Here is a 54,783-nt window from a genome sequence, read left to right on the forward strand (position 1 = left end):
GATGGGCATCGGGCGGGCCGTGGTGGACCGGCTGGCCGACGGCGGGGCTTCCGTGGTGTTCTGCGGGGTGGACAAGGACGCGGCGCTTGATACCGAGAGCGTCACCGGCGTGGTCGCCGACGTGCGCCGGGCCGACGACATGCGCGACCTGGTGGACCTGGCCGTGACCAGGTACGGCGGGCTCGACGTCGTCGTCACCTGCGCGGGCGTGCAGCGCTACGGCACGGTCGAGGACACCCCGGAGGAGGTCTGGGACGAGGTGCTCGACATCAACCTCAAGGGCGTCTACCTCACCTGCAAGGCGGCCGTCCCCAAGCTGAGGGCCCGCGGCGGCGGCTCGATCGTGATCATGTCGTCGGTGCAGGCGTTCTCCTCGCAGGCGCAGGTGGCCGCCTACACCGCGAGCAAGGCCGCGCTCAACGGCCTGACCAGGGCCATGGCGCTCGACCACGCCGCCGACGGCATCCGGGTGAACGTGGTCTGCCCGGGCTCGGTGGACACCCCGATGCTGCGCTGGGCGGCGGACCTGTGGCGGGGCGACCTGTCGCAGGAGGAGCAGGTCGCGCAGTGGGGCCGCTCCCACCCGCTGGGCCGGGTGGGCCGGCCCGAGGAGGTGGCCGAGCTGGTGGCGTTCCTGGCGGGGCCGCGCTCGTCGTTCATCACCGGGGCCGAGCACCGGGTGGACGGCGGCCTGCTCGCGCAGAATCCGGCCGCCCTTCCCGAATAGCCCACAGGTTCCCCTGGGGGCGTACCAAAGCTGGCAAGTGTTGTGTCAACGCGACGAACTTGCAGGTCGTACCACTGATACCAGTGGTCCTCGGCGTGCCGGGCACGCGACCCGATCCGGGCGCGGAGCCTTGATCGTGCGGCGAGTCATAGCGGCTCGTGTTCGATCTTGCACGCTAGGTTACGAGGTCGAAACGACTCACCGAGGAGAGACCTGTGAGGCTATCGAGAAAGGCCGCCGGCATCGTCGCCGCGGCCGCGCTGTTGACCGCGGTCGTGCCGGCCACCGCAGCGGTGGCCAGCCCCCGCTCGACCTGCTACGGCGGTCGAGTCTGCCTGTACGCCAGCTTCGACTACAACCGCGGTCAGGTCGACCACTGGCGTGACTTCATCGAGGATGACTCGGACTTCGCCGACAACAACTGGCTGAACTGGGACTTCAGCAACTCCTGGGAGACCATGGACAACGAGACCAGCTCTGTCAGGAATCGCATCGGCTGCAGCGCCACCCTCTGGCAGCACCCGGGGTACACGGGAGCCCACAGCACGTTCATGCACAACTCGAACGACGGCTTCCTGGCGAACAACGCCATCGGCAACAACCGCGCCAGCGCGCTCGACATCTGGTGCCGCTGAGCAGTAACGGGAGTGCCGGTTTCCGGGCTTGGCCGCCGGAAACCGGCTGTCGCGGACTCCTCGCGGGCGCACTGCTGCTGACCACGGTCACGGCCTGCGCCGCCGACGAGCCCGCGCCGCGAGCGCCGGTGAAAGGCGTCTCCTCGGTGTCGGAGCTGGTGCTGCCGTTCGACGCCTACAAGACCACTCCCGAGCAGCGGGCCGTCCTGGGCAACGCCCACAACCAACTCGTCGTGCAGTGCATGCGCAAGCAGGGCATCACGATCGACCCACCCGCGGAGGACGCCGCCGCCCTCGCCGCGGTGGACCCCGGCAACTCCCGCCGTTACGGCGTGGCCGACATCGAGGCGGCCAAGACCTACGGCTATCACCTCGCCCGGCCGCCCTCGCCCGACACCACGGGCGCCTGGGCCGGCAAGCTCCCCAAACCCGCCCGGCACCGCCTGTACGGCACCGCCGCCGACCGCGGCTGCCTGGACCGGGCCACGCTCACCCTGGACAAGGGCTCGACGAAGGCCGACTGGCCGTGGCTGGCCCTCCAGGACTCGCTCACGCTGGAGCAGGCCGCCAAGGATCCGTCCGTGACGGCGGCCGCCAAGCGCTGGGAGACGTGCATGGGCGAGGCGGGCGAGTCCTACCCGGCTCCCGAGGCCGCCATCGCCGACAGCCGCTGGGACCTGGACAAGCCTGCCGTCAGCGAGGACGAGAAGCAGACCGCGACCGCCGACACGACCTGCAAGTGGTCGTCGGGCCTGGTGGCGGCCTGGTTCACGGCCGACGCGGAGCTCCAGCGGGCGGTCGTCCGGGACAACCCCGACCGCTTCGCCGCGCTCCGCGACAACCTCAAACAGCGCCTGGCCCGGGCCTCAGCCCTGCTGACCGAGCACGAAGGCGGCCAGGTCGGCTGACTGCCGGAGCCTGCTCGGCTCGTGGACGTACATCATGTGGCCGGCCTCGTAGTACCTGAACTCGACGTTGGCGGCCAGCTCCGCGGGCACGGGCAGGTGCGCGAACGCGTGCTCGGCGGCGTAGTACGGCGTCGCGCCGTCGTGGTAGCCGCAGGCCACGTGCACGCGCAGGTGCGGGTTGGCCCGCATCGCGTCGGCCAGCTTGTCGACCACCGCGACGTGGGCGCCCTCGAACTCCTTGAACGACCACGGGTGCACCCGCGACGTGAGCACCTCGTACGGCAGGTCGTTGGCGTAGCCCAGCTCGGCGCGCAGGTAGTGGTTGAGCGCGGCGCTGTAGGGGCCCATGATCGCGTTCATGCTGGGGTCGGCGGAGAAGTGCTCGCGCCCCGAGTCGGGGTCCCAGCCGGTGAACCGGCCGTCGAGGCGGCCGACGACCTGGCGGCGCGAGCGCAGCACCTCGGTGAAGAACCTGATGTGCTCGATCCGCAGGTCCACGCGGTCGACGTAGTCCTCGCTCAGCCCGGTCAGCGCGGCGACCGTGGAGACGGCGGCCGAGCGCTCCTCGCCGGTGAGGCGGTTGCCGCGGGCCAGCGCCCACGGGTAGTCGCGCTCGGCGTACGCCTCGGCCTCGCGCAGCACGTCGGCCAGCGGCCGGTCACCGTGCAGCCCGTGATAGTGCGCAATAGCGGCATAAGTCGGCAAATAGAGGGCGTAGGACAGGTCGTTGCCCTGGTTGAAATCCCCGGTGATGAAGTCGAGCACCGAGGAGATCAGCATCACGCCGTTGAGGTACATGCCGTACCGCGACTGCAGGTGGTCCGCCAGCCCGGCCGCCCTGACCGTCCCGTACGACTCCCCCGCCAGGAACTTCGGCGACATCCACCGCCCGTTCCTGGTGGTCCACAACCGGATGATCTCCCCGACGGACTCGATGTCGCCGGTGAAGCCGTGGTACGGCTCCGGCTTCTCACCCTCGGCCGCCCGCGAGAAGCCCGTCGAGACCGGGTCGATGAAGACCAGGTCGCTCACGCTCAGCAGGCTCTCCTCGTTGTCGGCCAGCCCGTAAGGGGGAGGCAGGAGCGCGCCCGCGTCCCCCATCACGACCCGGCGCGGCCCGAGCACGCCCAGGTGCAGCCACACGCTCGACGATCCCGGGCCGCCGTTGAACGCGAACGTGACCGGCCGGCTCAGCGGCTCGGCCCCGTCGAGCGTGTACGAGGTGACGAACATCTCGGCCTTGGGCCGCAGGCCCCCGAACCTGCCGTCGTCGATCACCTCCTCGCGCAGCACCATGGTGCCGGTGGTGGCGGTGTACGCCTGCCCGGACGGCAGCGTGTGCGAGGTGGTGACGAGATTGTCAGCCGGCGGGGCCGGCTGGGTTTCTTCCGACATATCGCCCAATTATGGAGCTATATCGAGGGACACGGTGGGGTCGGCGAACCGTTCGTTCGGCACAGTGGCGTACCAGCCGGGCCGCCCGGGGTCCCGGTCGTACGGGTAGCCGCCCGTCTCCCGGTAGAACTCGGCGTACTGGGCGACCCGCTCGGGATCCAGGCGCACCCCCAGCCCGGGGCCGGACGGCACCGCGATGGCGCCCTCCGAGTACGCCAGCTTCCCGCCCTCGATCACGTCGTCCCTGAGCTGGTGGTAGTGCGCGTCGGCGGCGTAGGTGAGGTTCGGCAGCACGGCGCCGAGGTGCAGCATGGTCGCCAGCTGGATGCCCAGCTCGCCCGAGGAGTGCACGGCCACCCCGAGCTGGAACGTCTCGCACACCCCCGCCGCCTTCACGCACGGCCTGATGCCGCCCCAGAACGTCGTGTCCAGCAGCACCACGTCGGCGGCCCTGCGCATGACGTTGGCGGCGAGCTGCTCGAAGTTGACGACGACGGTGTTCGTCGCCAGCGGCACCCTGACCTGCTCGCGGATGGCCCTGAGCCCTTCGAGCCCCCAGACCGGGTCCTCCAGGTAGTCGTTGTTCAGCCCTTCGATGGCCCGGCCGAAGCGCAGCCCCTCGGCCACCGACAGCACGGCGTTCGGGTCGTACCTGAGCCGGTCGTCGGGGAACGCCTCGGCCAGCGCCCGGTAGCACTCCAGCTCGTGGTCCGGCGGGAACACGCCGCCCTTGAGCTTGTGCACGGTGAACCCGTGGTCGGCCTTGAGCTGCTTGGTGTGCTCGACGAGCTGGTCGGGCGTGCGGATCTCGCCGTATCCCTTGGCCGCGTACCGGAAGAACAGGTACGAGGCGAACGGCACGGCGTCGCGGATCCGCCCCCCGAGCAGGTCGTACGCGGGAACGCCCAGGTGCTGCCCGATGAGGTCGATGCAGGCGAACTCGATGGCCGCCAGGAGCTGCGTCCTGTTGTTGTAGAGCGAGGCCGTCGGGTTGGCGATCTTGAAGCGCAGCGCCTCCAGCTGGAAGGGATCATGGTCCTTCAGGTACGGCACGAGCGCCCGGAACGCCGCTTCCGCGCTCTCGCCCCCGCCGCCCATCTCGCCCAGCCCGACCAGCCCGTTGTCGGCCTCGACCTCGACGATCGTGCGCACGAACCGGCCCCAGTGGGCGCCGTTGCTGTGCCGCAGCGGCGCCTCCAGCGGGACCGCGACCGTCGTGGCCCTGATGTCAACGATCTTCACGAACACGTCCCCCAAACAACGGCCACCCCGCAGGCGGGCAGCCGTACCTTGACCGTCTCGTCCACGACATCGAGCCCGCGGGCCGAGCGCAGGCCCGGCAGGCCGACCGTCACCTCGACCGGCTCGGCGGCCAGCGACTGCAGCCGCACCACGCGCTCCTCACCTGCCCGGCCGAGGGACGTGACGAGCACGTCGGGGTGGTCGACGGACACGTACGTCTCGGTGGCGTCGGGGCTGTCGGTGACGAGCGCGCCGACGAACGGCTCGGTCAGCCCCGAGGCCGCCGCCGCGCCGAGCCGCCGCCCCTGGGCTCCGGCCTCCGAGGTCACGGCGTAGCGGAACGTGGTCTCGCCCTGCTGCTGGGCCGGGAAGTTGGTGTCCCAGATGTTGTTGAGCGCCCACGAATAGACCGTGCCGTCCTCCTGGTCGAGGGTCGGCGGGAACGGCGCGTACGGCATGTGGATGGTGCCGAGCTGCACCAGCGGCGCTTCCAGCGTGGCCCAGGCGACGGTCAGCTCGGGGTCCTCGAACGCGATCCAGTGCCTGATCGGCAGCATGTACTCGGCCGAGCCCGGCACGCGCGGCACGTCAGGACCGCCGACGCCGCCGGTCAGCTCCCAGGCGGTGGCCGGCCCGGTGGCGAACGGGAAGGCCAGGAAGACGGCCTCCTTGGCGGGGGTGCCCTGCTTGGCGAGCTGGTAGGTCAGGTCGACCCTGGGCACGCCGGCGTGCAGCTCGATCGTCGTGCGGATCCAGTCGACGCCCTTGCCGTGCAGCTCGACGACCAGCTTCTCGCCCACGGCCGTGCGCTGGACCTTGGTGATCGTGGCGCCCTTGCCGATGGCCCGGTCACCGAGGAGCGTGCGGTCGTGCGCTCCGACGTGTCCCGACAAATGGTTGAAATGCGGGGCGGTGGCGTACTGATCGTAGACGTACTGGCCGAAGCCGGCCGCCGCGTCGCCGTTGACCAGCTCGCGGCCGGCCCGCTTGTCGAAGATCGAGCCGACGTAGCCCTCGCGGACGTCGTAGGCCACGCGGTAGAACTCGTTCTCGATCACCCCGCTCGGGTCCAGCTCGACCGGCTCGGGGGCCTGGTTCACGCCGGGCACGACGTCGAGGCGGGCGTAGCTGTAGCCGGGCACGTCGGGGACGACCGCGTGGACGTGCCGCCCGATGGGCCGGGTCGGCCAGTCGTCCGGGTGCACCAGCTCCTCGTGGTGCGGAAGCGTCTCCCCGGTCCGCGAGTCCACCAGCGCGATCGGCACGTCCACGCCCACCACGTCCCTCGGCAGGAACGCGCGGACCACGTCGGTCCGCGTCCAGGTGCCGGGGTTGAAGACGGCGAACGAGGCCAGCGCGCCGCCCTCGGTGCCCGCCTCCGACAGCGCGGCGCCGAACCTGCGGACCGCGGCGTGCAGCAGGTCGGCCGCGTCGTCCTGGGCGTCGTAGGCGCCGGACGACTTGCGCGTCCACTGCAGGCCGCCCGAGTCGCCCGCCTCCTCGGCGTCCTCCCACGGGTTGGCCGCGCCCCAGGTGTGCTCGTTGAACAGGGCGACCTTGTCGTAGGCCGCGTCCACCTGCTCGGTCGCGTCCACCCCGGCCAGCGTGTGCAGCGTCTCGGCGACCCGCAGGGCCGACTGCGCCCGGCGCACGTAGCCGAGCGGGCGCGCGCCCGAGCCGAGCCCGTCGGCCCACCAGTCGGTCCAGTCGCCCTCGTGCACGGACAGCCGGTCGTGGTAGCGCTCCTCGACGTGCTCGAAGAAGTCGCTGTTCACGGCCGAGCGCAGGCGCGGGTAGGCCCACTCCTCGTTCCACCGGCGCGCGATCGACGCGGGCACGATCGACGGGCCCGCGTTGTCGGCGTGCGCTCCCTGCACCCGCAGGTGCAGCACGTCCAGCTCGTACGGCTCCTTCGGCGCGTCCGGCCCCTGCCAGCCGAACGTCCCCGGCCCGTACGGGTAGCCGCGCGTGGCCAGCGCCGACAGGTAACGCGGCAGCAGGTCGTCGGCCAGCTCGTAGGAGTCGGTCAGCCCGACCGTGTTGCCCTCCATGTACGCCATGCCGTGCGGCGTGTCCGTGAACCACACGATGATCTCGTTGCCGCTCGGCGCCCGCCAGCGGAACGGCCTGGTCAGCTTGTCGCCGCCGTGCAGGTAGGGCACGGAGCGACCGGCCCAGTTGTGCGCCGCGGCCAGGTAACGCACGCCGTGCGAGTGCAGCGCGTCCACCAGGCCGACGACCGCGCCCGGCACGTCGGTGTGCATGGCGGACTTGGTGGCGAAGCCGTACTTCTGCTCCAGCTGGGTGGTGAAGCGGAGCTGGCGGTGCAGCTCCTCGGTCGAGCACGCCTCCGTGTGGAGCTGGAACGGCAGCGCGGTCACCTCGATCACGCCCTCGCGGGCCTTCTGCGCGAAGGACTCCACCATCTCGGCCGGCCGCGCGGCCAGCCACTTCAGCGCCGGCATCGACGACTCGACCGACCACCGGAACTTCGCGTCGTCCGGCCAGGACGCGGTCTCCTCGGCCAGCCGCAGCGCCGCGTCCAGGTAGTCGAGGTGGTGGCGGAGCACGGTGCCCTGCGGGTCGGTGTAGCCGATGTCCAGGTGCGAGTGGTGGACGACGAACACGCTCCACTTGCGCTGCGGGGTCACCGTGACCTGCGCGGTGCCGACCACCCCCGCGTCGTCGCGGCACTCCAGCGTGAACGCGCGCGGCGCGTCCACCTCGGGCACCAGCAGCGTCACGTCGCTGCCCGACGCGCTGTCCACGCCCACCAGCACGTGGGTCAGCGGCTCGGTGCTCGACACCCTGACCGCCTGCCGGCCGTCATGGGTGAACAGCGGCAGCACCGCGACCCGAACCTCCAGCCCGCGCACGCTGATCACCGGTGTCGAGGTGTCGTCGCGCAGCGCCTGCCTGATCCCGTCATAGTCGGGACTGCCCAGGCTCCGCTGGAGCAACCGGCTCGTCATCAAACACTCCCTAGAGACAGGCCCCTTGCGAAGAGGCGCTGGGTGGCGAGGAACAGCACGACGGTCGGCAGCGAGACCACGAGGCCCGCGGCCAGGCCGACGGGCACGGGCGTCCCGGCGTACACGTCGGTCATGAGGCCGGCGATGGCGGTCATCACCGGCCGCACGTCCTCGGTCTGGGACAGGGTCAGACCGAAGATGAGGTCGTTCCAGACGAAGGTGAACTCCAGGATGAACACCGCCGTCAGCGCGCTGAGCGAGATCGGCAGGTATATGCCCCAGAAGATGCGCCAGGTGGAGGCGCCGTCCATCCTGGCCGCTTCGAAGATCGAGAACGCTACGCCAGTGTAGAAGTTGCGCAGCACGAAGGCGGCCAGCGGCACGCTGATCGCCGTGTAGATGAGGATCATGCCGAGGCGGCTGTCGTAGAGGCCGGCGTCGCTGTAGCCGACGAACAGCGGCACCAGCAGCATCTGCGACGGGAAGACCGTGCCGCCGAAGATCAGGATGAACCAGAAGAACCCGTGCCGGAGCCGCAGCACCACGATCGTGTAGCCGGCCAGCGCCCCGATGAGCACGCCGAGCAGCGGTGAGACGACGGCGTAGAGCGCGGTGCTGGCCAGGCTCTGCGTCAGGTTGGCGCTGTCGAGCGCCCGCGCGAAGTTCTCGAACAGCGCGAAGTCGGACGAGGGTGCCCACGCCCGGCCCGGATCGTACGAGGCGGCCGGGCGCGCGGCGTTCACGAGCAGCAGGTACGTCGGCCCGAGCCAGACCAGCCCGAGCACGACCAGGACGGCACGCCGGATCACTGGGACACCTGCCGCTTGAGATAGAGGTAGGACGCCAGCCCGGTGACGACGGTCAGCATCACCGCCACGGCCGAGCCGTAGCCGTAGTCGCTGGCCACGAACGTCTCCTTGTACATGGTCACCGCCAGCGTCTCCGAGTTGCGCCCCGGGCCGCCCTGCGTCAGCACCCACACGATGTCGAACGTCTTCAGGCCGGCCACCAGCGCGAGCCCGACCACGACCGCCGTCAGCGGCCTCATGAGCGGCCAGATGACGTACCTGAACAGCCGCCACCCGCCGGCCCCGTCGAGCCGGGCGGCCTCGATCGGCTCCTTCGGGATCGACTGCAGCCCCACCACGAACAGCAGCATGTTGACACCGAGCTGCTGCCACGTCCAGACCAGCAGCATCGCCAGCGTGTTGACCGGCGCGTCCTGCAGGAACGCGGTGTCCACGCCGAGCAGCTTGTTGGCGATGCCGTCGTGCGACAGGATCGGGCTCCACACCATGGCCAGGCCGGCGCCGCTCAGCGCGTACGGCAGCAGGAACGGCACCCGGAACCACACGCCACCCTTGATGTCGTACGACAGCACCGCGACCAGCAGGCCGAGCCCGACGGGCAGCACCATGGTGCCGATGACCCAGAGCAGCGTGTTGCGGATCGAGGTGAGCAGGGCCGGGTCGTCGAGCAGCTTGCCGAAGTTGTGCGCGCCGATCCACTGGGCCGGCTCCAGGCCGTCATAGCGGGTGAAGCTGAGGTAGGCCGTCCACAGGAACGGCGCGTAAAGCAGCCCCGCCACCAGCAGGACCGCGGGCGCCACATAGCCGAACCCGAACCGCCCGAGTATAGGTGCGCGCGTGTTCATGGCCTCCACTCCGCGGAGGCGGGCTCGGTCGCTCCGGAGCCGCCGCCTTCCCTCGTCGCTCTGGTCGCTTCGCTCCCGCCGCTCCTCAGTCCAGGCGGCGGCGCTCCCTCGCTCACTGATGGGTGCTCCAGTACTCATCAGCGGCCTTCTGGATGGTCTCCAGGACCTCCTTGTAGCTGCCGGGCTCCGTCACGAACTTGCCGAACCCGTCCAGCGCGGCCGTCAGGACCGGCGGCGGGGTGGCCTCGAAGTACCGGTTGACCAGGCGGTACTGGCCGCTGCCCGCGTCCTTCGTGACGGTGCCGAGCGCCTTGTCAGAGATGCTCACCTTGGGGTTGGCGCTCACGTCTCCCCTGCTGGACGCCCACTTCTCCTGCGCCTCCGACGTGGTCCACCACTTGAGGTACTTCTGGTTGGCGGCGGGGTCGGCGCCCTTGGTCAGCGAGCAGAGCGGGCCGCTCTCGAAGATCATCGAGGTCTTGGGCAGCGAGGGGTTGACGTTGGGGATGGCGAAGAAGTCGTAGTCCTCGCCGGCCTTCATGTTGCGCTGGGTCATGCTGGTGTTGAACCAGGTGCCGAAGGAGACCATCGCCGCCTTGCCGTTCTTCAGCACGTCACCCGGGTCCGTTTTGTCGCCAGGATTGATGAAATATCCGGCGTCGATGAGGGACTTCCACTTCTCCATCACCTGGACCACGCCCGGGTCGGTGTACTTGGCCTTGCCGGTGGACAGGCGGTCGTACAGGTCGGGGTCGGAGCCGGCCATGAGCTGCTCGAACCAGACGAAGGAGAACAGCACGCTGGTGTGGTAGAAGGCCTTGACGCCGTTCTTCTTCAGCGTGTCGGCCACCTTGACCAGGTCGTCCCACGTCTTCGGCGCGGTGAGCCCGTACTTGTCGAAGATCTTTTTGTTGTAGAACATGCCCCAGTACGCGACGTTCATCGGCACGCAGTACTGCTTGCCGTCGATCGTGTAGTACGGCGCGAGGTCCTTCGACAGGTCGCCGGCCTGGATCGCCTGCTGCCAGATGTCCGTGGTGTCGGCCACCTGCTTCTGCTTGACGATCTCTTCGAGCATCCCCCCGGTCTGCCAGGTGAACAGGTCAGGCTTGACGTTCGTGCGGAACGACGCCTTGATGAACGCCTGGTATTGGGCCGAGTCCGTGTATCCCGTCGGCTTCATGCCCAGGCCGATGCTCTGCTTGGACAGGGCGCCCATCTGGTCGAAGTACTTCGTCCAGGCGCCCTTGTCGTTGTACAGGGTCAGCTCGCTCTTCTTCTGCGTCTCGGCGCCGTTTCCGCCGCAGGCGGTCAGGACGAGCGCCGCCACGCCGAGCGTGACCACACGTGACCGGAACATGGACCGGCCTCCTTGTTTCTTCAGGGGGTCTTACGTCAGGGGTGATTGCAACCTGTGCTCTATAACCGTCTTGACGTCCACCAGGTGGGCCCGCATGCGCTCCTCGGCCTGCGCCGCGTCGCGTGCTTCGATGGCCTCCAGGATCGCCAGGTGCTCGTCGTAGTCGCGGCGCCGGTCGTCGAAGATCTGCAGGATCTCCTGCTGCTCGGGTCCGTGGACGGTGAGCAGCGAGTCGACGACCTCGTGCAGCACGCTGTTGCCGGCCAGCCGGGCCGTCGCCCGGTGGAAGGACATGTTCGCGTCGTGCAGGAGGGCGTCGTGGCCGCGCAGGTGCCTGCCCGCCTCTTCGAGCACCCGCTTGAGCGGGGCCAGCTCCTCGGAGTCCGCGTTGTGCGCAGCCATCGCGGCGAGCGGCGGCTCGATCACGATCCGCGCGCCGAGCAGCTCCAGGAGCTGGGCGGCGTGCATCTCGCGCATGTTGGGGTTGGGCAGGACGACCCGCTCGATGTCGGTTCCGACGTAGATGCCGGAGCCGTGCCGCATCTCGATGGCCCCGGTGGCCTCGAGCCTGCGCAGCGCCTCGCGCAGTGTCGGGGTGGTGACGGCGAAACGCTGGGAGAGCTCCCTGGTCGAGGGCAGCCTGTCGCCCGGCCGGTGCCCTCCCGTACGGATGAGCTCCAGCATGCGCTCGGTCAGAGCGTCGGACAGCGTCGGCCGCGTTACCTCGGACATATCAAGTGATCTAATCACTTATTCGTGTGGGCGTCTATGATTTCGTCATGAGACGTGTGCTGGCGTGGATCGCGGCCGTCTTGGCGGTCCTGGCGCTGGTGGGGCTGGGTGGCGCGGGCTGGTATTACTCCGGGCTGGTGATCGACCCCTCGCACGGGGGATCGTACCCGCTGGAGGTGGTGGCCTTCGAGGACGGCACGTTCCACCTCGGCGCCACCGAGTGGCGCGAGGTCGCCGCGGCCATCTCCTACGCCCGCGGCCAGGGGGCGACCGGGGTGGTGCTGTACGGGTTCTCGATGGGCGGGGCATCGCCCCTATGGCGGCCAGGATGTTACCCGGCGAGCCGATCAAGGGCCTGATCCTGGACAGCCCGGTCATGGACTGGAACGCGCCCATCGACCTGGGGGCGCGGCAGCGGGGGGTGCCGGGCTGGCTGGCCTCGGTGGGCAAGTTCGTGGTGGAGCGGCGTACGGGGATCTCGCTCGACGATCTCGACCACGTGCGGCACGCGAAGGAGTTCAGGCAGCCGATCCTGCTCTTCGTGGACGACGACGACACCAGCGTGCCCGTCGAGCCCTCGCTGCGGTTCGCGGAGCTCAGGCCGGACCTGGTGACGCTCGTACGCACGAAGGGCGGCGGCCACGTGGGCTCCTGGAACGTCGACCAGGCCCGCTACGAGCGGGGCCCTCCGGGGCTTCCTCACCGCTTCAGCAGCTTCATCATGATGTCGATCTGCCCCTTGCGGGAGGTCCGCACCTGCCCGGCCCACTGCTGAACGGCCGGGTTGGCCCCGCCCGCCACCTCGGCGGCGGCCAGTTGCACGGCGTCATCCTGATGCGCGATGAGCAGGTTGAGCAGGTCGTGCTCGAAGCTCTTGGACTTCCGCAGCGCCTGGATCCGCTTGACGTCGGTCTCGGGCATGCCTCCGTGGTGGTCGTGCGCGCCGCTCGGGGGCGAGAGCGGCTGGTCCCAGGAGTGCAGCCAGCGCAGCATCCGCTCGACCTCGCTCTGCTGCGTGCTGGCGATGGCCGCGACCAGCGTCCGGAGCTCCGGCGTGGTGGCGCGCTCCGCCCCCACCTTGGCGATCTCGATGCCCTGCCGGTGGTGCGGCACCATCATCTGCACGAACATCACGTCCTCGGCGTTGACCGGGGCCTCCTGGGTCGGGGCCGGGCCGCAGGCCGTGATCAGCAGCAGGGCCGCTAAGGCGGGCAGCGCGCGCATAATCGATAGGAAACCTTCCTAAGGGTTTCCTGTCAGGCTACGTGACTTCGTAGCGAAGGTAAACGATCCCCGAGGGGAACGCCCGGGTTTCCAGCAGCCGGGTCCTGATGGAGGCGTCGAGCTGGGGGAAGAACGGCTTGCCCGCGCCCAGCACGAGCGGGTGGACGAAGATGCGGAACTCGTCCACCAGCCCGAGCCGCAGCACGCTCCACGCCAGCGTGGCCCCGCCCAGGTCGAGGTCGCCGCTGTCCTGCCGCTTGAGCCTGGTCACCTCCTCCTCGAGGTCGCCGGTGACGAGCGTGCTGTTCCAGCCGACCTGATCGAGGGTCTTGGAGAAGACGTACTTGGGCATGGCCCGCCAGATCCTGGCGAAGTCGACCTCGAGCGCGTGGGCGTCGGGGCTCTGGTCGGCGGTGGGCCAGTAGGCGGACATGTTCTCGTAGAGGCGCCGGCCGTAGAGGGACCCGCCCATTTCGCGGGACATGTCGTTGATGAACGCGTGGACCTCCTCGTCGGGCGCGGACCAGCCGATGTCGCCGTTCGGGGACTCCACGTAGCCGTCGAGGGAGATCAGCATCGAGTAGATGATTTTCCGCATGCTCTTAAGACTGCTCCGGGCCGCGGAACTCATCGCCTTCTCGCGAGGAACTCCAGCGCCTCCCCGCTGTGGAACTTCGAGATCCCCAGCATGAACTCCCGGTCCGGGAAATCGCCGTCGAGCAGCCGGAGCGGCCCGGCGGTGAGCGACAGGTGCTGGGCCAGCTGGTACAGCCTCATCCGGCCCTCGTCCAGCCCGTCGACGCGCAACCGTTCGTAATGCTCGTGGAACCGGATCCGCAGGAAGACGTGCTCCCATTCGACGTCGAAGAACATCGTGCCTTCGATGTCGATCAGCACCGGCGCGTCGTGGTCGTCCACCAGCACGTGATCGGGCCCGAGCTCCCCGTGGATGAGCCCGTGATCCGCCCGCGGCCGCACGCCCGCGGCCATCTCCCGCAGCGCGCTCTCGAAGTCCTCCCGGACCGCGCCGATCCGCCCGACCCGGACGGCCGCCTCGTCCAGGTCCCGCAGCGCGTGCTCCAGCACGACCTCGACCGCGGATCGCCGCCGGATCCCCTCGATCTTCCCCACCCACGGGGCCCGCTCCCGCCCCATGGCCTCAAGGCTCTCGGCCAGCCGATCCATCACCCGGCCCGCCCGCGCCGGGTCGTCGCGCAGCAACGCCTCCAACGTCCCGCCGCGTACATCCTCGACCACCATGACGTCGCCCGGCCGGTCCACCAGGTAGACCTCGGGCACCCGCACCCCGAGGCCGCTCAACCGCCCATGGGCGACCTCGAAGAACCGCAGCCCGGACGCATGGCCGAACGGGGTCTCCGCGTCGGCGTTCGCCGCGGCGGGCCAGAAGTCCTCCTCCTGGGACCAGACGTAGACGATCGCGCCGGGCCCGTCGTCGTCGAACGAGAGCCGGTAAACGCCCTTCTTGCTCCCGCCCCTGAGCCGCTCGACCCCTGCCGGCCGGCGCCCCTTCCCGAAGGCCGCTCGCGCGATCTCGGCGAACCGCTGACCATCCATCACATGCCCTTCATCGCTGTGCCGTGGATCCTCAAGCTCCCAGACTCCACACCCGGATGGTCCTGTCGAGGCCGCTCGAAATGGCGACAGGGGTGCCGTCGCTGCGCTTGCCCACCGCCACCGCCTATTGCGATCGCTCTGGTCAGCACGCTGCGGATTCCTCTCATAGTCCCAAAGCTGATCATCCAGATCGCCGCAACGTCAGCGACTGGAACCGGAGATTGTCAGATCCCACGACGTGGAAATCCACCACCTCGAAAGTCCTGCGTGCGTACTCCTGGAGCTGCTCATCGCTGCGGAAAGAGAAGAACCGAGGAGGATGATGATCATCCTCCTCGAAGGGACCCTCACCCGTCACGCTGCCTCCGCCATAAACGCCGAGAAAGAAGAGGCCGCCGGGCCGCATCAGCGTGTGGATCGCATCCAGTACCGCCGGAAGGTCGCTGTTGGGCACATGCAGCAAGCAGTTCAGCGCGTACACCGCGTCGAACGAACACGGCGCGAAATCGAGGCTCAGAAAGTCCATGACATGGGCTTCGACGCCCTTCTCCCGGCAGAGAGCCACCATGGCAGGAGACAGATCGACGGCCACGACTTCGAGGCCGTTTTCCTGAAAGTACGCGCTGTCCTGGCCCGTTCCGGCCCCGACCTCCAGCAGTCGCCCGCGACGGTCCCCCTGCAGACGGCTCAGGAACGCCTCCCGCTCCGCCAGCTTCCACGGGGCTTTGCCGCTGACCTCACGCCGCTCGGCGCCACCGTCATATGCCGTTCGGAGGGAGCCGATCACGTCGTCGTAGCGCACGCTCATCGCGCCATGATGCCCTACGAAGGATCTTCGGCAACAGGCACCCGTTGACCTCCCGGATCATCCGAGAGTGCCTCTGGCCTGGCGCCGCCTTGGGGACGGCAAGACCTGCGACCGCCAGGGCGGTACGAGGCTGGAGCCGGCTGTCCTACGAGGCGTCGTGGACGACCAGAGCCAGCTGAACCCGGTTGTCCAGGCCCGCCTTGGTGAGGATGCGGGAGATGTAGCCCTTGACCGTGCCCACGCTCATGTGCAGCTCACCGGCGATGACGGCGTTGGTCTTGCCCTGCCCGACCGCGAGCGCCACCTCCCGTTCGCGCTCGCTGAGTGCCGACAGCACCCGCCGGGCGTCGGCCCGCCGCCGGTTGTCCTCCTCGGGCACCAGGTGGGCGATCAACCGCCGGGTGACGCTCGGCGACAGGCTGGGCTCGCCGGCGGCGACGCGCCGGATCGCCTCGACGATCCCCTCGGGCGGCGTGTCCTTCAGCAGGAACCCGCTGGCTCCCGCGCGCAGCGCCCGGAACACGTGCTCGTCGGCGTCGAACGTGGTCAGGATGATGACCTCCGGCGCGTCCTGGCGGGCGCGCAGCCTGCGGGTCGCGTCGATGCCGTCGACGCCGGCCATCCGGATGTCCATCAGCACCACGTCGGGAGAGTACTCGCCGACCGCGGCCTGGACCTGCGCACCGTCCGCCACCGCGCCCACCACCTGGAGGGCGGGCGCTCCCTTGAGCATCAACGTCAGCCCGGTACGGACGAGCGCGTCGTCGTCGACGATGAGCACCCGGATCGCGGCGGACGCACCCCCGCCCCCGCCGAGGGACGCACCCGCGGACCCGCCCCCGGCCGGACCCGCAGACCCACCCACGGGCGGACCCGTGGACCCGCTCACCGGCTCACTCATGGGGCCGCTCACGTGGCCATGGTAGCCGCGCCGCCAGCCGGAACCCGCCGCCTTCGGTACGTCCCCGCTCCAGACGCCCGCCCGCCAGCGATACCCGTTCCTCCAACCCGGCCAACCCAGCTCCGCCCCCGGTCGTGGCCAGCTCCGCCGCCTCCCGCCCGGCGGCCGGCGGGTTGCGCACCTCGACCGTCAGCTCCCCACCGGCCGCGCCGGAGACCACGACGGTGACGGGCCGGCCGGGCGCGTGCTTGCGCGCGTTGGTCAGCCCCTCCTGCACGACGCGGTACGCCGTGCGCCGCGTCGTCTCCGGCAGGTCGGCGAAGCGTACGTCGTTCTCGTACAGCTCGATGCGCATCCCGGCCCGCCGCGACTCCTCCACCAGCGGCGCGAGCCCGGTCAGCGGGAGCTCGGCCGAAGGGCTCTCGCGCAGCACGGAGATGACCGCGCGCAGCTCCTGCAGGGCCTGGTGGGCGCTGGTCCGGATCACCCCGGCCGCCTCGGCGACCTCGTCCGGCCTGGCACCGGCATTGAACTCCAGCGCCCCGGCGTGCACCGCCAGCAGCGACAGCCGGTGGGCGAGCACGTCGTGCATCTCGCGGGCGATGCCGAGGCGTTCGGCACGGCGGGCCTCCTCCGCGCGCAGCCGCTGGTCGGCCTCGGCGCGGCGGGCCCGTTCCGCCAGTGACGCCAGCAGCTCCCGCCGGGTCCTGGCCAGGATGCCCCAGCCCGTGATCGCCCCGCCGAACAGCACGCCGACCAGCGCCCACACCGGATACGGCGCCAGCCCCGGCGGCCGCCAGGCGAACCTGACCAGCGTCGCCGCCACCCACGCCACCCCCACCGCGACGGCCACGGGCGGTCGCCGGTACAGCGCCGCGACGAGCGCGGCGATCCCCGCGGCCACCGACGCGGCCGCGGCCGGGACGGACAGCGCGATGACGACCAGCGAGGCGCCCACCGGCCACCGCCGGCACAGCCACAGTCCCGCGCACGCCAGAGCCCCGCCGGCCACGTCGGCCCACAGGTACCAGCCGGGCGTCCCCGGGACCAGATCCCCCCAGACCACCGCCCCGGCCCCGGCCACGGCGAGCACGATGCCACCGGTCCCGACCGCCCAGTCACGCGGCGACCGCCCCGATCCCGAGCCACTCCCGCCCTGGTGACCGCTCCCGGCTGCGCGGCCCCGTCCCGAGCCGTCATCGTCTGCGGCTTCTCCATGCCTCCAGGGTTCGCCGTCGCGGCGACCCCCGTCCTGGCCCTGTGCTGCGAACACAACCGCAGATCGTATCCGCCGCCCTTACACCTGGTAAGCAACCAAGGTCACCATCGCCGCCCCACCATGGCAACCAAAGTCACCACCCGGAAGCGACCGAAGAGGCCATGGACCGGCCTGGCGACAGCAGCGCCCCGCGCCCGCCGCGGGAGACCGTAGGCGCATGGTCACCTCACGAGCACGCGGCCGGTGGGCCGCGCTCCTGCTGGCCGGGCTCACCCCGGTCGTCGCCGAGCTCACGCTCGGCAATCCGCCCCTCCGCCAGGCGTGGCTGCTGCTGCTGTGGGTGCCGATCTACGGCGCCGGCACCGTACTGATCCGCGAGCTGGTACGCCGTACCGGCCGGGGCTGGCTCGCCATCCTGCTGCTCGGGGCGGCGTACGGGATCGTGGAGGAAGGGCTGGCGCTGCAGGCGCTCACCAGCCCGACCATCTACGGCGTGGCCGACTGGGCGCCCAGGATCCTCGGCCTCAACAGCGCCTACACCGAGCTGAACATCCCCTACCACGCGGTCTTCAGCGTGGCGCTGCCGATCCTGCTGGTGGATCTCATCGTCCCGGATCTTCGCCATCGTCCCTATCTGGGGCGGACCGGGCTGGTCGTGGCGGGGGTGGTGTTCGTGCTGGGCGCCCTGCTGCTGCGGTGGACGACGGCCTTCATCGACCCCGGCTACCAGGCGCCGCCGGCGGTGCTGGCGGCGTTCGTGCTGGCCATCGCGGTGCTCGCGGTGCTCGCGCTGCGGTTCGTCCCCCGCCCGACCGACGTGCCGGCCGCCGCGCCCCGGACGGTTCCCGCGCCGCCGGTCGTCGCGTGCCTGGCCGGGGTGGTGGCGTTCGGATATCTCGCGCTGCTGTTCCCCTTCGGCGGCGCCCAGCACCCGGCCTTCACCCAAGGCGGCTGGGTGGCGGTCCCGATGGTGGCTGCGGCGCTCCTGGCGGTGGTGGCAGCGGTACTGCTGCGCCGATGGACGGCACACGGCGGATGGCACGACCGGCACAGCCTGGCGCTGGCCAGTGGGGCGCTCGTGGCGCACACCGTGTTCGGGGTGATCGCCAACGGCGAGAACACCACCGACCGCCTGTCGCTGGCCGCGCTCGGACTCGTCATGACCGTCCTGCTGGCCCTGCTCGCCCGGCGCACGCGAAGCGCCATTGACTCGTCGGGGCGCGCTTGAGAGCGCAGAAGCCCTCCGCGATCTTGCGGAGGGCTTCTGGCCTGGAGCCGCCTTGGGGATTCGAACCCCGGGCCCCTTCATACAGGGATGGCCCGCAAGCCTGCACGCGCGGGCCCCAGCGAGCGAAGAGAAGCCCGTGGTCAGCAGCAGTCGGCCGAGGCGCTGACCGGCTCGGTGGCCTGCTCGCCGGCCGGGGTGCAACAGGCCGGATCGACTTCCCTGGTCAGGGTGTCGGCGTCGTCCTTGACCACGTACACCTCCCATGGCTCGGCGCCGGGACCGTGTACCCAGACCTTGTCCTGGAGGGCGTAGCAGCAGGAGGTGTCGTTCTCCTCGAAGGTGGCCAGCCCGGCGTCCTTGAGCCGCTGGGTGGCGGCGTTGACCTGGGCGGTGTCCTCGACCTCGACGCCGAGGTGGTCCATGCGGGTCGGCTCGCCCTCCTCTCCCTCGATGAGCACCAGCTTGAGCGGGGGTTCGGCGATGGCGAAGTTGGCGTAGCCGGGGCGGCGCTTGGCCGGTTCGGTGCCGAACAGCTTGGAGTAGAAGGTGATCGAGCCTTCCAAGTCGGCGACGCGGAGGGCGAGCTGGACGCGGGACATGACGATCTCCCATCGTTGTTTCGACGGATGTCTAAGTAGTGCCGAGTTTGCGCCGCTGCTTAGGAATCTGTCAAATTAGAGATATGTCGAAACAGGAGCTGCCGGTGCTCGCCTCCGAGTGCTGCGCACCGCTGATCGCGGAGCCGATCGCTGAAGACGAGGCCGCGGAGATGGCTCGCGTGTTCAAGGCGCTCGGCGACCCGATCCGGTTGCGGCTGCTGTCCCTGATCGGCGCGCAGGAGAGCGGCCGCCAGATCGGTGACGGGGTGTGCGTGTGCGAGTTGACCGGCGCCTTCGCGGTCACCGCGCCGACGATCTCGCATCATCTCAAAGTGCTGCGTGAGGCCGGCCTGATCGACAGTCAGCGGCGCGGCACCTGGGTCTACTACTGGATCATCCCGGCCACGCTGAAGCGCCTGACCGGCGTACTGGCCCTGCCCGAGACGCTTGTCGCGGACGCGCGGTGAACCTGGCACGCCGGGCGCTTGCCGAGTTCGCCGGCACCGCCGCCCTGGTGGCCGTGGTGGTCGGCTCCGGCATCATGGCAACCGATCTTTCGCGTGACGTCGGCGTACAACTGCTGGCCAACAGCCTGGCCACGGCGTCAGGACTGGCGGTGCTCATCTTGATCCTCGGGCCCGTGTCCGGCGCGCACTTCAATCCGGTCGTCTCCGTGGCGGCCTGGGTCCTCACCCGACGCGACGCTGCCCCGGCGATGCGCGGACGGGAAGTGGCGGCCTACCTGCCCGCCCAGGTCGCCGGAGCCGTCGCGGGGGCCGTCCTGGCGAACGCCATGTTCGCGCTCCCGGCCGTTCAGGTCTCGGCTCGTGACCGGTCGGCCCCTCACCTGCTGCTGGGTGAGGTGGTGGCCACCGCGGGGCTCATCGTGGTCGTCTTCGCGTTGGCCCGGCAAGGCCGCGCCGCGCTCGCCCCGGTCGCGGTGGGCGGCTACATCGGCGCCGCCTACTGGTTCACCAGCAGTACGAGCTTCGCCAACCCCGCCGTCACCCTGGGCCGGGCCTTCACCGACACCTTCGCCGGGATCGCCCCTGCTTCGGTGCCCGCTTTCATCGTCGCCCAGCTGGCCGGAGCCGCGCTCGGCGGCCTGCTGCTGGTCGCGCTCTACCCGAACAGCCCGCAGCCCGGTGCGGAGTCCGTCCCCGCCTCTGCCTACCAGCCTCGATAGGAGGAACCCGTGCCGGACCAGATCGACGCGCCGCCGCAGGTGTTGTTCGTGTGCGTGCACAACGCGGGCCGCTCCCAGATGGCCGCCGCCTTCCTGACCCACCTGGCCGGCGATCGGGTACGCGTGCGTTCGGCCGGTTCCGCGCCTGCCGACCAGGTGAACCCGGCCGTGGTGGAGGCGATGGCAGAGCGTGGCATCGACATCTCGGCCGAGATTCCCAAGGTGCTCACCGTCGATGCCGTACAGGCCAGCGACGTCGTGATCACCATGGGTTGCGGCGACGCCTGCCCGATCTTTCCCGGCAAGCGCTACGAGGACTGGGTACTGGACGATCCGGCCGGCCAGGGCGTCGAAGCCGTACGCCCGATCCGGGACGCGATCGAGGCCCGCGTACGTGTGCTGATCTCTGACCTCACCTCCGCTACCGCAGACAGGTGAGCCTGAACGGGATGGCCCATGGGCCGCTCATCGAGTCCATGCGTGCCGCCCATGCCGATCAGGTGCCGGCCGTCTACCAGCTCGGGATCGACGGAGGCCAGGCCACCTTCGAGACCACCGCCCCGACCTGGCCCCAGTTCGACGTGTCCAAGCTGCCCGACCCCCCCACGTCGCCCTCGGCACCCTCGTGGCATGCCTGATCGACTACCCGGCCGTTTCGGCCTGCAGCGCCCACGCCGGGGTGGTCGAGCATTCGATCTGAAGCAAGAGCGTAGACAGTACTCGTCCCTCAGCCCGTGGCGACAACGTGGCTCCCTGGGCTCCCGCGTATCGCCGTGCCCCTCCCGTGGTGAATCCGTAGCAGATCCGTTGCGGCTCCCTCGATCGTGGAGGTCCTGACGAGAGGAGCACTCATGTCCGAGCAGAACCCCGCCCCTGTGACCGTGATCGGTCTGGGCCCGATGGGCCGGGCGCTGGCCACCGCTTTCCTGAACGCCGGCCATCGGACCACGGTATGGAACCGGACGCCGGGTAAGGATGAGGACCTGGTCGAGCGGGGTGCCCTCCGCGCCGAGTCACCCGAAGCTGCGGTCGCCGCGAGCCCTTTGACGGTTGTCTGTGTCGTCAACTACGACGCGGTCGACGCCATCGTCCGGCGCGGCCCGGTCACCGGCGCGCTGAAGGGACGCACGGTGGCCAACCTGACCGCCGACACCCCCGATCGAGCCCGCGCCACCGCGGCCTGGGCGGCCGAGCACGGCATCGACTACCTGGACGGGGCGATCATGACGCCGACCCCGACCATCGGAACACCCGCCTCGGTGCTCCTCCACAGCGGCCCGGAGCGGCTCTACCAGGCGCACAAGCCGACGTTGGATGCCCTGGGCGGCACCCAGACACATCTCGGCGAGGACATCGGCCGGGCCGCTGCGTACGACATCGCTCTGCTCGACATCTTCTGGACCGCCATGACGGGGTACGCACACGCGGTTGCCGTGGCCAGGGCGGAAGGCATTACCGCCCAGGAGCTGGCACCCTTCGCCGGGGGAATCGCGACGATCCTGCCGCCGCTGTTCGAGCAGAGCGCGGCGGACGTGGACAAGGGAAACTACGTCGACGACATCAACCCGATCACCTCGGCGGCGTCGTCGATGACCCACATCGTCCACCTCTCCGAGGCCCACGGCATTGACGCGAGCGTGATGCGCGCCGCCGAAGGCCTCGCGCGCCGCGTCATCGGCCTCGGCCACGGCACCGATGGCCTCTTCCGGATCATCGAGCTCCTCACCCCCCGCTGAGACTCAGCGGAGAGCGTATGCTCGCCGGCGCAGGAAACCGGCAAATGCTGTCAGACGTCACTGACAGAGTGCCGTGGTTGGCTGACGTCCCTGCCTCAGTCTCCGATCTCTGATCACCGCAAGCACAAGGAGATGAGTCAACAGGCCAATGCCCAGGAGCAGTCCAGCGACCTGAAACGCAGGCGTCGTGAGTTCACCGGACAGGGACTTGAAGGTCAAGGCAAACCCCAACCAGAGCTGAGACCCGCCCCCGAGGCGTGCTCGAACCCAGGGAATGCTCCGCAGAACAGCCGTTGCCGAGATGACAAAAGCAAAGATCAGGAAGAACGCGGCAAGATCGTGGGGAGGATTCATCAGCAGTAGCGCCATCCCGCCCACGAGGCCCACCACTGATACTGCGACCACGATCACGCGCTGCGGCACGGTCAGGGCGTCAAACCACGACCGCTTCTGATCAACTGGCTCCACGGGCTCACTGTTCCACAAGTGGCCATAAGCGACCACCCACGTCGCGACACCACCTTGCCAGGGAATCCTTAGACACCCAAAAGCCCGGAGCCGCCTTGGGGATTCGAACCCCAGACCCCTTCATTACGAGCAAATCGAAGACCTGCTCCCAGCAAGGGCGGCGCGGCCCTGACCAGCCCTCAACCATCCCCAGGCGTACGTCAGCGTCCGTGATCGTCTGACGCGACTGTCACCCAGTCCGTCACTCACGGCTGGCGGGTCCGCTCAGGTGAGGAGTTTCGCGAGCTGGGCCATCTCGGTTGGTGGGTCGATCACCGGCTGGATGAGCAGTTCGTCGATGCCGGCCTGTTCCAGGGTGGTGATGCGGGCGCGGAGGTCGTTGCGGGTGCCGACCAAGGCCAGGGTGTTCATCAGTGAGGGCAGGATCAGGTCCCGGTCCTGCGGTGCGATGCGTTCGAGGTAGTTGGGGTAGAGCTTGGTGTGCCGGTCGGGTGCGGTGGCGGTGGTGCCGCGCCGGTCGAGGAGCCGCCGCACCGCCTCGCGTTCCCCGGGGCCGAGTTGGTCGGCGAAAGCGCGTGCGTCGGCGGCGGTGTCGGCGGCGAAGGCCAGCAGCGACAGGACGATGTGGCCGGTTGCGTCCCGGGCCGCGTCGCCGCGGGGGTCCTCGTCCTCGTCGAGTATGTGCAGCGCGGTGACCACGTAGGAGTCCATGCGGGAGTCCATGCGGGAGTCCGTGCGGGAGTCCGTGCGGGAGTCCGTGCGGGAGTCCGTGCGGGGGTCGGGGTCACGTGGCGTGTCGTGAGCGGCGTGGCGGCGGGCGTCATGGAGTGCTTGCCAGGCGGTGGGGTCCAGCAGGCCGAAGGAGATCAGGCCGGTGCCGCGGCGGCCGGCGACGGCGGCGGCCTTCGGTCCTAGCGCGGCCACGACGAACTCGATCGGGTCGGCCGTGTTCGCGTGCGCCCCGGCGTGCAGGAATCGGACGTTACGGACTCGGTCACCTTCGCGGTACTCGATGGTGCGTCCGGCGCACAGGTTCTGCAGCGCGGCGGTGAAGTTCTCCATCGTGGCTGCCGTGGTCGGCCGCATGCCCAAGGTGCGCCGGGCGGTGTTCCCGGTGCCGATCCCGCAGATGATCCGGCCCGGTGCCAGGGCGTTGAGGCTGGCGAACGCGCTCGCGGCGGCCGGGGCCGAGCGCAGCGCCGGTGAGGTCACGCCGATGCCGAGCCTGATGCGGCGGGTGGCCTTCGCACACAGTGCCAGGGCGACGAAGGGGTCGCCGTGGACCATCGGGGTGTCGTTGAGCCAGAAACTGTGCAGGCCCAACTCCTCGGCCTGTCCGGCGAGGTCCTCCACACCGGGGTGTGCGGTGACCACGACGCCTGCACGCATCACAACCTCCAAGGCGCAAGGAATCGAACGTAGTCAGCCTGACACCAGACGGTGGATCGAGCACGTCGAGGTCGATGGGACGGTCGGCACCGAGCGGTTGCGGGTGTCGTTCCGCGACATCGAAGGCGGAATGCGACGACTCAACCTGAACACCGACACGACGCCGGGAGTTTCAGTTCGGGTGGAACCTGTGATGAGAGCGCATCCCACGACATCCGGTCCGCACCGTGATCACGGCTTATCTCCCGAAAGACCTATGCCTCGGGCCATAGGAATGCTGTCCCATGACACGGTACTGGTGCGCGGTACCCCTGTGTCGAGAACGCACGACCCCAGAACAGCACGCAGAAGCCCTCCGCGATCTTGCGGAGGGCTTCTGGCCTGGAGCCGCCTTGGGGATTCGAACCCCAGACCCCTTCATTACGAGCAAAATCAAGGACTTGCTCATCCTCTCCCGCCGAGGAGGTGACCTGCCTTTTGCCGTCCGTCAGAGTCCGTGGACGTCCATGATCGAACGTGCTCGTTGTCACTCACTTCGTCACCCGGTCGGGTCGGCAAGACCTTCGAGCGCCAGGGACAAAGACGCGGCTCAGCGCGGCTTTGCCGACCGGATCGCTCCCAGGCCGCATGCCTGGTGGGCGGCAGGCGCACGGCTGGGTGACGGCGCCCAGCACCGCCGCCCTTGATCCCCATGAGATCCATTCGGCAGGGCACTGGACGCCGTTTGGACTCATTCCTTCAGTTCAGTCTTGGCGGCGAACAGAGTTCCCCGTTCCGTGCCCTGCCCCCGGCGAATGTTCAGCCCCTCCTTGCGGAAGCTGATCCATCCTTCACCGTCAGTCAGTCCCCGCACGACTCTGGTTTTCACGATGTCGTGGGTCGCATAACCGACGTCCAGATGAGTCAGGTGGCTGTTGTCCTTCCGGTGGACTTTGAGCCCCTCCACGGGGAAGGTGATCCATCCGTCGTCGGCGCTTCTCCCCTGCACCCATTCGGTGTTGACGCCGTTGAGGTCGGCCTTGTCGGCGTGCACGGATCCCCATGCTCCGCTTCCCTGGCGGACGTCGAGCCCGTCCTTGGCGAAGGTGATCTTCCCGTCGTCGGCGCTTCTCCCCTGCACCCATTCGGTGTTCACACCGTTGAGGTCGGCCCTGTCGGCGAACACGGATCCCCGGGACTGCCCGGCCCCCTTACGCACGTTCAGCCCATCCTTGGGGAAGCTGATCCATCCGTCGTCGGCGCCTCTTCCCTGCACCCATTCGGTGTTGATGCCGTTGAGGTCAGCCTTGTCGGCGTGCACAGTCCCCCATGCCCCGCTTCCGTTGCGGACGTCGAGCCCGTCCTTGGGGAAGGTGATCTTCCCGTCGTCGGCGCTCCTCCCCTGCACCCAACCGGTGTTCACACCGTTGAGATCGGCCCTGTCGGCAGTCACGGCGCCCCGCCCGCCAGAGTTGTCCGAGATCTCCACCCCTGTACCGGTGAAGGTGACGCGCCCCTTCTTTCCGTCCGCCGCCCCCTGGACCCAGGGCGTGTCAATCCCGATGGTGGCGGTGAGCGTTTCCAGGACGGGGAAGCGCACTTGGACGGTGGTGGTGAGGAAGTGCTGCTTCTGGGTGACGGGGTCGGTGGCGACGAGCGTGTAGGTGGTGGCCCGCTTCGGCGCGTCGGGCGGGGTCCAGGTACGACTGTCCGAGGAAATGTCCTTCTGCCCGCCGGGGAACAGGATCCTGTAGTCGAATTCGGGGGACCCCTCCCAGCTCAGCGTGAGGTTTTCGCCGACGCCCACCATGCCCTTGTCCGGGTGGAAGTCACGCGGCGCCGGAATCTCCTTCGGAGCGGTCTTGACCAGCGCCACCGACGTGTAGCGGGTGTGCTCCCCGTCATCGTCTTCGGTCTTCTCTCTCACCGTCAGCACGGCCGGCCCGGCGGTGGCGGCAATGGTGACGTTCTCCATCGTCAGCACCAGGTAGTCGCCGGGTTTGAAAGAAGCTACGCCCCCGCTCTTGGGGGTGACTTCAAAGATGTTGGTGTCCCGCTGCGGGTCGACCTTCACCTCCTGGGTACTCGCCTGGGTCCCCCACCGGTTGTCGGTGTACTTGCCCTTCATCTCCGGGAGCTTCGGGGTGAGGTCGCCAACGCCGTCGCCGACGGGCACCTTCACCTCGATCCTGGACCAATCCGTCCTCCTTGCGGTGTTGGTGATGACCAGGTACACCGTCCCTGTGGATTTGGACCTCCGTCCGGCCGCTGACGCCTCTACGGACGCCGGGTCGGTGAAGACGGTGTAGGTCAATGCGGTCATGATCACGACTCCTTTTTGGGAGGACGGCACAGGCCGATGAGCCGCCCGCCCCGAGAGCACCGGGGGCAGGACAGGCGGCGACGCTGGGACACATTCGAAACCCCCCGCTTGGAGATACGCCCCAGAAGATCGCCCTTTAGATCCAAACGTGCGCATTGGAGCGCGACAATAGAACGCGAGGCGGCCATAGCAGGGCGATTCAGCAATACCTTCAGCGTCTTGACAAGCATTCGGTCCATGCGCCACTGGCGCGCCGCGAATGCCTGCCAAGCCGTGCGCCTACGCGAGTGTCCCGGGCTGGATGGCGTGAAGCCGGAACCCCGCCTCTCTTACGACGTACGGGCCATCCTCGATGCTCAGGCCATGTGGCAGTGGCTCCCCGAGAAGCCGCTCATGCGCAGGCCTCTGGTCTTTTCCCGAGGACTGGGGCACGCACTTCCCGCCGGCCAGGCCGCCAGCCCGTTCACCGCAGCACTCGCCGAGCTGATCGCCCTCCAGTCAACCAGTTACACATATGATCGACGACCACGAGCGCGCCGCCGGGGAACGCCACCCCCGGCCCCCGAGCGCGGTGAAACAATCTCCGGATGAGCACTCTCGCTGAACGACTCCGCGCCGGAGCAGGCCACTACCCAAGCATGATCGCCGCCGTCGAACTCCTCATCGCCGACACCCAGAGCGCGTGGCTCGACAAAGAAGAATTCACCGACGTCTTCGTGTACGAGCACGAGGACAAAGACAAGGCAGTCATCGACTGGCGCAAGGCCCGCGAGTGGTTCGACAGCGGCTATTTCGGAGACAGTAACGTCAACAACCTGAGCCGCTCCATCCTGGAGTTCGCCATCGCGCTCGGCGAGGAGCGCTACTTCTTCGATGCCATGGACAACCAACGACGCAGCGCACTCGCCGCCGCAACAGCCCGCGTCACCGCGCCGCTAATTGGTCTTTAAGCTCCGGACGACGGCTGAACTTTCGGCCGGCACCCTGATCATCTCCACCTCCGCGGGGACGGGCATGGACGGCTACAGCGGGGACGGCGGCCCGGCCACCAACGCCAAGCTGCACAGCCCTGAGGGCCATTACTACCGGGCCCCATAGAAGCTCACGTAGGCGGGCACCCCGGCGATTGCCGGTCTAGTCGTTGTCCTCGGCGATGAACTCGGCGTAACCGTCCGCATCCCAATTGAAATCGGACTTGGGCTTGTGGTCATGGATCTCCATCTCAAACAGCCAGCCCTCGCCGTAGGGGTCCCTGATGAGTAGCTCCGGAGTGTTGGCGAGCTCGGTGTTGACGGCGACGACTTTCGCCTCGACTGGTGCGCAGAAATCGCTCCAGTGCTCGTCAGGAGCAGCATCCCCGTCCTCCCACTCCTCGTCAGAATCAGCATCCCCCTCCTGAGTCCAACTGACCCGACCGAAGTAGTCACCCAGCTCGACGTAGCTACCTACCTCAGGCAACTGCACCCGCAGCCCTCTGTCGGGGATCTGGCCTATGAAGAAGGCGGTGAAGCCGACCCTCACCCGGTCGCCAGGCGTGTCCAGCTTCCTGTTGCGCTCGAACCACTCCCCGTTGCCCCACATATGCAGCTCACCGGCGTACAGGCGATCCTGGGGGTACTCGCTCACTTCTTCCTCCCGCAGAAAGGCAAACCGAACTCTTCTGATCTTCGCCCGGCGGTGGCCGCGGTGTCGAGGGACGACGTCTCTGGGCGGCGCGGTGCTGGACGACCGCCTTGGCGACCCCGTAGCGGAAGGAAGTGGGTCGCCCACCCGCACAACATCCGGTTCAGACTGAGGATCAACCCCTATCTGCCGCACCTCCGCGCCATCCCCTGCAGGCTCCACTCCCCGTCCTGGCTGCATTGACCACGAGCACCGCGCCCGGCAGTCCCTCGAAGATGTCGCAGACCGGCCCGTCGAAGTCGAGCAGGAGGCAGCGCGCCTCGCCCATGACGGCCCGTACGGCGTCAGGACCCGAGCGCGCCATCACGGAAGCTCCGCGAACTCAGTGCACAGGATGTGGATAAGTGGCTGGCGGACGCGGCGGGCAAGCGGTGGATGGAACCCGGGCTCGTGTTCGCCTCGACCGTGGGCACACCTCTCGACTCCCACAACGTGCGGCGCGCTTTCCGCGCGGTCATCGCCAAGACCGACCTCGACCCCGACAAGTGGACGCCCCGAGAGCTGCGGCACAGCTTCGTGTCCCTGCTCCCAGACCAGGGCATCCCCTTGGAGGAGATCTCCCGGCTGGTCGGCCACAGCAGCACGGCGGTGACCGAGCTGGTCTACAGAAAGCAGATCCGCCCCGCACTCCAGGAGGGCGCGGTGGCCATGGATAGACACTCAGAAGCCCCCCGCGATCACGCGGGGGGCTTCTGATCTGGAGCCGCCTTGGGGATTCGAACCCCAGACCCCTTCATTACGAGTACGGGGCAGACGCCTTGTCGAGCAGCTCCAGCTCCGCCTGAGCTGCATGCTTAGACGGTCCGAGTGCGGTTGGGTGAGTCGCCGTTGCTGTACTGGTTGCTGTACAGCACAGCTCATCCCTCGGTGCTGTCAGCAGGAGGGTTGGGCTGTTGTACGAAGGTGCCCTTGCCATGGACGCTGCGGATCAGGCCGCGCTCACGTAGCTCTTTCAGCGCACGACGAACCGTCATCCTCGCGACGCCGTACAGCTCCGCAAGATCCAGTTCAGCGGGGAGCCGCTGCCCAGGCTTGAGCTCTCCACGCTCGATCCTGGCCGCGATGTGGTTCGCCACGACCATATAGACGAGTTCGGGCCCCTCGCTGTCGATCTCCGGGTAGTCACTCTCCTCGGCCACGCTGCACAACATAGATGCCCTCTGACCTGCAAAAACACCTAGATACGTCTGCAGAGGTATAGAGAGGTCTATAGTCGATACATGAACCCCGAGCCGCTCCCCCTGGCCTGCGACCTCGCCGCTCCGCTCGAATGGGAGTGCCCGGGGCTGTCCCCACATCCGGCTCGCGCTCGCCGCGGCCACAAGGCCCTCACCTGGACCTCGCTCGCTCCCGAGCGATACCGCGTCCATGAGTACACCTGCGCGTGCACGGCGGTGTACTACGAATTGATCGAGGCCGGCGGGCTCTACCTGATCCACAAGGTCGTGCAGCTCGACACGCCAGAGCACACCTTCGCCGGCCCCTGGCGCCGCGCGGAGTCGCGTCGCTGGTGGCAGCGCATACTACTCGGCGCTGTCCGGTGAGGGCTGTCACCGCGGACAGCACCCCAGGAGACCGATGGCAAGGACCGACGGAGTCGGTCCGCGGCAGCCGATCGCCCCAGCCCGAAGCCCGGGAACCGAAGTCGGCGATCGTCACGGTCTCTGCACACTTCGATGCGAACCCCGGTGGGGCGTACCGCTCCTGGTCGCCGGATGCCATCCGGCGCCGTCAAGTGCTTCTGGAATGACGTCCGTTGACCTCGGCCGCGCTCCGGTGCCAGCAGGTCCGCTGACTTTTCGCTGACTCGGCACAGTCGCCTATCGGACCCCATCACGGCGGGAGCAACCGGCTCCTATGCAGTTCCCAGATGGTCGCCGTCACCCGCTGCACCCTGATGACATTTCAAGATCATGGCTGGGAATCTGCGCTCTCCGCGTCAGGCCCTGCCCGTCCAGCGCCAATTCTTCGCGTCCCAGGGCTCCCCGGAGTTGGGTAGACCCCGGCTTCTTCCCGACCCGGCCGAACAGGCTGGGCAGGCGACTTGCTGTGACGAGATCGAGATCATCATCCGTGATGATCGGCGCATGAAACGCATGAGCGTCGCGCTGGTGATGGCCGGCCTGCTGAGCGTCACGATTCCCGGCGGTGCCGTGCACGCGACTCCCGAATCGAAGTCTCTCGACTCCGTCGTCAAAGCGATCAAGAAGCAGTTCGCGAAGAGCGGCAGCGTGCGCTTCTCCGTCAGGCGACACGGCGGCCCCCCGCCCGCCGCCGCGGACATGAAGGCGTCTGGTGCGTACCGCTTCAGGGCTTCAGGCGTGTACGCCGCCGACACCACGGAGATCACCCAGGAGCCAGAAGGAACAGGCCGGTCCCGGGAAATCAGCATCGGCCGGGAGTTCTACTCACAGGCCTACGTGCGGTCCAAGGACGGCAAGTACGTCTGGAAGTCGCCGCGGACAGTGGGGAAATGGAGCAACTGGCAGAACCTGGCCGGGGTCGTCTGGGGAGAGGACCTGATCAACGGGATCAACCCGGGCTTCCTCAAGCTGGGTGCCTCTCACGATGCGACCAGCGCCGACGGCGGAACTTTTGAGGGAGTGAAGACGACCCTCCACAGCGGCACGGTGACGGTTCCCGAGCTGGGCGAGAGGCAGGCTGGGATGACCTTCGGGACCGAGGACGAGGACGGTTCGTGGAGCGGGCCGATCACCTGGAAACTCTGGGTGGGACCGGACAACCTGCCGAGACGTTTCCACGCCATCATGAGGTTCACCCCAAAGCGCGGTAGTGGTAAGGCCGAGACCATGACGATGAACATCATCTATCGAGGATGGGGAGAACCCGTCAAGATCACGGCCCCGCCCAAGCACCTCATCACCGACGAATGGTGATCGACGCCCCCTTGTAAGAGAGCCTCGCCCTTACGTGTCTGCCACGACCGGCACGGTGCGTCAGCCGGCGCGGCGTTGGGCATCGGCGAGGCTCGTCAGGCCGACCGGTTCGAGGTCTAGAGCGAGGTGACAGACGTTCATTCGCTGCCCTGCGGCCAGAGCCGAGCTTGATGCGGAGGAGCCGGTCTGCTGGGCTTGCCTGAGTCGATGGTGTGCGAGGTGATCAGCCCCCAGCCACCCATCTACGTTAAGGGCCGTGTGGCGATCACCGCGGTGCTGGGGTGCTCCCGCCGGAGGCATGTCTTGACCTGATCGGCTCCGTTCGGGAGTTGGCATCCCTCTTGGTGCTAGTGAACGTTCTGTACGCGGTTCGCCTGCGTTCGTTGGCGCGGCGGGGTGGCCGGGCGGGACCGGCCCGGAGAGGCCGCACGCCCGCCCGGACCGCCCGGCCGCCCGCCGCCCAACGGGCGGCGGCTTGAACCCGTATAGAAGGTTGTAACCACTTCCGCTCTTGTGTCTGTCGCCCGACCTCTTGACCTGTGCTAACGCGCACCGAGAGGCACCGTGGTGCGGGTGTTCCAACGGTAGAGCCACTCGGGCTCCAGAACCCGGTTTTGCACGATCAACGCAACCTGATCCACTTTGACATCCACCGGGTCAGCTTCGGTCGTGTCCAGGACGTTGATGTAGGGCTTGGCCGGTCCTGGCGTGTTGAAATACGTCAGGCTCACGTGTGGGCGGAACCCCTTGGCCTGCTCTGCTGCTGTTGGCGCGCCTCCCGTGACTTCAGCTATGCCGTTCCTGATCTCTCTCCAGATCTGGTGCAGTGGTTCTGCTGGCGCTGGAGTCAACACCACGGCCTCGCCGATGACGGTAGGCCGGTGGAAGTTCAGGTATACAGGGGCGAGTTGCCTCAGGCGTAGACCTACCGCCTCCGTGACATCGTCCAGGAGTTCGTCAGACACCTGGTCGACGAACCCCACCGATTGCACGGTGAGGTGCAGCCACTGAGCCGGGATCGGGTTGTGCCCGTCGATCGTGGAGAGGACGCTTTGGTAGCGCTCCGCGAGCTGGTGCAGTTGCGGCGCGTGCTCGAAGGTCAGGTGCCAGGTGTAGATCAGACGCCCGGGCCGCCAGCCCTGTCGTGGCCACCAGTGCGAGCGGACATCGTCGACGTTCTCGATGGTCATCGGCGTGCCTCAGATCTGGGAGGGAGCGTCAGGGACGTTCGGCTCTTGGTCGATCAGGTACTCATCAATGATGGTTACCCGGTCTGCCGGCCAAATCGACTCCGAGACCTCCAACACTGTCTCATCCTCGGCTCGGGCGGTATGGATGACGTGCATAACCTGGCCGCCCTGCGGAAGGCCCAAGGTGACGGCCTCCTCCGGAGTGGCGCTGCGGGCGATCCACTGGTCGCGGGCGTGGTGGTAGCGCTTGCCGCTAAAATCCTCGATGCACAGGAAGAGCGCCTTGGGGACAACCTCGCGCTTCTCCAAGAAGGTTCCCCGGGCAATGTCGGCCGGGATGTAACTGGCGCCGATCTCCTCGGGCGTGTTGCTCTCCTTGTCGTAGAGCACTCTGCGGCGGGTGATGACCTCAGCGCCTTCGTCGATGCCCATGGCGGCGGCAATGCGAGCCGGCACCTGTTCCGGACCGGCGAAGACGATGTCATGCCGTAGATGCGCCGTGAGGAGCTTCTGGTCGCTGCGCGCCCTGCCGTAACGGTGGCGGGAGCGGCGTTCGAGCCGGTGGTCTTGCCGTACGAAGGTGCCGATGCCGTGCTTGGACTCGGCGATGCCCTGGGCTCGAAGGACGCCGATGGCCTGTCGGATGGTCGGCAGGCTGACTCGGAACCGTTCGGCTAGGGCCGTTTCCGCAGGAAGTCGTTCGCCAGGTTGGTAGCGGCCCTCGTGGATGTCTCGCCGCAGTTCCTCCGCGATGCGCTGGTATTTAGGGGCGAATCCGCCCAAACCTGCTGTCACTGTTTCCGCCTCGTGGTGATCGGACAGTAAAAACTGCCCTCACGCGCACTCTACTCCTCATTAGGAGTTGACGACAGGAGGTCTGCGTGGTCATCATCAGTCCTACAGTCCTCATTAGGAGTGGAGGACCTAAGATCTGGGAGGACCACCATGCGTAACATCCCCGTCGACATCACCAGCCTGGCGTTCACGGTCGCGGGCGAGCCCGAGCCCAAGATCGTGGACCGCGCCACCGGAGAGGTGAAGCGAGACGCGGAAGGACGGGAGCTCTACACCATCCCGCTCCTGCCCAAGCCGAACGACGACCGGCGCAACCCGGTGATCGTGGTGACGTTCCCGAGCGAGACGTTCCCGCAGATCCCCGAGGGCGTGCAGGTCCGACCGGTCGGCCTGGCCGCGTTCTTCTGGTCGATGAACGGCCGCTCCGGACTCGGTTTTCGCGCCGAGACCATCAGCCTGGCCAACCCAAAGGCGGCCTAGCCGCATAAGTAGCACCCCTGGAGCGGGCGCATCGCCTGGCAGCTAACCGCCCGCTCCGGGGCCTCCCTTCCGATGATTCGAAAGGACAGTCCCGATTATGTCCGACTGGCTCATCCCGCTGGCCATCACCGTGGCCTCGATCTGCACGGTCCTGCTGGTATGGCGCAAGTTGCACCCCGTCTCACTCTGGCTGTGCCTGGGCTACCCGCTCAAGGCCGCGCACGTCCACCTCACCTGGGGCAACGTCGCCCTGGGCTGCACGCTCACCCGTAAGCGGCGCCGCTGGCGCTATACCCTCGACGGCCTGCCGATCGTCGGACACGCCACGATCTCCCTCTCGCAGAAGCGGAAGATCCGCCGCATCCAGATCGACAAACCGCCCCGCCTGGGCATCATCCGCCCACACCGACTCGGCTTCCGCGTCAACATCAAGCTGATGGACGGGCAGACACCCGAGGACTACACCGCCCGCCTGACCAACCTCGCCCATGCCTGGCGCGTGCACTCCGTCCGGCTCATAGCGTCCCGGCCGGGCCGCGTCACACTGCTGGCCACCCGAGGCGACCCACTGTCCGAGGTCCGCGTCCCGGTCCTGTCGGAAGGTCTGCTGAGGGTGCGGGTCGGCCTGCTGGAGACCGGAGCGCCATGGGTGGTCGACTTCCGCACCGTTCCACACTGGCTCAACACCGGGGCCACCCAATCCGGCAAGTCCACCTTGCTCAACGCACTCATCACCGGCCTGTCCGCGCAACCCGTCGCCCTGGTGGGCTTCGACCTCAAAGGCGGGGTGGAGCTGACCGCCTACGGGCCTCGCCTGTCCGCCATCGCCACCGAACGGGCCGAATGCGTCGGCCTACTCGACGACCTGATCTGCCTGGTCAAAACCCGGATGGCACTATGCCGCAGCAACAAGGCGCGCAACATCTGGAAGCTGCCGGAGGACCTGCGGCCGACACCGGTCGTCGTCCTGGTCGACGAGGTCGCCGAACTGTTCCTGATGGCCCACAAGGGCGAGAAGGACGAGATCGCCTCAACCGCCACCGCCCTACTGCGGTTGGCCCAGCTCGGCCGGGCCTTCGGCGTCTACCTGTTCGTCTGCGGCCAACGCGTCGGCTCCGACCTCGGCCCCGGCGTCACCGCCCTGCGGTCGCAGCTCTCCGGCCGGGTCTGCCACCGGGTCAACGATCCCGAGACCGCGACCATGACCCTCGGCGACACCGACCCCGCCGCCCTGGACGCGGCCCGGCAGATCGCCGCGAACATGCCTGGCACCGCCGTCGTCGTCGCCGATGACGGTCGCTGGTACCGCGCCCGCTCCGTCTACGTCAGCGAAGAAGTAGCCGAGGCAGCCGCCCAGGCGCACGCCGATCTCGCACCCACGTGGGCCGACCTGCTCACCGCCACCGACCTGGCCGTCACCGTGACAGACGCGGAGCTGGAGGCTCTGGCCCGCGAGGGCGAGCCCACCTGACCCACCCCTGTACGGCCCCGGCCGCGAGCCCATCGCGCCAGGTCCCTACCCGCCCATGCCCGAAACCCGAAAGGAGGTGCCCCGATATGGACCGCATCCGATCACGCCTGCTCGACACCGGCCCCGTGGTCGTCCTGGCGGTCATCGCCGCTGTCGGCTCGTTCACCCACATCAGCGACCTGGCCGCCCGGCACGGGCAACACGGCTGGCAAGCGTGGGCGGTCGCCGTGTGCATCGACCTGATGTGCGTGATGGCCGCCCGCGAACTCCAACGCGACAAACGCACCGGCCGCCACCGACACGGCGTCATCTCGTGGCCCGCGCTCGTGCTCACCGGCGGCATCGTACTCACCCTGGCGGCCAACCTCGCCACCGCACACCCGAGCGTGTGGGGCTGGATCACCGCCGCAACACCCGCCGTGGCGTTCCTGGTCGCGGTCTCCATGCTTGAACGCCGCGCCTCACACCGCACGCCCGCACCCACCGCACAAGCGGTGACCGAGGACGCCGGTACACCCGTCCAGAAGATCACTCACGACACTCCCGCGCTCGACGCTGCCAAGCCGCAACCGGCCGGGCCCGCCATGTCGCCGGCACTTGTGGCCTACGCCCGCCGCCTGGCCGACGACCACCACACCACCCACCAAAGGCCCATCACCGGCGAGCAGCTACGCGCCCGCATGGGCGTTTCGGCCGACGTGGCCACAGACCTGCTCACCCAGATCAGAAAGGAACCCATCGCATGACCCACCCCACCTCGTTCGAACTGGCCGAGGCCGCCCGTGCCTGGGCCCGCGGCTCCTACGCCATGGAAGCTGCTGTCGAACTGCTCATCCAGCACGGCGTGTGGCTCCACCGCGCCGACTTCCGCCGCTACGCCATCGACTACGTCCCCGCCACCCGCACCCGCCCCTCGTACGCGGTCATCGACTGGCAGGCCGCCCACACCGCCCTGTCCGCCGGCCGACTGCCCTGCTGCGGCAGCGAGGCCGCCATCCTGCGCATCGCACTCTCGCTCGCCGACAGCCTGCCGGTCGAGCTCCGCCCCATCATCACCGGCCTGGACCTCACCAACATTCGGCGCGTCCTGGCCGCCATCGCGCACGCCAACGGCGACCGCGACGCCTGGATCACCACGCAAGGAGACCCGGCATGAACCAGCCCTACTGCCGCCGCTGTCTCGGCTCCGGCGACATCACCACCCACCGCAGCCAGCCCGATCCCACCAGCCAAACCCTCGTCACCGAAACCTGCTCCACCTGCCAAGGAAGACGCACCCGATGACCACCGAGATCCACGCCTACGCCTGCGCCACCTGCAACGGCACCGGCCTCTACGACGACGACACCTGCCGCGACTGCTCCGGCACCGGCATCGACAACCACAACTGAACGCAAACGACGCCACCACGGGACGGCTCGAGCCTGGCAGCCACGCCGCCCCCGTGGGGCGTCACCCTCCGCACTCAACGAAGGAACTCCAGTATGCGCCACCGGCCATGCCCGGAATGCGGCGGATACGGCTCCGTCCGCGTCCGCTCCGTCCGCACTCACCAACTGATCACCATCTACTGCCCGTGTTGCAAGGGCACCGGAGAGGAGGCACGGTGACCGAGGCTCCCGAGCTACCCGCACCCATCAGCGCCCTCGTCGGCCCGGTCATCCGCGACCTCGCCCGGCGTTCCAACTACGACGTGACTCGCTGGCTGCACCAGGTGGAGCGGCTACGCGGCTGCCGCGAACCCATCCGCCTCACCGGCGAGTCGGACACCGTCGACCACCACACGGGCGAACTGCTCCGGCACTACACCACCGTCCACGAGCCCCACGGCCAACTCCTCGTCCGCTGCGGCAACCGGCGCCAAGCCCGCTGCCCAGCCTGCGCCGAGACCTACCGACGCGACACCTTCCACCTCATCCGCGCGGGTCTGCTCGGCGGCGACAAGGGCGTCCCGGCCACCGTACGCACCCACCCAAGGGTGCTGGCCACCTTCACCGCACCCACCTTCGGCCCCGTCCACCGAGGCCTATCCAAAGGCGGCACGGCACCCATCTGCCACCCCCGCCGGACCGGCCCGGCCTGCTTCACCCGCCACCAGCAAGGAGACCCGGCCATCGGCCAACCACTCGACCCTGACACCTACGACTACGTCGGCCACATCCTGTGGAACGCCCACGCCGGAGACCTGTGGCGGCGCTTCACCATCTACCTCCGCCGGCACCTGGCCGCTGCCGTTGGCCTGACCCGCAAGACCTTCAACGAGACCGTGCGGATCTCCTTCGCCAAGGTCGCCGAGTACCAGGCCCGCGGTGTCGTCCACTTCCACGCCGTGATCCGGCTGGACACCCGCACCGAAGACAACACACCCGTCCCACCACCGCCTTGGGCCACGGTCGAACTGCTCGACAACGCGATCCACTCCGCCGCCCGCGCCGTCCACCTGCCTTCGCCGAACCTAGGTCAGCCCACCTTCGAACTCCTGTGGGGCGACCAGCTCGACGTCAAGCACATCGCCGCCGCTGACTCCAGCAACGACGACATGACCGAAGAGAAGGTCGCGGGCTACATCGCCAAGTACGCCACCAAGGCCGCCGAGACCTCAGGCACCCTCGACCGGCCCCTGACCAGCGCCACCATCCTGCAACTCCACCGCCTCGACATCGCCGACCACCCGGCCCGCCTCATCCGCACCGCCTGGACACTCGGCAACCCAACCGCTCACCCGGATCTCGCCCACCTACGGCTCCGCGGCTGGGCCCACATGCTCGGCTTCCGCGGCCACTTCTCCACCAAGAGCCGCGCCTACTCCACCACCCTCGGCGACCTACGCCAGGCCCGCATCGACTGGACCCGCGCCCGCCTGCCGTACGACTCGGAAACCACCTTCGTCCTCGGCCACTGGCAGTACACCGGACAAGGCTTCACACCCGGCGAACACGCCCTCGCCGCCTCGCTCACGCAGGAGGCCGCGTATGACCGCTGAACTACTCACCGTGCCCGAGGCCATGGCCGTTCTCAAGATCAGCCGCTGGACCCTCTACAACCTGATCCGCTCCGGCGAGATCACGTCAATCCTGGTCGCTGCCCGCTGCCGCCGCATCCCATCGTCCGCTCTGGACGCCTACGTGACCCGTCTATGTGAGGAGGCCGCCTGATGAGTAAGCGATCGAACGGGGAAGGCTCGATCTTCCCGTACAAGGACGGCTGGGCGGGATATGTCTGGGTCACCACCCCGGAGGGCAAGCGCACCCGTAAGTGGGCCTACGGCAAGACCCGCGAAGAGACCCACGAGAAGTGGCTCAAGCTGCACGAGCAGGCTCGCAGGGGGCCTGTGGCCGCCAAACACGAGACCGTGGCCGCCTTCCTCAACCGCTGGCTTTCCGACGTGGTGCAGCCCAACCGCGAGCCGACGACCTACGCCGGATACGAGGCGCTGGTGCGGCTCTACCTCATACCCGGCGTGGGCAAGAAGCGGCTCGACAAGCTGACCGTCCGCGACGTCCAGACCTGGCTCAACACCCTCCCCGCCCTGTGCACCTGCTGCACACAGAAGAAGAGGCGCAAGAAGCCGTGCTGCTCCATTGGCCAGTGCTGCGAGGACCACCCGTCACGCGGGACGATCGAGAGCATCCGCCGTGTCTTTCGTTCGGCTCTTAACCACGCCATCCGCGAGGAACTGATCTCCAGGAACGTCGTCTCGCTGACCACACTGCCCAAGATGACGGCGAAGAAGCGCAAGCACGCCGTGTGGAGCGTCGATGACGCCCGAAAGTTCCTCGAGCACCTACGGGCCGCCGACGAGCCGCTCTATGCGGCCTTCGTGCTCATGCTCGTCCTCGGCCTGCGCCGTGGCGAGGTCCTGGGGCTCACCTGGGACAGCATCGATCTCACTGGCCAAGAGCTGTGGGTCTCCCATCAGCTCAACCGCGTCCACGGCAAGCTACTCCACCGCGACACGACCAAGACCGTCGACTCGGACGCCTCGCTCCCGCTTCCGTCGCTCTGCGTCGCCGCGCTCAAGCACCGACGCCAAGTCCAGGAGGAGGCACGCAAAGAGGCCGGCGACAAGTGGAAGGACTCCGATCTTGTCTTCACCACCCGGTACGGCACACCGGTCGAACCACGGAACTTCAACCGCTCCTTCGTACTGCGCAGCAAGACCGCCGGAGTCTCACGTATCCGCGTCCACGACACCCGCCACACGTGCGCCTCGATGCTCGCCGCCCTGGATGTTCACCCTCGGGTGGCGATGCGCATCCTGCGGCACTCCCAGATCTCGGTGACCATGAACGTCTACACGCAAATTGCCAGCCCGGAGACCCGCAAGGCTCTCGACCAGCTCAACGCAAGCCTGGAACGCCGGGATGTGGCGCACTGACCACTTGAGCACAAGGCCCCGAGGATCATCCTCGGGGCCTTGCTTATTAGGCCGTGGTGAGATGTCAGGATGAACCAAGTCGATCGCGATGCGGTGGTCGCACTGCGAGCCAGTTTCGAAGCTCTCGGAGCTGGCGACCCTGAAGGCTCGGCGATCTCGGAGATCACCGAGAACATCCCTCAGCTCGCTCGCTTCCTGGCATTGAGAAGCATCTGGCCAGAACTGATCGATGCCTGGGCCTCTCCCGGTTCGTTGGAGACGAACCCGGCAGCGAACCGCTTGCTCTCCAGCGGAGCAAACCGCGACGACCTTGCTCAGCTTGCGCGCGCCTCGGCCTATGAAGCGGTCTTCGGGCTGCTGTACCGCCTCACCGCCAACGGTCAGGATGACGAAGCGCCGGAAAACTCCCCCGGCTGGCGGCTGATGGAGACCACAGCCGCTGGCGATCTCACTGGCCGTGCAGTGCAATCGCTCCACGAAGACCTGCTCAGCATGGACCCCTCGGGTCGCGAGGGTCAGGATCTCTTCGAATAGCGATCAGCCCCGGTTGCTGTACGGCGCTGCTGTACGAGATCGAAAAAGGCCCTCCCGGATCATCCGAGAGGGCCTTCCAGCTGGGAGCCGCCTTGGGGATTCGAACCCCAGACCCCTTCATTACGAGTGAAGTGCTCTGGCCGACTGAGCTAAGGCGGCGTGCTCTGCGACTTGCAAGAGTCTACAGGAGCCGGAGGGGTTCTCGCTCCCCTCGATCACGCCTCGGTCGGATCCCCGTACGTCGAGTCGTACGCCTTGCGCGGCGCGCACACGCTGGCCTTCGAGCAGGCGCAGCGCCGCCCCCCGTCGTTGAGGCGCACCACCACGGAGTCCGACGGGACGTTGTGGCCGACCACGACACCAGGACCCTGCGGGGTCTCCACGTTCGCCCCCGCCCGGGGGGCCGAGGCGCGGAACTCCTGGTAGAGGGGGTGTTCGTACTTCAGGCAGCACATGAGCCGCCCGCACGCCCCAGCGATCCGCAGTGGATTGACCGGAAGATCCTGGTCCTTGGCCATGCGTACCGAGACCGGTTCGAAGTCCTTCAGGAACGTGGCACAGCACAGGTCGCGACCGCAGGGCCCGATGCCGCCCTGCAGCCGCGCCTCGTCCCTCGGTCCGATCTGCCGCAGCTCGACCCTGGCCCGCAGGTTGCGGGCCAGATCGCGGACCAGGGCGCGGAAGTCGACCCGGTGCGGCGCCGAGAAGTAGACCGTGTAGACGTTGTCCTCGTCGAGGTAGTCGATCCCGACCACCTTCATCGGCAGCGTGTGCCGCTTGATCAGCCGTTTCGACACGCTGCGGGCCTCGGCCCTGCGGCGCTTGTTGGTCTCGTCGCGAGCCAGGTGCTCCTCGCCCGCCAGGCCCGCGCACAGGGGGAGGCCGTCGACGTCCTCGCTCGTGTACTGCGGTGCCCAGACGCACTCCGCCACCTCGGGGCCCGAGTCGGTCGGCACGAGCACCTTGTCGCCCACCTTCGGGCTGTGCTCGCCGGGATCGAGGTAGTAGAGCCTTCCGTAACGGGTGAAGCTCACGGCCATGATCATTCCCATGGGCTCGAGCTCGCCTCCTGACGCCTAGGGGTCGTACGACCTTCCCTGCCACATTACGTGTGCCGCGCCCGGAGGGTGAGGGGGGAGCCGGATCACTTGTCCGTCGGGCACACCTTGCTCTCGGGCAGGGTCAACCCGTAGTGGTTCATCAGGCGGGTGCTGTCGTACATGCATTTCTGGTAGATGACCTGGCTCACCCCTGGTTCCTGCCTCAACCTGCTGACGACCTTGCTCCAGTCGGCCTCAGGCAGCAGCGTCACTCTGAACGATTGAGGCATGTCGCTGACCTTCGTCGCGCTGAGCAGAGCCTTGTTGTCTTTGTACGAGCGTCGGAAGTTCTCGTAAGCCGCCGCCTGGTCCTCGAAGAACACGTCCTTGACGCCGGGCATCGAGACGATCAGCTTCCGGATGGCCTCCATCTGCGCAGGCGTGACGCCCTTCCCCTCCTTCGTGACGGTAAAGCTGCCTTTGCCATCGGACTTACGCTCGGCGCCGCAGGACTGCATGCCCGACGAGGGAGCGCAGAGGAAGACGCTCACATCAAATTTGCTCGCCGGAGTGGCGTCGTCGGGTACCGATTCCCAAACGTTCAAGACCCCTGGCACCCCGCGCAGCGCCTCCATCACGCGGCGCGGATCGGCACCATCCGTGAGGGTCAGCTGCAACGAATCGGGGATGTCGTCGATGTCGACAGCGGCCAGCAGCGCCTTGTTGTGCGCGAAATCGCGCCGGAGGTCGGCGTACACCGCGCCCTTGTTCGCGTAGATCATCTCTCTGAGCCCCGGCATCTGCCGCAGCTTCGCCGTGATCTCCTGCGTCTCCTCCTCACTGACGGCGCCCTGGCACGACGTCTGCTCCCGGTCCGACGACTTCGCGCACAGGAAGACCAGCACCTTCCGCTCCGTAGGCGGCGGATCCGCCGCCACCGCCCGGTCCTCGTCGCCCGGACCGCTCAGCAGCCCGACAGTGGTCGCCGCCCCCGCGAGCACCACGGTCGCGGCCACCGCCACCAGCCGGAAATCCACCCTGAACCGCCGCCGCTCCGACGCCCTCAACGGCCTGAGCGTGCCGGCGTCCACCGTCGCCCCCGCCTCGGCGAGGGCCTCCCGCAGCCTGTCTTCCATGGCGCTGTTCATGAATCCTCCCCAAGTGCCCGGCCGAGGGCGGCCAGCCCCCGCGCGATCGTGGACCTGACCGTGCTGGCGCCGATCCCCATGGTGTCGGCGATCTCCTGGTCGGACAGGTCGAGGTAGTAGCGGAGCGTGAGCGCCTCCCGCTGCCTGCGCGGCAGCTCACGCAGGGCGAGCAGCACCCCGCGCCGCTCCTCGCCCATGAGCGCGGCGCTCTCCGCCGACCAGACGGGCGGTTCGTACGGCACCGCCCGCCGGAACACGGTCGCCCGCCTGCGCAGCACCGACCGGCACCCGTTGAGCACCGCGGAGCGGACATAGGCCAGCGCCTTGTCGGCGTCGCGCAACCGGCCGCGCCCGGCATGGGTGCGCGCGAACGCCTCCTGCACGACGTCTTCCGCGGTCGCCTGATCGCCGACCATGATCAGGGCAAGCCGCACGAGGCCCACGTGGTGCTCGGCGAAGATCGACGCCACGTCTGTTCGCTGCCGCGCCCGGGCCTCTTGTTGGGTGAGTAGTTCGACTTCCACGTATCAGAGACGCCCGTCAGCCCCATCTGCTGCTCGCGTCACCCGACGGGTTCACTGACGCGGCGCGCAGACCTTGCTGTCGGGCAGGTTGCTGCGCCCGTACTCCACTTCCAGCTTGAGCTTGGCGTCCATACACCTCAGGTTGTACACCTGACTCACCCCTGGCAGCCGCGCCAGGCTGCGGCTCACGGCGTTCCAGTCGACCTCGGGCCGCATGGTCAGCCGGTACGACTCAGGTATGTCCGACATCTGGGTGGCGTTCGCGAGCGCCTCGTTCTCGGTCCCGACAAAGTTCCGGTAGGCCGTCGCCTGGTCCTCGAAGAAGTACCCCACGACCCCGGACGTGCCCTCGATCGCCTTGGCCACGGCCTTCTTCTCCTTGAGAGTCGCGACCTTGCCGTTCGCCCTGCCACGGCCGGACACGCAGGCCGGCATGAGCGAGTCCTTCACGCAAAGGAAGACGGAGATGTCCGATGGCCACGCCGTAGCCTGCGGATCGCCATAGATCTCGGCCTGGTCGACGACCGTGCCCACCCCCGGTCGCCGCTTCGCCGCGAGCCACACCCGATCCCGGTCAGCCCCCTTCTTCACCCGCAGGCGGAACGACTCCGGCAGGTCCTTCGCCCGTACGGCCTTCAACAGCGTCTTGTCGCCGGCGAAGTCCCGCCGGAAGCTCTCGTACGCGCTCGCCCGATCGACGAACCGGACCCCGCTCAGCTCCGGCCTGGCCTCCAGGAACGCCCTGAGCGCCTGCTTCTGCTTCGCCGTGGCACCGCGCTTGTGGCACCCGTACGTGGTCGGAGCGCACAGGAAGACGGCGATCTCCCATTCGTCACTCGCGCTGACGTCCGGGGCGGTCACCGGGTCCGCCGCGGCCGGCGTGCCCACGAGGACCGACATCCCGGCCAGCAGCACGGCGATCAACGATCGTAAGCCCGAGGGCGCCTCGTCAGCCACCGCCACCCCTCATCCCCGCCCAACGCTCCGTGACCGCGAGTCAGGGACGCAGCGACAGCATCATCGCCTCGACGGCCATCTGCGGGTTGACGTTCGCCGCCAGCCGCTCCCTGCACTGCATGATCGCATCGATCCGGCGCAGCGTCTCCTCGGGCGTGGCCACCTTGGCCAGCTGGTCGAGGTCGAAGCGGAGATCGTCGTTGGCCAGCTCGACCCGGGCCCCGAACTGCATGGCCAGCACGTCCCGGTAGAACGACACCAGCTCCAGCAGCGCCGCGTCCAGCGAGTCGCGCTTGATCCGCGTGGCCCGCGACTTCTGCCGGTCCTCCAGCTCCTTCAGTGCCCCGGCCCCGCCGCGTACGAGCCCTCGGTTGAGCCCCTTGCCCGTGGACCCCTCGCCGTAGAGCTTGCGCAGCTCGGCGGTCTCGTTCTCGTTGAGCGCGGCCGTGGCCGCGGCGGCCTCTTCCTCCGCCGTCTTGACCAGCCGCTCGGCGGCCGAGACGCACTCCCCCACCCCGGTCAGCGAGCGCGGGATGCCCAGGACGGCCTCACGACGCCGCCTGACGCCCTCGTCGAGCGCCAGCGCCCGCGCCCTGCCGATGTGCCCCTGGGCGGCCTTGGCGGCGAACCTGGCCACGTCCGGCGGCACGCTGTCGCGCGTGGCCAGCACATGGGCTACGGCCTCTGTGGGCGGGGTGGTCAGGTTGACCACCCGGCAGCGCGACCTGATGGTGATCATGAGGTCGTCGGGGGCGGGCGCGCACAGCAGCCAGACCGTACGTGGCGGGGGCTCCTCGATGGCCTTGAGCAGGGCGTTGGCGGCGGACTCCGTGGCCCGGTCGGCGTCCTCGAACAGGATGACCCGCCACCGTCCCTGCGTCGGCGCCCCGGCCGCCCGCAGGATGAGCTCGCGGGTCTGCTTGACGCTGTAGGACAGGCCCTGGGGGCGTACGGACTCCAGGTCGGGGTGGGAGCCGATGAACACCTGGTGGCACTGGTCGCAGTGACCGCACCCGCCGTCGGTGCAGAGCAGCGCGGCGGCGAAAGCGCGGGCGGCGTCCTCCCGGCCCGAGCCCGGCGGCCCGGTGAACAGCCACGCGTGCGTCATGCCCGCGCCGCGCCCGCCCCTGACGACCTCCCCGGCCGCCGCCGCGGCCCGCGACAGCACGGCCACCGCCTGGTCCTGCCCGACGAGGTCATCGAAAACTGCCACGACGTAAGGCTAACCGCCGACGGCAGTCCCCACGCCCGTACGCGACTCTCGCCGACGCGCCCCGCCCGGAAGAAGACGCCACTCGCCCCGGAAGAACCCGGAGCCCCACCCACACGAAGAGGGCTAGTCGCGGATGGTGGGCATCGTCCAGTCGCCGCGGATGGCGGGCATCGTGCCCGTGGCGTCCTCGGACTCCTGCGGCACCGGGTCCGGCAGGATGTCGCGGATCCGGTCCTGGATCTGGCGGGTGATCACCTCGGGCTCCAGCGTGCCGTCCACCACCAGGTAACGCTCGGGCGCCGCCGCGGCCAGTGCCCGGAACTCCTTGCGTACCCGCTCGTGGAAGTCCAGCGGCTCCGACTCGATCCGGTCGGCGGCCCCGCCCAGCCGGGTCAGCCCCACCTGCGGCGGGGTGTCGATGAGCACCGTCAGGTGCGGCACCAGCCCGCCGGTGGCCCAAGCGTTGATCTTGGAGACGTCCTTGGGGTCGAGCGCCCGCCCGGCCCCCTGGTAGGCCAGCGAGGAGTCCACGTAGCGGTCGGTGATCACGAGCGAGCCCCGGTAGAGCGCAGGACGGATCACCTTCTCCACGTGCTCGGCGCGGTCGGCGGCGTAGAGCAGGGCCTCGGAGCGCGCCGACAGCCCGCGCTCGGCCGCGTCGAGCAGGATCGCCCGCAGCCGCATGCCGACCTTGGTCGAGCCCGGCTCGCGCGTCTGCACCACGTCGTAGCCCTGGTCACGCAGCCAGATGGCGATCAGCCGCGACTGGGTCGTCTTGCCCGACCCCTCGCCGCCCTCGAACGCCACGAACAGCCCGGGCACCGCCTCGGCCGCCTCGGCCGGGAACCGCTCGCCGCGCACCGCCGCGATGAGGTCGCCGGCCAGCGAGACGCCCTTCCTGTCGTCCATGTGCCGCAGCGCGAGGACGCCCACGACCATGGCGAGCACCCCGCCGATGACCAGCACCAGGTTGGAGCCGTCGAACCGGTAGGCGATCGTGCCGAACCGCAGCCAGTGGACGTCGAAGATCGCCGCCAGCGGGTTGGCCACGGCGACCACGAGCAGCAGGGTCACCCGCGCCGTGGACTGCAGGAACGAGAACGTACGGCCGCGCAGCCCGTCCTCGACCTCGAGCCCGATCAGCGTGTAGCCGATGATCCACGCGATGCCCGCGCACGCCCCCAGCAGCACGGTCAGCATGACCACGATCACCAGGTTGTGCACCAGCGCGGTGGCCACCAGCACGAGCCCCGCCACGGTGATGGCCAGGCCGAACAGCCGCCGCCGCGACAGCTCGCGCAGCAGCCTGAGGCCGAAGAACATGCCCAGCGCCATGCCGACGAAGACCGCGCCGAACACGACGCCGTAGGCCGCGTCGCCGCCGCCGAGCGCCTGGACGTAGATCTTCGCGACGCCGACCACGGCCCCGCCCGCGGCGAAGGCCCCCAGCATGCCGATGATCAGGCCGCGCACCAGCCGGTTGCCGCCCACGAACCGCCAGCCCTCGACGATCTGCTTGAGCACGGAGGGCGTGGAGATGGCGCCGTCACGCTTGGGGATGTCGCGCAGCGTGAAGATCAGGACGGCCGAGACGAGATAGGCGCAGGCGTTGACGACCAGCGCGAGCGACGTGCCGTCCTGGCCGGACATGGACGGCACCAAGCTCGTGATCACGCCGCCCACCACGGACAACGCCGCGAACAGCATGGCCGCGACCGGCGCGGTGCCGTACGTGACCAGCAGGTTGAGCCGGTTGGCCGACTCGAGCTGATCCTTGCGCACCAGGTTGGGCACCGTGGCGTCCTTGGCGGGAACCCAGAACAGGTTGACGCACTCGACCAGGACGGTCGCGACGATCACCCACTGGTAGCTGCGGACGAACGGGATCGACAGCACCACGGCGAACCTGAGCAGGTCGGCCACGACCATCATCAGCCGCCGGTCGAACCGGTCGGCGAACACCCCCGCGAGCGGCCCGAGCAGCACGGCGGGCAGCATCTTGGCGATGAACACCCCGCCGACCGCCAGCGACTGCAGACGGTAGTCGTTCTGCGTGAGATTACCGGCCAGGGCGGTCAGCGCCAGGATGTTGAGCCAGTCGCCCAGGCTGCACACCGACATGGCCATCCAAAGCCGTCGAAACGGCGCATTGGCCAGCACGTGGGCCGGGCGGCCTCGACCAGGGGCAGTCATGATTTCAGCGTATCCAGGAAGTGGGCGGACAACGGACCAGCCGGATATTCCCGGCCGACTCGGGGCTGAGGGTATTACGTTCGCGGGCCAGCGTGCAGGGTGCAGACCTCGAATAGGCCCCCAAAAGCATCATCAATTCATAACTCCGGCCTCAAGTCGGGCCTCTTCCACCAATGGCCCCCACTCCGCGCGGATCTCCTCGGGCAGCTCCAGCTCGCCCCACAGCTCCACGAGCAGCACCCCGTCCACGTGATCGAGCAGCTCCTGAGGCTCACCCTCGCACAGCAGCACGGTGTACGCGGCCCGGCGGGCCTGCCGGTCGGCCAGGTCGTAGACCCGCTCCCGCAGCCGCACGACGCCCAGCGCCGCCCCGACCGGCAGCCGCCGCAACCGGCTCGGCACGTGGAACGTCCGCCCGTCGCCCGCGCGCGCCGCGAACTCGACCTTGGCCTCGAGCGCCAGCCGGAAGCCGGCCGCGTCGAGAATGCGCCCCGCGGTCTCCAATGTCGGTGACTTCCTGCCGTGCTCGTAGGCCGACAGCGTGGTCCTCGACGTGCCGCTCACGCTGGCCAGGACGCGCTGGTTCATGCTCGCCGCATGGCGGGCCTGCTTGAACAGCTGCCCGCCGCGCTTGGCCCAGAAGGCGACGTGCGCCGCCTCCATAGGCGAGGAGACCATCCCCCACCTCCGATCAGTATCCGGTTGGATACTCTACGCCATCATGACCGCAGGTGACCAGTAGATCGCGGAAAGTCAGCGCAACTCCAGCAGCGTGATCTCGGGCGGCGCCCCGACGCGCACCGGCGGGCCCCAGAACCCGGCGCCCCTGGTGACGTACACCTGCACCCCGTCGACCGTGGCCAGGCCGGAGACCACGGGCTGCTGCAGGCCCACCACCAGGTTGAACGGCGCGATCTGCCCGCCGTGTGTGTGGCCGGACAGCTGCAGGTCGACGCCGTGGCGAGCGGCCTGGCCGACCTGGACCGGCTGGTGCGCCAGCAGCACCGTGGACCGGCCCGCGTCCCGGCCGCCCAGCGCCTTGTCGAAGTCGGGCCCGTCGCCCGCCGAGGCGCCGTTGAGGTCGTTGACCCCGGCGAGGTCGAGCACGGCGCCCTGGTGCCTGATCTCCACGCGCTCGTTCCGCAGCGAGCGTACGCCGAGCTGGTCGAGCTCCTCGATCCACTCCAGGGGCCCGCTGGGAGCGAAGTATTCGTGGTTGCCGGTCACGAAATATGCCCCGTAACGGGACTCCAGGCTCTTCAGCGGCTGCGCCAGCGGCCCCAGCTGGGCCACCGACCCGTCCACCAGGTCGCCCACGATCGCCACCACGTCGGCCTCCAGGCCGTTGATCATGCGGACGATCCGCTCGGTGTGCCCCCTGCCCGTGAGCGGCCCCAGGTGGATGTCGCTCACCACGGCGAACCGCAGGCCGCTGAGCCGTGAGTCCAGCTTCGGCAGGGCCACCTTCACGCGTTCGATCACGGGGTCGCCGAGGGCGCTCGTCATGCCGTACCCGACCGTGCCGAGCGCTCCCACGCCCGCGATGGCGGCGGTGGTCCGCCCCAGGAAGAGCCTCCTGCTGATCGGGGCCACCACGGGAGCGGGCTCGGGGGGCGCCGGGGCGCCCGCCATGGCGGGCACGGGCACCGGCGCCGCGTCGCGCGTAACAGCCTGCCGCGAGGCCCTGCGCAGGACGAGCGCGGCCACCGCCCGCGGCACCTCCAGCACCACGAGGAAGACGATCAGGTAGAACATCAGCGCCAGCCAGACGTAGCCCGGCCAGGCCAGCCAGTGCCCGAAGTCCATCCGCGTGGCCGCGAACGTGGCCACGACGAGCACCGTCAGCCCCACCACACCCCACGTCAACGCCTTGCGCAGCCGCCCGGGGGCCGTGGTGGAACGGACCATCCGCTGCCACAGATAAAGGTGTGCCAGCAGGATCAGGCCCGCGAAGAACAAGACGATCACAGCATCGATGCTACTTGCGGGGCCGCGTCCGGCGGCCCCGCCAACCTCGCGGCTCGCCTTACGACTTGGCCGCCGGCTTCTTCGCGGGAGCCTTCTTCGCCGGCGCCTTCCTCGTGGTGGTCTTCTTGGCCGCCGGCGCCCGCTCGCGCCGCTCGGCCAGCAGCTCGGCCGCCCGCTCGGTCGTGATGTCCTCGACCGTGTCGCCCTTGCGCAGCGACGCGTTCGTCTCGCCGTCGGTCACATAAGGCCCGAACCGCCCCTCCTTCACCACAATGGGCTTCTTGGAGTGGGGGTCGGCGCCGAGCTCGCGCAGCGGCGCCGCCGCCGCGGCCCGCCGGCCCCGCTGCTTCGGCTGCGCGAAGAGCTCCTTGGCCTGCTCGATCGTGACCGTCAGCAGGTCCTCTTCCGAGGCCAGCGAGCGCGAGTCGGTGCCCTTCTTCAGGTACGGGCCGAACTTGCCGTTGGAGGCCACGACCTCCTCGCCCTCCAGCTCGCCCACGAGCCTGGGGATCGACAGCAGCTTGAGCGCGTCCTCGAACGTGATCGTGTCCAGCGACATCGTCTTGAACAGCGACGACGTGCGCGGCTTGGGCGCGTCGGCCTTCTTCGTCCGCCTCTTCGGCGTCTCGTCCTCGGGCGGCTCGGGCAGGACCTCCGTCACGTACGGGCCGTACCGGCCGTCCTTGGCCACGATCATGTTCCCGGACACCGGGTCGCGCCCGAGCTCCCGGTCGCCCGTCGGCCTGGAGAACAGCTCCTCGGCCTTCTCCGCCGTCAGCTCGTCGGGCGTCATGTCCTCGGGCACGTTGACCCGCGCGCCGTCCCTGTCGAGGTAAGGCCCGTAACGCCCGACCCGCAGCACGATGTCCGTGCCCTTGACCGGGAACGAGCTGATCTCCTTGGCGTCGATGTCGCCGAGGTCGGTGACCATCTCCTTCAGGCCCTCGTCGCCGTCGGAGCCGTAGTAGAAGCGCTGCAGCTCCGGCACACGCTCGGCCCGGTCGTTGGCGATGTCGTCGAGGACCTTCTCCATCTCGGCCGTGAAGTCGTAGTCGACCAGGTTGCCGAAATGCTGCTCCAGCAGGTTGACCACGGCGAACGCCAGGAACGACGGCACCAGCGCCGTGCCCTTCTTGAACACGTAGCCGCGGTCGAGGATGGTCCCGATGATCGAGGCGTACGTCGAAGGCCGCCCGATCTCGCGGTCCTCCAGCTCCTTGACCAGCGACGCCTCGGTGTAACGCGCGGGCGGCTTGGTCGAGTGGCCCGCCACGTCGAGCCTGGTGACGCTGAGCGCGTCGCCCTCCGCCAGGTTCGGCAGCCGCTTCTCGGAGTCGTCGCGGTCGGTCGAGGGGTCGTCGGCCCCCTCCACGTACGCCTTGAGGAACCCGTAGAACGTGATCGTCCGCCCGGACGCGCTGAACTCGACGTCCTCGCCCGACGACGACCTGCCGGCCACCTTGACCGTGACCGACTCGCCGACGGCGTCCTTCATCTGCGAGGACACCGTGCGCTGCCAGATCAGCTCGTACAGCCGGAACATGTCGCCCGACAGCCCGGTCTCGCCCGGCGTGCGGAACTCCTCGCCCGACGGCCGGATCGCCTCGTGCGCCTCCTGCGCGCTCTTCACCTTGCTGCTGTAGACGCGCGGCTTGTCGGGCACGTACGCGGCCCCGTACAGCTTGATCGCCTGGGACCTGGCGGCCGCCACGGCGGTCTCCGACAGCGTGATGCTGTCGGTACGCATGTAGGTGATGAAGCCGTTCTCGTAGAGCCGCTGCGCCACCTGCATCGTGTACTTCGCGGAGAACCCCAGCTTCCGGCTGGCCTCCTGCTGCAGCGTGGTCGTCCGGAACGGCGCGTACGGCTTGCGCGTGTACGGCTTGCGCTCCACGGACTTGACCGCGAACGACGCGCCCGCCAGCCGCCCGGCCAGCTCGCCCGCGGCCTCCTCGGACAGGTGGAGCACATCGACGTTGTTCTTGAGCCGCCCGGTGCTGGCGAAGTCGCGGCCCTGCGCCACTCGCTTGCCGTCGACCCCCGTGAGGGTCGCGGTGAAGTCACGCGGCCGCTCCTCGGGCTTGTTCGTGTCGAAGAGCGCCTGCAGGTCCCAGTAGTGGGCGGGCGTGAACGCCATGCGCTCCCGCTCGCGCTCCACCACGAGCCTCGTCGCCACCGACTGCACGCGGCCGGCCGACAGGCGGGGCTTGACCTTCTTCCACAGGACCGGGCTGACCTCGTAGCCGTAGAGGCGGTCGAGGATGCGCCGGGTCTCCTGGGCGTCGACCAGGCGCAGGTTGAGGTCGCGCGGGTTGGCCACGGCGTCCTGGATGGCCTGCGGGGTGATCTCGTGGAACACCATGCGGTGGACCGGGACCTTGGGCTTGAGGACCTCGCGCAGGTGCCAGGCAATGGCCTCGCCCTCGCGGTCCTCGTCAGTGGCCAGATAGAGCTCGTCGGCGTCCTTCAGCAGCTGCCGCAGCTTGTTGACCTGCGACCGCTTGTCCGGGTTGACGACGTACAGCGGCTCGAACTCGTGCTCGACATTGACCCCGAGGCGGGCCCATGGGGCTCCCTTGTACTTCTCGGGGATGTCGTCGGCCCTCTCCGGAAGGTCACGGATGTGGCCGATGCTCGATTCGACGATGTAGCCGCGCCCGAGGTACCCGGCGATCGTCTTCGCCTTCGCGGGCGACTCGACGATCACCAGGCGTGTTCCGCCGGCGCTGCCGTTCTTGGCTGGCACGCTGCTTCCTACCTCGCTGTTCGCTTTGCAAATCCCCCTGCCGGGAGTCGGCACAGACTGAAAGGTAACCCGACTCGCGGAAATTTCCTTCCCCCGGGCTACCCACTAGCTTCCGGGTCCATCCACAAGCACGCAGAATAAGGCCCATCGAGCGGCATGGCGCCCTGACTCACCCTGGAGACTAATCGTTGTGCTCGACTACTCCTACATGGATATCTTCATTCCACGCGATCTCACTCGTGAAGCAGCACGTCAGCTGCTGACCGAACACGCAGAGTACGGGCAGTGGGAGCTGGCCCGCGTACGCGTCTACCCCGACGGTAGCCGCCACGTACGGCTGCGTCGGAAGGTCATGCGGGTACGCAGCACGCTGTGAACCCCGGACATGGCTTTGCCCGCCCCGGGCCGCGCCCCCGGAACGGGCAAAGCGTCTAACGCCGGCCGCTCACAGGCTGTGAGCGGTAGCCGTCCTTGTTACGTGCTGCCTGATTCCCTTACTTCCGGCCGATCCGGAACCGGCGGGCGGTCCCGACCAGCGTCGCCGAGGCGGCGAACATCGCGCCGATCATGAGGGCGAGCAGGGAGCTGGAGTTCATCCCGCCGAGGCCGGCGGGCTGCTCGGCGCTCATCAGGCCGCTGACCGGCAGGCCGCGGGTGGCCGAGGTGACGGCGCCGCCGACCGGGGTGCCGGCCACGAGGCCGGTCGCCGGGTCGAGCACGGACACGGCGCCGCTCGAGGAGACGGGGCGCCCGGCGCCGTCGACCTGGCCGGCCGCGTGCCTCTTCTTCGGCTGGGCCGGGGTCTGCGCCTGGCCGGGCAGGCCGGGCAGCTCGGGCAGGCTCGGCAGGCCGAACGTCTGGGCGGCGTCCTCGACCAGCGGCACCGAGGTCAGGCCCGTACCCGTGACCTCCTGCAGCTTGCCGGTCACGCCCAGCTGCTGGGGAACCCCGGCCAGGTCGTTGCCCTTCTGGGTGACCCCGGCGAGGTCCTGCACGCCGCCCAGGACCGGGACGGCGGGCAGCATGGGCAGCAGCCCGCCCTTGGAGCCCTTGCCGGCCGTCCGCTCGACGCCGCCGCGGACGAATCCGTGCCCGTACTCGGGCCTGCCGACGTTCGCGCCGCCGAGGCACCCGGCCGCGGCGTCGCCGAGGACGGCCGCCGCGTTGCCGCAGACGTTGATGGGAGCGGCGATCGGCGCGATGATCTGGTTGCCCGCGAGCACCCCGGCGCGGCCGGAGGTGTAGTTGCCGCCGCCACCGGTGCGGTCGACCTTGGCCCCGCCCTTGCAGTGGGCCCTGGAGGCGCCGAGCACGGCGGCCGCGTTGCCGCAGATGTTGATCGGGGCGGTGATCGGCGCGATGACCTGGTTGCCGCTCAGCACGCCGGCCCGGCCGGAGGTGTGGTTGCCACCGGCGCCGGTGCCGCCGTTCTTCACGCGGGCGCCGCCCTTGCAGCCGGCGAACGCGTGCCCGACCAGGGCCACCGCGTTCCCGCAGACGTTGACGGGCGCGCTGATCGGCGCCACCACCTGGTTGCCGCTGAGGACGCCCGCCTGGCCGGAGGTGACGTTGCCGCCCGCCCCGGACCCGCGGCGGGTGTTCTCGACCTTGGAGCCGCCCTCGCACCTGGCGGCGGCGTTGCCCACGGCGTTGCCGCAGACGTTGACGGGCACGCTGATCGGGGCGATCACCTGGTTGCCGCTGCCGACCCCGAAGCGCCCGTCGGTGTCGTTGCCCGAGGAGCCCACGGGGCCGCGGGGGCCGTGGTAGCCGTTCCGGTGGCCGCCGCCGTTGGTGACGGTCGAGCCGCCCTTGCAGCCCGCGAACGCCCGGCCGACGACGGCGACGGCGTTGCCGCAGATGTTCACCGGTGCGGAGATCGGCGCGACGACCTGGTTGCCGCCCAGCACGCTGGCGTTGCCCGAGGTGCGGTTGCCGCCCGCGCCCACTCCGGTGTTGTGGACGCTGGAGCCGCCCTTGCAGCCCGCCGTCGCGCTGCCGAAGATCGCGACCGCGTTGCCGCAGACGTTGATCGGCGCGGAGATCGGCGCGGTGATCTGGTTGCCGCCGAGCACGCTGGCGTCGCCGGAGGTACGGTTACCGCCCGCGCCGCCCTTGCCCTGGTTGCGAACGGTGGCGCCGCCCTTGCAGCCCGCGTCGGACCTGCCGACCAGCGAGACGGCGTTGCCACAGGCGTTGACCGGGGCGCTGATGGGCGCGTTCACCTGGTTGCCGCCGAGCACGCTCGCGTTGCCCGAGGTGCGGTTGCCCGGGATGCCGCCCTTGTTGACGACCTCGGCGCCGCCCTGCGAGGAGGCAGAGGAGCTGCCGACCGCGCCGACGGAGTTGCCGCTGATGTCGATGGGCAGGGAGATCGGCAGGTCGACCTGGTTGCCGCCGCCGACGGACGCGTCGCCCGAGGTGTCGGCCAGGGCGGTGCCGCCGCCGAACGACATGACGGCAACGGCGAGCAGAGCCGCGGGAGTAGATGCCTTTGCCCACGTACGCATGATGAATGCTCCTAGTGGTTCTTCTTGGGGGGATAACTTCTTGGGCGATAACTTCTTGGGGGATTACGGAACGGTTCGCGGGCAGCCCGAGGCCGTGCGAGGTTTCGCGCACAGCGGAGACCTCGGGTTCGCGAACAGCTGAACTGACGTGTTTGTGCACCCGCCGGCGGAGAGGCGTCTCAGACCGCGCTCAACCGCGTTACTTCGGAAAGGCGCCGGTCAACGAAAGGACCGGCAGCTGCAAGGCGGGTCAGTCAGGCGAGAAGGAGGGGTCGTCCGCCGCTGTGCGGACGACGGGGGCAGGCACCCGCGCCAGGAGGGCGCGCAGCACCGGCAGCCGCGGGTCGAACACAGACCTCGCGACGTCCCCCGCAGCGGCCCCGAACGAGCCGCTGCCACCGCCGTTGGGCACCAAGCCATTGGTGTCCAGGATCTTTCCGGCGGTGGATGGCGATGGCAGGCCAGGATCCTGCTGGCTGTTGAGCCCGTCGACCGTACGCCCGGCCATGGCCTCGGCGTTGTCATCGGGGCTGGTGAGGGAGTGAGGCACCTGAGCGGACGCGGCTCCGTCCACGGTCTGCGCGGCCGTGGTCTTCGCTTGCGCGTCCGCCGCAGGAGTCGCCACTTCGGCCGCCGCCGGGGCGGCGGTGAGCATGCCGAAGATGACGGCGAACAGCCATCCGGCGGCTACCAGGGCGCCGACGGTGACTGCCCGCACGACGAGCCGCCGGGCACCGGCCGCGAACCGCGCCATCCGGTCAATCCGAACGGTGGTCACGTCATGCGCCGGGACGGT

General features: G+C 68.9%; 59 protein-coding genes and 2 tRNA genes (2 of these 61 only partly in view). 26 read left to right on the plus strand and 35 right to left on the minus strand.

Going from position 1 to position 54,783, the window contains the following annotated elements; genetic code table 11:
• From ACWDX9_RS01070 to ACWDX9_RS01080, 3 genes are all read left to right on the plus strand, one after another.
• A protein-coding gene (locus ACWDX9_RS01070; RefSeq protein WP_364245533.1) for an SDR family NAD(P)-dependent oxidoreductase crosses the window boundary here: on the plus strand, window positions 1-727 show its 3' portion. The gene continues 44 nt to the left of window position 1, outside the view; the window shows 727 of its 771 coding nt (coding positions 45-771); its start codon lies beyond the left edge, outside the window; the stop codon is at window positions 725-727.
• A 215-nt stretch (window positions 728-942) separates the two neighbouring features.
• Window positions 943-1,362, plus strand: coding sequence for a peptidase inhibitor family I36 protein (locus tag ACWDX9_RS01075; RefSeq protein ID WP_363977656.1), 420 nt, complete (start codon window positions 943-945; stop codon window positions 1,360-1,362).
• A gap of 128 nt (window positions 1,363-1,490) precedes the next feature.
• A complete protein-coding gene (locus ACWDX9_RS01080; RefSeq protein WP_449947484.1) occupies window positions 1,491-2,270 on the plus strand; it encodes a hypothetical protein in 780 nt (259 codons plus the stop codon).
• Here the strand turns inward: ACWDX9_RS01080 and ACWDX9_RS01085 are convergent.
• From ACWDX9_RS01085 to ACWDX9_RS01115, 7 genes are all read right to left on the minus strand, one after another.
• Complete coding sequence (locus ACWDX9_RS01085; RefSeq protein WP_449947487.1) at window positions 2,229-3,665, minus strand: S10 family peptidase; 1,437 nt, start codon at window positions 3,663-3,665, stop codon at window positions 2,229-2,231. The two genes, ACWDX9_RS01080 and ACWDX9_RS01085, sit on opposite strands and share 42 nt — an antisense overlap.
• A gap of 9 nt (window positions 3,666-3,674) precedes the next feature.
• On the minus strand, window positions 3,675-4,907 hold the full coding sequence (locus ACWDX9_RS01090) for an enolase C-terminal domain-like protein (protein ID WP_449947490.1): 1,233 nt from the start codon (window positions 4,905-4,907) through the stop codon (window positions 3,675-3,677).
• The gene (locus ACWDX9_RS01095; RefSeq protein WP_449947493.1) at window positions 4,904-7,879 is read right to left on the minus strand and encodes a glycoside hydrolase family 38 N-terminal domain-containing protein; all 2,976 of its coding nucleotides are present in this window, start codon (window positions 7,877-7,879) and stop codon (window positions 4,904-4,906) included. The genes ACWDX9_RS01090 and ACWDX9_RS01095 overlap by 4 nt, the downstream gene beginning before the upstream one ends.
• Window positions 7,879-8,688, minus strand: a complete 810-nt coding sequence (locus ACWDX9_RS01100; protein WP_449947495.1) for a carbohydrate ABC transporter permease — start codon at window positions 8,686-8,688, stop codon at window positions 7,879-7,881. The genes ACWDX9_RS01095 and ACWDX9_RS01100 overlap by 1 nt, the downstream gene beginning before the upstream one ends.
• Window positions 8,685-9,533, minus strand: coding sequence for a carbohydrate ABC transporter permease (locus ACWDX9_RS01105; RefSeq protein WP_449947498.1), 849 nt, complete (start codon window positions 9,531-9,533; stop codon window positions 8,685-8,687). Before ACWDX9_RS01105 ends, ACWDX9_RS01100 begins: the two co-directional genes overlap by 4 nt.
• 112 nt (window positions 9,534-9,645) lie before the next feature.
• A complete protein-coding gene (locus ACWDX9_RS01110) occupies window positions 9,646-10,893 on the minus strand; it encodes an ABC transporter substrate-binding protein (RefSeq protein ID WP_449947501.1) in 1,248 nt (415 codons plus the stop codon).
• Between the two features lie 30 nt (window positions 10,894-10,923).
• A complete protein-coding gene (locus tag ACWDX9_RS01115) occupies window positions 10,924-11,625 on the minus strand; it encodes a FadR/GntR family transcriptional regulator (RefSeq protein WP_363977634.1) in 702 nt (233 codons plus the stop codon).
• Window positions 11,626-11,672: 47 nt separating this feature from the next.
• Here ACWDX9_RS01115 and ACWDX9_RS01120 point away from each other — a divergent pair, with 47 nt between their 5' ends.
• Complete coding sequence (locus tag ACWDX9_RS01120; RefSeq protein ID WP_449947503.1) at window positions 11,673-11,984, plus strand: hypothetical protein; 312 nt, start codon at window positions 11,673-11,675, stop codon at window positions 11,982-11,984.
• Window positions 11,954-12,400, plus strand: a complete 447-nt coding sequence (locus ACWDX9_RS01125; RefSeq protein ID WP_449947506.1) for a hypothetical protein — start codon at window positions 11,954-11,956, stop codon at window positions 12,398-12,400. The genes ACWDX9_RS01120 and ACWDX9_RS01125 overlap by 31 nt, the downstream gene beginning before the upstream one ends.
• On the opposite strand, the gene ACWDX9_RS01130 is transcribed toward ACWDX9_RS01125, so the two are convergent.
• The 6 genes from ACWDX9_RS01130 to ACWDX9_RS01155 form a co-directional block, all read right to left on the minus strand.
• On the minus strand, window positions 12,325-12,849 hold the full coding sequence (locus ACWDX9_RS01130) for a DUF305 domain-containing protein (protein ID WP_449947508.1): 525 nt from the start codon (window positions 12,847-12,849) through the stop codon (window positions 12,325-12,327). The genes ACWDX9_RS01125 and ACWDX9_RS01130 overlap by 76 nt on opposite strands.
• A gap of 37 nt (window positions 12,850-12,886) precedes the next feature.
• Window positions 12,887-13,447: a dihydrofolate reductase family protein gene (locus ACWDX9_RS01135; RefSeq protein WP_449947511.1), complete on the minus strand. Its 561-nt coding sequence runs from the start codon at window positions 13,445-13,447 to the stop codon at window positions 12,887-12,889.
• Window positions 13,448-13,476: 29 nt separating this feature from the next.
• Complete coding sequence (locus tag ACWDX9_RS01140) at window positions 13,477-14,424, minus strand: phosphotransferase family protein (RefSeq protein ID WP_449947513.1); 948 nt, start codon at window positions 14,422-14,424, stop codon at window positions 13,477-13,479.
• Between the two features lie 181 nt (window positions 14,425-14,605).
• Window positions 14,606-15,232 carry a class I SAM-dependent methyltransferase gene (locus ACWDX9_RS01145; protein ID WP_449947516.1) on the minus strand — a complete coding sequence of 209 codons (627 nt, stop codon included), beginning with the start codon at window positions 15,230-15,232 and terminating at the stop codon, window positions 14,606-14,608.
• 145 nt (window positions 15,233-15,377) lie between these two features.
• Entirely contained in the window at window positions 15,378-16,145 is a 768-nt protein-coding gene (locus tag ACWDX9_RS01150) for a response regulator (protein ID WP_449947519.1), read from the minus strand.
• Window positions 16,126-17,217, minus strand: coding sequence for a sensor histidine kinase (locus ACWDX9_RS01155; RefSeq protein WP_449947522.1), 1,092 nt, complete (start codon window positions 17,215-17,217; stop codon window positions 16,126-16,128). Before ACWDX9_RS01155 ends, ACWDX9_RS01150 begins: the two co-directional genes overlap by 20 nt.
• 352 nt (window positions 17,218-17,569) lie before the next feature.
• Between ACWDX9_RS01155 and ACWDX9_RS01160 the strand changes: the two genes are divergently transcribed.
• The gene (locus ACWDX9_RS01160) at window positions 17,570-18,580 is read left to right on the plus strand and encodes a hypothetical protein (RefSeq protein WP_449947525.1); all 1,011 of its coding nucleotides are present in this window, start codon (window positions 17,570-17,572) and stop codon (window positions 18,578-18,580) included.
• Between the two features lie 140 nt (window positions 18,581-18,720).
• On the opposite strand, the gene ACWDX9_RS01165 is transcribed toward ACWDX9_RS01160, so the two are convergent.
• On the minus strand, window positions 18,721-19,179 hold the full coding sequence (locus ACWDX9_RS01165) for an ArsI/CadI family heavy metal resistance metalloenzyme (RefSeq protein ID WP_449947527.1): 459 nt from the start codon (window positions 19,177-19,179) through the stop codon (window positions 18,721-18,723).
• An 83-nt stretch (window positions 19,180-19,262) separates the two neighbouring features.
• Between ACWDX9_RS01165 and ACWDX9_RS01170 the strand changes: the two genes are divergently transcribed.
• From ACWDX9_RS01170 to ACWDX9_RS01190, 5 genes are all read left to right on the plus strand, one after another.
• Window positions 19,263-19,646 carry an ArsR/SmtB family transcription factor gene (locus ACWDX9_RS01170; RefSeq protein WP_449947529.1) on the plus strand — a complete coding sequence of 128 codons (384 nt, stop codon included), beginning with the start codon at window positions 19,263-19,265 and terminating at the stop codon, window positions 19,644-19,646.
• Complete coding sequence (locus ACWDX9_RS01175) at window positions 19,643-20,365, plus strand: aquaporin (RefSeq protein ID WP_449947532.1); 723 nt, start codon at window positions 19,643-19,645, stop codon at window positions 20,363-20,365. The genes ACWDX9_RS01170 and ACWDX9_RS01175 overlap by 4 nt, the downstream gene beginning before the upstream one ends.
• A 9-nt stretch (window positions 20,366-20,374) precedes the next feature.
• Entirely contained in the window at window positions 20,375-20,803 is a 429-nt protein-coding gene (locus ACWDX9_RS01180; RefSeq protein ID WP_449947535.1) for an arsenate reductase ArsC, read from the plus strand.
• A complete protein-coding gene (locus ACWDX9_RS01185) occupies window positions 20,800-21,003 on the plus strand; it encodes a hypothetical protein (RefSeq protein WP_449947538.1) in 204 nt (67 codons plus the stop codon). Before ACWDX9_RS01180 ends, ACWDX9_RS01185 begins: the two co-directional genes overlap by 4 nt.
• A gap of 213 nt (window positions 21,004-21,216) precedes the next feature.
• A complete protein-coding gene (locus tag ACWDX9_RS01190; protein ID WP_449947541.1) occupies window positions 21,217-22,101 on the plus strand; it encodes an NAD(P)-dependent oxidoreductase in 885 nt (294 codons plus the stop codon).
• Window positions 22,102-22,158: 57 nt separating this feature from the next.
• Here the strand turns inward: ACWDX9_RS01190 and ACWDX9_RS01195 are convergent, their stop codons facing one another.
• The 4 genes from ACWDX9_RS01195 to ACWDX9_RS01210 form a co-directional block, all read right to left on the minus strand.
• Window positions 22,159-22,569 (minus strand): hypothetical protein, encoded by a 411-nt coding sequence (locus ACWDX9_RS01195; RefSeq protein ID WP_449947544.1) that lies wholly within the window; start codon window positions 22,567-22,569, stop codon window positions 22,159-22,161.
• A gap of 88 nt (window positions 22,570-22,657) precedes the next feature.
• Window positions 22,658-22,731, minus strand: a tRNA-OTHER gene (locus ACWDX9_RS01200).
• Window positions 22,732-22,833: 102 nt separating this feature from the next.
• Window positions 22,834-23,958, minus strand: a complete 1,125-nt coding sequence (locus ACWDX9_RS01205) for an LLM class flavin-dependent oxidoreductase (protein ID WP_449947547.1) — start codon at window positions 23,956-23,958, stop codon at window positions 22,834-22,836.
• A gap of 730 nt (window positions 23,959-24,688) precedes the next feature.
• Window positions 24,689-26,260 (minus strand): hypothetical protein, encoded by a 1,572-nt coding sequence (locus ACWDX9_RS01210; protein WP_449947550.1) that lies wholly within the window; start codon window positions 26,258-26,260, stop codon window positions 24,689-24,691.
• A 638-nt stretch (window positions 26,261-26,898) separates the two neighbouring features.
• Here ACWDX9_RS01210 and ACWDX9_RS01215 point away from each other — a divergent pair.
• Together ACWDX9_RS01215 and ACWDX9_RS01220 are read left to right on the plus strand one after the other, a co-directional pair.
• Window positions 26,899-27,210, plus strand: coding sequence for a hypothetical protein (locus tag ACWDX9_RS01215; protein WP_449947552.1), 312 nt, complete (start codon window positions 26,899-26,901; stop codon window positions 27,208-27,210).
• Window positions 27,200-27,358 carry a hypothetical protein gene (locus ACWDX9_RS01220; protein WP_449947555.1) on the plus strand — a complete coding sequence of 53 codons (159 nt, stop codon included), beginning with the start codon at window positions 27,200-27,202 and terminating at the stop codon, window positions 27,356-27,358. The genes ACWDX9_RS01215 and ACWDX9_RS01220 overlap by 11 nt, the downstream gene beginning before the upstream one ends.
• 36 nt (window positions 27,359-27,394) lie before the next feature.
• On the opposite strand, the gene ACWDX9_RS01225 is transcribed toward ACWDX9_RS01220, so the two are convergent.
• Entirely contained in the window at window positions 27,395-27,886 is a 492-nt protein-coding gene (locus ACWDX9_RS01225; RefSeq protein WP_449947557.1) for a hypothetical protein, read from the minus strand.
• Between the two features lie 172 nt (window positions 27,887-28,058).
• On the minus strand, window positions 28,059-28,250 hold the full coding sequence (locus tag ACWDX9_RS01230) for a hypothetical protein (RefSeq protein ID WP_449947558.1): 192 nt from the start codon (window positions 28,248-28,250) through the stop codon (window positions 28,059-28,061).
• Between the two features lie 29 nt (window positions 28,251-28,279).
• Here ACWDX9_RS01230 and ACWDX9_RS01235 point away from each other — a divergent pair, with 29 nt between their 5' ends.
• Window positions 28,280-28,639 carry a tyrosine-type recombinase/integrase gene (locus ACWDX9_RS01235; protein WP_449947561.1) on the plus strand — a complete coding sequence of 120 codons (360 nt, stop codon included), beginning with the start codon at window positions 28,280-28,282 and terminating at the stop codon, window positions 28,637-28,639.
• Window positions 28,640-28,800: 161 nt separating this feature from the next.
• Here the strand turns inward: ACWDX9_RS01235 and ACWDX9_RS01240 are convergent, their stop codons facing one another.
• Complete coding sequence (locus tag ACWDX9_RS01240; RefSeq protein WP_449947564.1) at window positions 28,801-29,082, minus strand: GntR family transcriptional regulator; 282 nt, start codon at window positions 29,080-29,082, stop codon at window positions 28,801-28,803.
• An 81-nt stretch (window positions 29,083-29,163) separates the two neighbouring features.
• On the opposite strand from ACWDX9_RS01240, the gene ACWDX9_RS01245 reads away from it, so the two are divergent.
• Both ACWDX9_RS01245 and ACWDX9_RS01250 read left to right on the plus strand, forming a co-directional pair.
• Entirely contained in the window at window positions 29,164-29,487 is a 324-nt protein-coding gene (locus ACWDX9_RS01245; protein ID WP_449947567.1) for a hypothetical protein, read from the plus strand.
• Window positions 29,488-29,856: 369 nt separating this feature from the next.
• A complete protein-coding gene (locus ACWDX9_RS01250; RefSeq protein ID WP_449947570.1) occupies window positions 29,857-30,840 on the plus strand; it encodes a hypothetical protein in 984 nt (327 codons plus the stop codon).
• 542 nt (window positions 30,841-31,382) lie between these two features.
• On the opposite strand, the gene ACWDX9_RS01255 is transcribed toward ACWDX9_RS01250, so the two are convergent.
• Both ACWDX9_RS01255 and ACWDX9_RS01260 read right to left on the minus strand, forming a co-directional pair.
• Complete coding sequence (locus ACWDX9_RS01255; protein ID WP_449947573.1) at window positions 31,383-32,030, minus strand: 2'-5' RNA ligase family protein; 648 nt, start codon at window positions 32,028-32,030, stop codon at window positions 31,383-31,385.
• Window positions 32,031-32,039: 9 nt separating this feature from the next.
• A complete protein-coding gene (locus ACWDX9_RS01260; RefSeq protein WP_449947576.1) occupies window positions 32,040-32,813 on the minus strand; it encodes a GntR family transcriptional regulator in 774 nt (257 codons plus the stop codon).
• A gap of 162 nt (window positions 32,814-32,975) precedes the next feature.
• Here ACWDX9_RS01260 and ACWDX9_RS01265 point away from each other — a divergent pair, with 162 nt between their 5' ends.
• From ACWDX9_RS01265 to ACWDX9_RS01305, 9 genes are all read left to right on the plus strand, one after another.
• Window positions 32,976-33,305: an SCO3933 family regulatory protein gene (locus ACWDX9_RS01265; protein WP_449947578.1), complete on the plus strand. Its 330-nt coding sequence runs from the start codon at window positions 32,976-32,978 to the stop codon at window positions 33,303-33,305.
• Window positions 33,306-33,402: 97 nt separating this feature from the next.
• Window positions 33,403-34,776, plus strand: coding sequence for an FtsK/SpoIIIE domain-containing protein (locus ACWDX9_RS01270; RefSeq protein ID WP_449947581.1), 1,374 nt, complete (start codon window positions 33,403-33,405; stop codon window positions 34,774-34,776).
• Between the two features lie 86 nt (window positions 34,777-34,862).
• Window positions 34,863-35,522 (plus strand): DUF2637 domain-containing protein, encoded by a 660-nt coding sequence (locus ACWDX9_RS01275; protein WP_449947584.1) that lies wholly within the window; start codon window positions 34,863-34,865, stop codon window positions 35,520-35,522.
• Entirely contained in the window at window positions 35,519-35,932 is a 414-nt protein-coding gene (locus ACWDX9_RS01280) for a hypothetical protein (protein ID WP_449947586.1), read from the plus strand. Before ACWDX9_RS01275 ends, ACWDX9_RS01280 begins: the two co-directional genes overlap by 4 nt.
• Window positions 35,929-36,060, plus strand: coding sequence for a hypothetical protein (locus tag ACWDX9_RS01285; RefSeq protein WP_449947589.1), 132 nt, complete (start codon window positions 35,929-35,931; stop codon window positions 36,058-36,060). The genes ACWDX9_RS01280 and ACWDX9_RS01285 overlap by 4 nt, the downstream gene beginning before the upstream one ends.
• A gap of 322 nt (window positions 36,061-36,382) precedes the next feature.
• A complete protein-coding gene (locus tag ACWDX9_RS01290; protein WP_449947592.1) occupies window positions 36,383-37,759 on the plus strand; it encodes a replication initiator in 1,377 nt (458 codons plus the stop codon).
• Window positions 37,749-37,931, plus strand: coding sequence for a helix-turn-helix domain-containing protein (locus tag ACWDX9_RS01295; protein ID WP_449947595.1), 183 nt, complete (start codon window positions 37,749-37,751; stop codon window positions 37,929-37,931). Before ACWDX9_RS01290 ends, ACWDX9_RS01295 begins: the two co-directional genes overlap by 11 nt.
• Complete coding sequence (locus ACWDX9_RS01300; protein WP_449947598.1) at window positions 37,931-39,154, plus strand: site-specific integrase; 1,224 nt, start codon at window positions 37,931-37,933, stop codon at window positions 39,152-39,154. The genes ACWDX9_RS01295 and ACWDX9_RS01300 overlap by 1 nt, the downstream gene beginning before the upstream one ends.
• Window positions 39,155-39,223: 69 nt before the next feature.
• On the plus strand, window positions 39,224-39,688 hold the full coding sequence (locus tag ACWDX9_RS01305) for a hypothetical protein (protein WP_449947601.1): 465 nt from the start codon (window positions 39,224-39,226) through the stop codon (window positions 39,686-39,688).
• 85 nt (window positions 39,689-39,773) lie between these two features.
• On the opposite strand, the gene ACWDX9_RS01310 is transcribed toward ACWDX9_RS01305, so the two are convergent.
• From ACWDX9_RS01310 to topA, 10 genes are all read right to left on the minus strand, one after another.
• Window positions 39,774-39,847, minus strand: a tRNA-Thr gene (locus ACWDX9_RS01310).
• Window positions 39,848-39,903: 56 nt separating this feature from the next.
• Window positions 39,904-40,734: a PSP1 domain-containing protein gene (locus tag ACWDX9_RS01315; protein WP_449947736.1), complete on the minus strand. Its 831-nt coding sequence runs from the start codon at window positions 40,732-40,734 to the stop codon at window positions 39,904-39,906.
• A gap of 98 nt (window positions 40,735-40,832) precedes the next feature.
• Window positions 40,833-41,876, minus strand: a complete 1,044-nt coding sequence (locus ACWDX9_RS01320; protein WP_449947604.1) for a permease-like cell division protein FtsX — start codon at window positions 41,874-41,876, stop codon at window positions 40,833-40,835.
• Window positions 41,873-42,400: a SigE family RNA polymerase sigma factor gene (locus ACWDX9_RS01325; RefSeq protein ID WP_449947606.1), complete on the minus strand. Its 528-nt coding sequence runs from the start codon at window positions 42,398-42,400 to the stop codon at window positions 41,873-41,875. The genes ACWDX9_RS01320 and ACWDX9_RS01325 overlap by 4 nt, the downstream gene beginning before the upstream one ends.
• A gap of 51 nt (window positions 42,401-42,451) precedes the next feature.
• Window positions 42,452-43,357 carry a permease-like cell division protein FtsX gene (locus ACWDX9_RS01330; protein ID WP_449947607.1) on the minus strand — a complete coding sequence of 302 codons (906 nt, stop codon included), beginning with the start codon at window positions 43,355-43,357 and terminating at the stop codon, window positions 42,452-42,454.
• Between the two features lie 40 nt (window positions 43,358-43,397).
• A complete protein-coding gene (locus tag ACWDX9_RS01335; RefSeq protein WP_449947609.1) occupies window positions 43,398-44,570 on the minus strand; it encodes a DNA polymerase III subunit delta' in 1,173 nt (390 codons plus the stop codon).
• A gap of 123 nt (window positions 44,571-44,693) precedes the next feature.
• Window positions 44,694-46,763, minus strand: a complete 2,070-nt coding sequence (gene tmk / locus ACWDX9_RS01340; protein ID WP_449947611.1) for a dTMP kinase — start codon at window positions 46,761-46,763, stop codon at window positions 44,694-44,696.
• Window positions 46,764-46,895: 132 nt separating this feature from the next.
• Complete coding sequence (locus tag ACWDX9_RS01345; protein ID WP_449947613.1) at window positions 46,896-47,441, minus strand: helix-turn-helix domain-containing protein; 546 nt, start codon at window positions 47,439-47,441, stop codon at window positions 46,896-46,898.
• Window positions 47,442-47,516: 75 nt separating this feature from the next.
• A complete protein-coding gene (locus ACWDX9_RS01350) occupies window positions 47,517-48,731 on the minus strand; it encodes a metallophosphoesterase (RefSeq protein ID WP_449947615.1) in 1,215 nt (404 codons plus the stop codon).
• Between the two features lie 58 nt (window positions 48,732-48,789).
• The gene (gene topA, locus ACWDX9_RS01355) at window positions 48,790-51,477 is read right to left on the minus strand and encodes a type I DNA topoisomerase (RefSeq protein WP_449947618.1); all 2,688 of its coding nucleotides are present in this window, start codon (window positions 51,475-51,477) and stop codon (window positions 48,790-48,792) included.
• Window positions 51,478-51,685: 208 nt separating this feature from the next.
• On the opposite strand from topA, the gene ACWDX9_RS01360 reads away from it, so the two are divergent.
• Window positions 51,686-51,853, plus strand: coding sequence for a DUF5703 family protein (locus tag ACWDX9_RS01360; RefSeq protein ID WP_225963818.1), 168 nt, complete (start codon window positions 51,686-51,688; stop codon window positions 51,851-51,853).
• A gap of 118 nt (window positions 51,854-51,971) precedes the next feature.
• Here ACWDX9_RS01360 and ACWDX9_RS01365 read toward each other — a convergent pair whose 3' ends face one another.
• Window positions 51,972-53,987, minus strand: a complete 2,016-nt coding sequence (locus ACWDX9_RS01365; RefSeq protein WP_449947620.1) for a chaplin family protein — start codon at window positions 53,985-53,987, stop codon at window positions 51,972-51,974.
• Window positions 53,988-54,237: 250 nt separating this feature from the next.
• Window positions 54,238-54,783, minus strand: the 3' portion of a protein-coding gene (locus tag ACWDX9_RS01370; RefSeq protein WP_449947739.1) for a hypothetical protein. It continues 51 nt past the right edge of the window; 546 of the gene's 597 nt are visible here — the last part of the coding sequence; its start codon lies off the right edge, out of view — the gene reads right to left on this strand; the stop codon is at window positions 54,238-54,240.

The sequence above is a fragment of the Nonomuraea sp. NPDC003201 genome (assembly GCF_053590415.1).

Excerpts from the sequence above, each read along its gene's own strand:
- ACWDX9_RS01110 (WP_449947501.1), bottom strand. The coding sequence starts at position 10,893 with ATGTTCCGGTCACGTGTGGTCACGCTCGGCGTGGCGGCGCTCGTCCTG.
- ACWDX9_RS01285 (WP_449947589.1), top strand. The coding sequence starts at position 35,929 with ATGAACCAGCCCTACTGCCGCCGCTGTCTCGGCTCCGGCGACATCACC.
- ACWDX9_RS01095 (WP_449947493.1), bottom strand. The coding sequence starts at position 7,879 with ATGACGAGCCGGTTGCTCCAGCGGAGCCTGGGCAGTCCCGACTATGAC.
- ACWDX9_RS01205 (WP_449947547.1), bottom strand. The coding sequence starts at position 23,958 with ATGCGTGCAGGCGTCGTGGTCACCGCACACCCCGGTGTGGAGGACCTC.
- ACWDX9_RS01365 (WP_449947620.1), bottom strand. The coding sequence starts at position 53,987 with ATGCGTACGTGGGCAAAGGCATCTACTCCCGCGGCTCTGCTCGCCGTT.
- ACWDX9_RS01115 (WP_363977634.1), bottom strand. The coding sequence starts at position 11,625 with ATGTCCGAGGTAACGCGGCCGACGCTGTCCGACGCTCTGACCGAGCGC.
- ACWDX9_RS01280 (WP_449947586.1), top strand. The coding sequence starts at position 35,519 with ATGACCCACCCCACCTCGTTCGAACTGGCCGAGGCCGCCCGTGCCTGG.
- ACWDX9_RS01135 (WP_449947511.1), bottom strand. The coding sequence starts at position 13,447 with ATGCGGAAAATCATCTACTCGATGCTGATCTCCCTCGACGGCTACGTG.
- ACWDX9_RS01245 (WP_449947567.1), top strand. The coding sequence starts at position 29,164 with ATGAACCCCGAGCCGCTCCCCCTGGCCTGCGACCTCGCCGCTCCGCTC.
- ACWDX9_RS01275 (WP_449947584.1), top strand. The coding sequence starts at position 34,863 with ATGGACCGCATCCGATCACGCCTGCTCGACACCGGCCCCGTGGTCGTC.
- ACWDX9_RS01300 (WP_449947598.1), top strand. The coding sequence starts at position 37,931 with ATGAGTAAGCGATCGAACGGGGAAGGCTCGATCTTCCCGTACAAGGAC.
- ACWDX9_RS01165 (WP_449947527.1), bottom strand. The coding sequence starts at position 19,179 with ATGTCCCGCGTCCAGCTCGCCCTCCGCGTCGCCGACTTGGAAGGCTCG.
- ACWDX9_RS01360 (WP_225963818.1), top strand. The coding sequence starts at position 51,686 with ATGGATATCTTCATTCCACGCGATCTCACTCGTGAAGCAGCACGTCAG.
- ACWDX9_RS01130 (WP_449947508.1), bottom strand. The coding sequence starts at position 12,849 with ATGCGCGCGCTGCCCGCCTTAGCGGCCCTGCTGCTGATCACGGCCTGC.
- ACWDX9_RS01125 (WP_449947506.1), top strand. The coding sequence starts at position 11,954 with ATGTTACCCGGCGAGCCGATCAAGGGCCTGATCCTGGACAGCCCGGTC.
- ACWDX9_RS01315 (WP_449947736.1), bottom strand. The coding sequence starts at position 40,734 with ATGATCATGGCCGTGAGCTTCACCCGTTACGGAAGGCTCTACTACCTC.
- ACWDX9_RS01295 (WP_449947595.1), top strand. The coding sequence starts at position 37,749 with ATGACCGCTGAACTACTCACCGTGCCCGAGGCCATGGCCGTTCTCAAG.
- ACWDX9_RS01305 (WP_449947601.1), top strand. The coding sequence starts at position 39,224 with ATGAACCAAGTCGATCGCGATGCGGTGGTCGCACTGCGAGCCAGTTTC.
- ACWDX9_RS01250 (WP_449947570.1), top strand. The coding sequence starts at position 29,857 with ATGGCTGGGAATCTGCGCTCTCCGCGTCAGGCCCTGCCCGTCCAGCGC.
- ACWDX9_RS01170 (WP_449947529.1), top strand. The coding sequence starts at position 19,263 with ATGTCGAAACAGGAGCTGCCGGTGCTCGCCTCCGAGTGCTGCGCACCG.
- ACWDX9_RS01345 (WP_449947613.1), bottom strand. The coding sequence starts at position 47,441 with ATGGTCTCCTCGCCTATGGAGGCGGCGCACGTCGCCTTCTGGGCCAAG.
- ACWDX9_RS01320 (WP_449947604.1), bottom strand. The coding sequence starts at position 41,876 with ATGAACAGCGCCATGGAAGACAGGCTGCGGGAGGCCCTCGCCGAGGCG.
- ACWDX9_RS01160 (WP_449947525.1), top strand. The coding sequence starts at position 17,570 with ATGGTCACCTCACGAGCACGCGGCCGGTGGGCCGCGCTCCTGCTGGCC.
- ACWDX9_RS01140 (WP_449947513.1), bottom strand. The coding sequence starts at position 14,424 with ATGGATGGTCAGCGGTTCGCCGAGATCGCGCGAGCGGCCTTCGGGAAG.
- ACWDX9_RS01145 (WP_449947516.1), bottom strand. The coding sequence starts at position 15,232 with ATGAGCGTGCGCTACGACGACGTGATCGGCTCCCTCCGAACGGCATAT.
- ACWDX9_RS01190 (WP_449947541.1), top strand. The coding sequence starts at position 21,217 with ATGTCCGAGCAGAACCCCGCCCCTGTGACCGTGATCGGTCTGGGCCCG.
- tmk (WP_449947611.1), bottom strand. The coding sequence starts at position 46,763 with ATGACTGCCCCTGGTCGAGGCCGCCCGGCCCACGTGCTGGCCAATGCG.
- ACWDX9_RS01105 (WP_449947498.1), bottom strand. The coding sequence starts at position 9,533 with ATGAACACGCGCGCACCTATACTCGGGCGGTTCGGGTTCGGCTATGTG.
- ACWDX9_RS01265 (WP_449947578.1), top strand. The coding sequence starts at position 32,976 with ATGCGTAACATCCCCGTCGACATCACCAGCCTGGCGTTCACGGTCGCG.
- ACWDX9_RS01255 (WP_449947573.1), bottom strand. The coding sequence starts at position 32,030 with ATGACCATCGAGAACGTCGACGATGTCCGCTCGCACTGGTGGCCACGA.
- ACWDX9_RS01270 (WP_449947581.1), top strand. The coding sequence starts at position 33,403 with ATGTCCGACTGGCTCATCCCGCTGGCCATCACCGTGGCCTCGATCTGC.
- ACWDX9_RS01120 (WP_449947503.1), top strand. The coding sequence starts at position 11,673 with ATGAGACGTGTGCTGGCGTGGATCGCGGCCGTCTTGGCGGTCCTGGCG.
- ACWDX9_RS01085 (WP_449947487.1), bottom strand. The coding sequence starts at position 3,665 with ATGTCGGAAGAAACCCAGCCGGCCCCGCCGGCTGACAATCTCGTCACC.
- ACWDX9_RS01215 (WP_449947552.1), top strand. The coding sequence starts at position 26,899 with ATGATCGCCGCCGTCGAACTCCTCATCGCCGACACCCAGAGCGCGTGG.
- ACWDX9_RS01210 (WP_449947550.1), bottom strand. The coding sequence starts at position 26,260 with ATGACCGCATTGACCTACACCGTCTTCACCGACCCGGCGTCCGTAGAG.